The following is a 47,141-nucleotide window of genomic DNA, read 5'->3' as shown; positions in this document are numbered from 1 at the left end:
ATGTGTATAAGAGACAGCCCCCGCCCCGCGCGAGGCGCCTCGTGCGGGCGCCAGCGCGGCCACCACGGACGCGGGCACGCCGCCGTCCACGAGCCCCGCGGCGACGGCGCGCGCGAGCAGCAGAGGCAGGTCGGCGCCGCGGCGCCGCGTGTGCGCGGCACGGGCCGGGCACGGCACCACCGCGACGGGGGACGATGCGCCCCCTCCCGCCCCGAGCGCCTCGCCAAGCGCGGGGGCGGCCGCGCGCGCGGCCCGCGCGAGCGCGGGTCCGAGCAGCGCGCCGAGGTCGCGTCGGCCCGCGTCCTTCCACGCGGCGATCACGCCGTGCACGGGACCGTCGAGCTCCGCGACCGACCACACCGGGAGCGGCGGGTCGAGGCGGTCGAGCCGTGGCGCGCCGGTCTCGCATCGCAACGGCTCCTCCCACCACGGCGCCTCGCAGGACTCGCACCACCGCACGTCGAGGAGCCCGCAGCCCGGGCACGCGACCGGCACCACGAGCCGCGCGACCCGCGCCAACGGTCCGGGAGGATCCATGGCACCAGCGTGACGCCGGCGCGCGGGGCGCCCCGCGCATCGTCCCCTGGGCGGGACCGAGAGTGCCCCGGCCGCGGGCCGGGGACATCGGCCCGCGGCTCAGCCGGCGTAGGCGAGGTCGTCGACGCCCGAGGCGACCGCGGACCAGCCGGTGCCGGCGCGCTCGCGCACGGTGCCGTCCTTGGACACCAGCGTGATCGACCGGTCGCCGTGGCGCGCGGAGATCGCGACCGCGTCGGACACCGCGGCGTCCTCGGTGGTGCGGCCGCCGACGGACACGATCCACAGCGGCGCCGTCTCGGCCCCGCTCGACGAGCCGAGCAGCGCGACCGACAGGTCGTCGACCCAGATCGCGTCGACGGTGGAGCCGATGTTCGCGCCGATCTGCAGCGGCTCGCCGATGCTGAGCGGCTCGCCCGCCTTGGACCTCACGACCTCGGCCACCTCGACGACGGTCTGCGTGCCCGACCGCGACACGACCAGCACGCGGGCGCCGTCGCGGGACGGCACGATCTGCTGCACGGTCCGCCCGAGCAGCCACGGCGCGTCCAGCGCCATGACGTCGCCGTCCTCGGACACCGCGGTCACGGACTCGGGGTCCACGGCCTCGGCGGTCCAGAGCCAGCCGTAGCGGTCGAACGAGGGGTCGACGAGACCCGTCCCCTCGACCACCGTGGCCACGTCCATCGTGCCCTTCGGACCTCCCGCGTCCTCGTACGGCGTGAGCTCCTCCGTGCCTCCGGCGAGCGCGTCGGACACGACGATGCGGTCGTCGCCGACGCGGAACGCGACCCGGGTGCCGGTGTACGAGGTCGCGAGGCCGTCGGCACCCGCGGGCAGGGCGCCGACGCCATCGCGGACCACCCACAGCTCCTCGCCGTCCCACAGCCCGAGGCGGTCGTCGATGAACACCGCGGCGACGCCCTCGGGGACCGGGCCGCGCGTGAGGGTGTCCTGCTCCTCGGCCACGAGCGGCACGCCCGCGATGGTGACCTCCACGTCGCGGATGCCGGGCAGGGCGGTCAGGGTGAGCCTGAGCTGCTGCTCGGCGAGCGCGCGCTGGGCCGGCGTGCCCGCGGACTCCGACGCGAGCTGCACCCTGGCGACGCCGTCGGTCACGACCACGGAGTCCACCGCGAGCGCGGCGCCCGCCGGGAAGCCCGTCGTGACGGCGTTGGCGAGCCACGGCGACGGGCCCGCGACGAGCTCGCGCGCGGCCCAGGTCGCGACGTTCGTGGACGGCAGCCACCGCAGCTCGGGCACGACGGTCCGACCGTCCGCGGTCGCGAACACGAGCGTGACCGGCAGGAACACGCGGTTGAACGTGGCCTCCGCGAGCAGCGAGCCGTCCTCGAGGCCCGAGATGCGCCACTCCCCGCCCACGTCCCTCGACACCTGGAACTCGAGCTGGGTCTGCGTGCCGGCCTGCGCCTCGACCATGCGGCCCGCGTGTTCGATCCACGCCGCGACCGGCACCGAGTAGACGACCCGGCCGGCGTCCTCGTCGTAGTCGGGCGTGAGCGCGCCGGAGTCGTAGACGGTGACCTCGGCGAGCGGGTCCCAGTCCGCGCGCGCGGGCACCGTGAGGTACTCGCGGGCCACGGTGAAGTCCGACGCGAAGCCCGCGGCGGTCGCCTGGATGAAGCCCGACACGATGGCGTTGACGCTGTCGCCGATCTGCGGCCCCTCGGCGAACGGCACGAACGGCTCGGCGCCCTCGACCTCGCCGGTGCCCTCGTTGACGGCGCCCGACGTGGGGATGGACGCGCACGCGCCGAGCGTCACCGCGGCCGCGGCGCACAGCGCGGCGATCCTCATCCTCATGGCGCGACCTCCCTGCGGTCGGACTCGAGCGGGATGCGCTCGGCGATGGTGCCGTAGTCGAGCTCGGCGATGACGAGCGGCAGCGGCGGGTGCTGACCCAGGCCGCGGGAGGTGCGCGGCAGCTGGAGGCGGAAGCTCGCGCCCTTGCCTGGCAGGCCCCACGCCTCGAGCTTGCCGCCGTGGAGCTGCGCGTCCTCGCGCGCGATCGCGAGGCCGAGGCCGGTGCCGCCCATGGTGCGGGCGCGCGCCGAGTCGGCGCGCCAGAAGCGGTCGAACACCCGCTGCGCCTGCTGCGGCGTGAGGCCGATCCCGTAGTCGCGGACCACGACCGCGACGGCGCGACCGGTCGAGGCGACGACGACGTCGACCGGGCGGCGCTGCGCGTGCTCGATCGCGTTGGACAGCAGGTTGCGGACGATGCGCGCCACGCGCGGGCGGTCCATGGACGCCACGTGGTCCCCCTTCGCGACCCACAGCCGCAGGTCCACGCCCTGGCTGCGCGCGGCCGGCACCATCGCCTCGACCTGGTCGCGGACCACGTCGGCGAGCGACATGTCGTCGAACTCGAGCTGCGCCGCGCCGGCGTCGATGCGGGAGATCTCGAGCAGGTCGGCCAGCAGCGACTCGAAGCGGTCGATCTGCGTGTCGAGCAGCTCCGCGGACCTCGCCACCTCGGGCGGGAAGCCCGGCCGCGCATCGTGCAGCACGTCGGAGGCCATGCGGATGGTCGTGAGCGGCGTGCGCAGCTCGTGGGACACGTCGGACACGAAGCGGCGCTGCAGGCGGGACAGCTCCTCCATACGCGTGATCTGACGCTGCAGCGACTCGGCCATCTCGTTGAACGTGCGCGCGAGGGTCGCCATCTCGTCCTGGCCGCGCACCGTCATGCGCTCGGACAGGATGCCCTCCGCGAGGCGCGACGCGACCCGCGCCGCATGGCGCACGGGCCGCACGGTCTGGCGCGTGACCTGGAAGGTCAGCAGGCCGAGCAGCAGCATCAGCGCGATGCCGCCCACCGCCAGCACGCGCTGGATGAGGCTCAGCGTCGCCTGCTCGTCGGCCAGCGAGTAGACGAAGTACAGCTCGTACTCGCCGGCGACGCGGATGGTGAACGGCACACCGACGACGACGCCCGGGTCGCCCGTGTCGGGCATCGCGACGAACTGCCACGACTGCGGGGCGCCCGACTGCACGGCGTCGCGCATCTCGGGCGTGATGACGTCGACGAGCTCGGTGTCGGACACGGGCGTCGACAGCAGCACGCCCGACGTGTTCGCGGGGTCGCGCAGCAGCACCAGGCCGCGCGAGTTCCCGCCGAGCGTGCCGAGGCCGTCGAGCAGGTCGTAGACGAGCTGCTGCAGGTCGCCCGAGCTCTCCGCGGTCGACGCGTCGACGTTCTCCTGCGCGCTGGTGGCGTCGCGCGCCGTCTCCGCGAGGATGCGGTCGACGCGCGTCTGGACCAGGCCGTCGCGGATCTGCGTGCTGACGAGCGCGCCGATCACGATCACCGCGCCGAGTCCCAGCACCATCGTGCTCACGACGACGCGCAGCAGCAGGGAGCCGCGGAAGCGGCGCCACACCCGTCGCGGGCCCTTCGCCAGGTTGGCCCAGAGGGAGCGAGGGGTGAGCCTCACGACACGACGCCACCCGCCTTGTAGCCGACGCCGCGCACCGTGAGGATGATCTCGGGGTTCTCCGGGTCCCGCTCGACCTTCGCCCGCAGGCGCTGGATGTGCACGTTGACGAGGCGGGTGTCGGCCGCGTGGCGGTAGCCCCACACGTCCTCCAGCAGCACCTCGCGGGTGAACACCTGGCCCGGGCTGCGCGCGAGCGTGACGAGCACGTCGAACTCCAGCGGCGTGAGCGGGATGACCTCGCCGCCGCGCGTGACGCGGTGCCCGGTGACGTCGATCTCGAGGTCCGCGACGCGCACCACGGCGGGCGTCGCGTTGTCGTTGCGGCGCAGGCGCGCACGCACCCGGGCGATGAGCTCGCGGGGCTTGAACGGCTTGGGGACGTAGTCGTCCGCTCCGGACTCGAGGCCCAGGACAACGTCGACCGTCTCGGACTTCGCGGTGAGCATGATGATCGGCACGCCGGACTCGGCGCGGATGTCGCGGCAGATGTCGATGCCGGACCGCCCGGGCAGCATGAGGTCGAGCAGGATCACGTCGGGGTTGGTGGCGCGGAAGGCCGCGACCGCCTCGTCCCCGTGATCGCAGAACACCGTCTCGAACCCGTCCCCGCGCAGCACGATGCCGAGCATCTCGGCCACTGCGGGATCATCGTCGACCACCAGGATCTTCGCCGTCATGCCCCCATTATGCCGACGGTGCCGCCGGAGCCCCGGAAGCGCGTGGCAGGATGGGCGGGACCGCACCGAGAGGATGGCATGGACGACCGCGACGAGGCCGCCGGCTGGGCCGCTCCCACGCCCGTCACCCCTGATACGTGGGCGCCCCCCGCATCGTCCTCCCCCACGCCCGCGCCCGCCGGTCCGTGGCCCGCGCCGCCCGTCCCGCCGCAGGCGGTCCCGGGTCCCCAGACGCCGTACGCGGCCGCACCCGTGGCACCCGTCACGGCCGCGCCGACCGCGGCCTCGTGGCAGCCGGGCTTCATGCCGCTGCGGCCGCTCGGCTTCGGCGACCTGCTCGGCCTGCCGTTCCGGGCGATGCGCTACAACCGCGGCGTCGTGGTCGGCGGTCCGCTGCTGCTCACGCTCGCGGCGACGGTGCTCATGACCGCGGCCATGTGGCTGCTGTTCACGGACCCGTCGCTCGCGCTCATGGACCCGACCTCGCAGGCCGACGCGATCTCGGGCACGACGGTCGCGGTGTTCATCGTCGCCGTCGTCGCCGCGCTGCTGGCCGACGTGTTCTCCAGCGCCGTCGTCGCCCCCGGCGTCGCGCGCGGCGCGCTCGGCGAGCGCATCAGGCTCGCCGACGCGTGGCGCGCCGTCCGGCCCCGCATCGGCTCGCTCCTGCTGCTGTACCTGCTCGCGACGCTCACGCTCGTCGTCGGGATGGGGCTCGCCCTCGTCCCGCTCCTCATCGGGGTGGCGAACGAGGACGTCTCCGGCATCGTGCTCGGCGCGGTGTTCGCCGCGGTCGTCGCGATCCCCGTGGGCGGCCTCGTCACGCTCATCGGCGGCATCGCGCGGCCCGTCATCGTGCTCGAGCGGCGCGGCGCCATCGACGCGATACGGCGCACCACGCGGCTGCTCAAGGGCCGGTTCTGGTGGTCGGTGCTGGTGGTGATCGTCGCGACCGTGCTCATCGGGCTGGTGTCGAGCGTCGTCAACCAGGTGGGCGGCTTCGGGGCCACCGCGGTCGCGGTCGTCGCGCCCGACAACCTCGTGGTCCTCGGCATCGCGTTCGCGCTCGTGCTGGCGCTGTCGCTCGTGATCTCGTACGTGCTCACCTACTCCTACCTGGGCTCGCTGTTCGCGCTGCTGCTCATCGACCTGCGCATCCGGCACGAGGGCTTCGACCTCACGCTCGCCGAGGCGGCCGAGGCCCGCCGCGCGTGAGCCTCGACGCCCCGCCGCTGACGCCCGACGCGGACACCGCGCGCCGCTGGGCCGTCGAGGAGCTCGCCAAGGACGAGTACCGCGAGGGCGGCACGTCGTGGCTCGAGCGGATCCTGCGATGGTTCTCCGACCTCCTCGAGGGGATCGGCGACGGCGTGGGCGGCGCGGCCGGCCCCACCGGCACGGTCATCGCGGTGCTGGTCGGGCTCGCGCTGGTGGCGCTCGTGCTGTGGCTCGTCGTGGGGCCGCTGCGGCGCAGCCGGCGCGCCGCGGCCGAGGAGACGCTGTTCGACGACGAGCGCGGCGCCGCCGCGCTGTCCGAGTCCGCCCGGGCCGCCGCATCGTCCGGCGACTGGACCACCGCGACGCTCGACCTCTACCGCGCGCTCGTCCGCAGGCTCGCCGAGCGCGACGTCATCACGCTCGGCCCGGGCCTCACCGCCGCCGAGGCGGCCGCGCGTGCCGGCGCCGCGCTGCCCGCGCTCGCGTCCCGCCTGCACGCCGACGCGGAAGCGTTCGACGGCATCCGCTACGGGCACGTGCCGGCGACCGAGGCGACGTACGCGCACGTCCTCGAGACGATGCGGGCGTGCGAGTCCGCGCGTCCCAGGCTCGTCGCGGCGGAGGCGCCATGACCGCGACCGCCGACCTCGTCACCACCGCCAAGGGGCCGGGCCTGCGCGCCCGCGCGCGCCGGGGCCGGCTGGGCATCGCGGCCGTCGTGCTGCTCGCGGGGCTCGTCGCGCTGCTCGTCATCGGCGCCCGTCCCGGCGACTACACGCCGCTGTCGACCGAGAACTCGACGCCCACCGGCACCCGCGCGGTCGCGCAGATCCTGCGCGGCCACGGCGTCGAGGTGCGCCAGGTGGACCGCCTCGCGCGGTCCGCGGTCCGCGAGCCCGACGCGACCACCGTGGTGATCGCGAACGCGTCGCTGCTCACCGGCGGCCAGGTGCGCTCCCTCATGGACTACCCCGGCGACCTGGTCCTCCTGGGCGAGTCCGGCGACGCGCTCGCCGCGCTCGGGATCGACGCGACCGAGGAGCCCGTGCTGCTGCCCGAGACCGTCGAGGCCGGCTGCGCCGACCCGGACGCGCAGGCGGCCGGGACCGCGCGCGTCGACGTGCTCGGCCTCGCGGCCGACGGCGCCGCCGCGGAGGTGTGCTTCACGCAGCGCTCCGGGCTGTCCGCCTTCGCGCGCGTCGACGACGGCACGCGCACCGTCACCGCGATCGCGTCGGCGGAGCTGCTCACCAACGCGCGGCTCGACGATGCCGGCCACGCGGCCCTCGCGATCCGGGCGCTCGGCCGGCACCCGGACGCGGTCTGGTACGTCGCGGACGGGTTCGACCCGAGCCTGCTGACCTGGGCGGGCTCCGGCGGCGGCGACGTGCCGACCGAGGTCGAGGCGACCCCCGACTTCCTGCCCCCGGGCACCGGCACCGCGCTGTACGCGCTCGCGCTGGCCGCGCTGCTCGCGGCGGTGTGGCGCGCCCGCCGCTTCGGCGCGCTGGTGGCCGAGCCCCTGCCCGTGGTCGTGCGCGCCTCCGAGGCGACGCGCGGACGCGCCCGCCTGTACCGGCGGGCCCGCGCCACCGGGCGCTCGGCCGCGTCGCTGCGCGCCGCCGCCGCGCTCCGCATGGGGCGACGCATCGGCGTGGGCCGCACCGACGGGCGGGACGCGCTCGTCACCGCGGTCGCGCGCGCGTCGGGCCGCCCCGAGACCGACGTCGACCGCCTGCTGTACGGTCCCGCGCCCGCCGACGACGCGGCGCTCCTCACCCTGATCTCCGAGCTCGACGCACTGGAAAGCGAGGTTCACCGACCGTGACCGAGACGACTCCCCCCGACACCACCAGCCCGCCCGCCGGCACGCCCGACGAGGCGCCCGCATCGTCCACCGCGGCGGCCGACGCGCGCGACGCGCTGGGCCGGCTGCGCACCGAGGTGGGCAAGGCCGTCGTGGGCCAGGACCAGATCGTCACCGGTCTCGTCATCGCGCTGCTGTGCCGGGGCCACGTGCTCCTCGAGGGCGTGCCCGGCGTCGCCAAGACCCTGCTCGTGCGCGCGCTCGCCGCGTCGCTCGACGTCGACACCAAGCGCGTGCAGTTCACCCCCGACCTCATGCCCGGCGACGTCACGGGCTCGCTCGTGTACGACGCGCGCACGGCGGCGTTCTCGTTCCGCGAGGGCCCGCTGTTCACGAATCTGATGCTCGCGGACGAGATCAACCGCACGCCCCCGAAGACCCAGTCGGCGCTGCTCGAGGCGATGGAGGAGCGTCAGGTGACGGTCGACGGCGAGGGCCGCCGCCTGCCGGACCCGTTCCTCGTCATCGCGACCCAGAACCCCGTCGAGTACGAGGGCACCTACCCGCTGCCCGAGGCGCAGCTCGACCGCTTCATGGTCAAGCTCACCGTCCCGATGCCCACGCGCGAGGCGGAGGCGGACGTGCTGCGGCGCCATGCGGCGGGCTTCGACCCGCGCGACCTCGCGGCGGCGGGCGTCGGCGCGGTCGCGACGATCGAGGACCTCGAGCGCGCCCGTGCCGAGGTCGCGGGGGTCGAGATCTCCGACGACGTGGTGGCGTACATCGTCGACCTGTGCCGCGCGACCCGTGAGGCGCCGTCGGTGTCGCTCGGGGTGTCGCCGCGCGGCGCGACCGCGCTCATGCAGACCTCGCGGGCGTGGGCCTGGATGCGCGGCCGGACGTACGTCTCCCCCGACGACGTCAAGGCGCTCGCCACCTGGACCCTCGCGCACCGCATGCGCATCCGCGCCGAGGCGGAGCTCGAGGGCGTCACCGCGACGACCGTGCTCACCTCCGTGCTGGCGACGGTGCCGGTGCCGCGCTGACATGCACATCACCGGCTGGACGGTCGCGCTCGCGGCGCTCGGGGCGGTCCCGGCGGCGCTGACGCAGTCGCGCGTCGTCGCGTGGCTGTGGGTGATCGGCGTGGTCGTGCTCGCGCTCGTCGACACGTGGCTCGCGCCGCCGACGCACACGATCGGCGTGCGCCGCGAGGCGCCCGGCTCGGTCCGGCTGACGCAGGCGACCACGACCCGGCTGATGGTGGCGAACCTGGGCCGGCGGCGCGTGCGCGGCGCGGTGCGCGACGCGTGGCAGCCGTCCGCGGGCGCGTCCGACGACCGCCACCCCTTCTCGCTCGCCCCGGGCGAGGCGGAGACGTTCCGCACGCCCCTGACGCCGACGCGGCGCGGCGACCGGCAGGCGGGCCCCGTCACCGTGCGCACCTTCGGCCCGCTCCGGCTCGCGGGGCGGCAGCGCTCGGTCGAGGCCCCCGCGCACCTCCGGGTGCTGCCCGAGTTCGCGTCGCGGCGGCACCTGCCGTCGCGGCTGGTGCGGCTGCGCGAGATCGACGGCCGCACCGCGGTGCGCCTCAAGGGCGCCGGCGCGGAGTTCGACTCGCTGCGCGACTACGTGATCGGCGACGACGTGCGCACCATCGACTGGCGCGGCACGGCACGGCGCGGCGAGGTGGTGGTGCGCACGTACCGCCCCGAGCGCGACCGCCGCGTGGTGATCGCGCTCGACAGCGCGCGCCTGTCGGCCGCGCGCGTCGGCGACGCCCCTCGCCTCGACGCGTCGATCGAGGCGGCGCTGCTGCTCGCCGCGCTCGCCGCGCACGCGGGCGACCGGGTGCAGGCGACCGCGTTCGACCGCGCCGAGCAGGCGCGCGCGGCGTCGACGGGGTCGCGCATCGTCGCCTCGCTCGCGGACGCGCTGGCGGCGGTCGAGCCGTCGCTGCTCGAGCCCGACTGGCCCGCGCTCGTGCGCCTGGTCGAGTCGCGGGTGTCGCAGCGCTCGCTCGTGGTGCTGCTCACCACCGTCGACACGTCGGCGATGGACTCGGGGCTCATCGAGGCCGTGGCGGCGCTGCAGCGGCGCCACCAGGTGCTGGTCGGGTCGGTCGAGGACCCCGAGCTCGGCGCGATGCTCGCGGCGCGCGACGACGCCGACGCCGCGTACGGGGCCGGCGCCGCCGCGCGCGCGATGCTCGAGCGGGACGCGGTGGCGACCCGGCTCCGCCAGCTGGGGGCCGAGGTGGTGCTCGCGCTGCCCGACGACCTCGCGCCCGCGGTCTGCGACCGCTACCTCGCGCTCAAGGCCGCCGGGCGGCTCTGACGCACGGGGCCGGGACGTCAGGCGCGTGCGCGCCTCGACGGCAGCAGCAGCGCGGCGATCACGCTCAGCAGCGCGACCCCGGCGCACACCCAGAATCCCTGGGTGAACGCGGCATCGAGCGGCACGCCCTCGGGCGAGCTGTTCCCGGCGATGACAGCGGCGACCACGGACGTGCCGATGCTGCCGCCGATGGTCCGCACGATCGAGTTGACGCTGGTCGCCTCGCCCGTGTGAGACGCCGGCACCGCATCGATGATCGCGTTGGACATCGCGGCGAACACGAGACCCATGCCCGCGCCGGTGAGGACGCCCGAGAGGACGATGTGCCACAGCGCCGAGTGCGCGACGGCGGGCACGGCGAAGGCCGCGGTGACGAGCACGCCGCCGACCACGAGCGGTACCTTGGCGCCGAGACGCTTCGCGAGGATGCCTGACAGGGGGCCGAAGACCAGCATCATCAGGGTCGTCGGGAGGAGGAACAGGCCCGCCTGGGTCACGGTCTTCCCGAAGCCGTAGCCGGTCTCCGCCGGCAGCTCGAGCAGCATCGGGATCAGCAGGAACGTGCCGAACATCGCGAAGCCGATCGCGAGGCCCGAGAGGTTCGTGGTCCAGACGCCCCTCCTGGCCAGCAGGCTCATGTCGATCAGCGGGCTCTCGACGCGACGCTCGACCGCGACGAAAACGATCGCGGCGACCACCGCGACGATCAGCAGCGCGAGGGTGGCACCGGACGCCCAGCCCCAGTCGGCGCCCTTGCTGATCGCGAGCAGCAGGGACGTGAGGGCGATCGACAGCAGCGCGGTGCCGGCGAGATCGAGCCGTCCCGGTGCTCGCACGGGCGACTCGGGGATGCCGACGACCACCCCGAGCAGCGCGACCGCGATGAGGATCAGCGGCAGCCAGAACAGCCACGGCCACGAGAGGTTGTCGACGATCGGGCCCGCTGCGACGATGCCGATGCCCGCGCCGATGCCGGAGAAGGCCGACAGCAGCCCGACCGTCACGCCCACGCGCTCGCGCGGAAGCTCGTCGCGGACGATGCCGATCGACAGCGGCAGGATCGCGCCAGCCGCACCCTGGAGCGCACGCCCGACGATGAGCATCGGGAGGGAGCCCGCGAGGCCCGCGACCGCGGTGCCCGCGGCGAGGATCACCAGCACCGCGATCAGCACCTTGCGCTTGCCCAGCATGTCGCCGAGCCGGCCGAGGATCGGGGTGAGCACGGAGGCGGAGAGCAGGAAGGCGGTCAGCACCCAGCTCGCGTCGCCCGTCGAGGCCTGCAGGTCCTGGGCGATCACCGGCAGCGCGGGCGCGACGAGGGACTGCAGCACCGCGAACGCGAGGCCGGCGAGCGAGAGGAAGAGGATGACGAGCGACGCGCGAGGACGCCGGGTGCGGCGCTCCTCGGGCTCGACGGCCGGGCTGGCGCCGGCGGGGAGGACGGTGGTCACGTGGGGGCTCCGATCATGTAAACGAACGCTTACATAAGACGGTAGGTCGCGTCGGACGCTATGTCAACATATGCTTACTTACATGGATCCCGTCGCCGCCCGCCGCCCCCGCGACGCCGAGGCGACCCGCGCCGCCTTGCTGCACGCGGGGATGCGGTTCTTCACGCAGCACGGCTACGGCGCGACCACGGTGAGGCAGATCGCGGACGAGGCCGGCGTCAACGTCGCGCTCATCAACCGCTACTTCACCTCGAAGGAGGGGCTGTTCGAGGCCTGCCTCGTCGAGGCCGGGGCCGTGCTCGAGAACGCGGCGGCCGAGGTCGCGCCGGACGAGGCGGGGTCCGCCGACGACGATGGCGTCACCGCGCGCATCGCCGCCGCGATCAGCCGCCAGGCGACCGGCACCCGGGCCGCCGACGAACCTCACTCGTTGCTGCTTCTCCTGCGCTCGTCCGGCGACGACGACGCTGAGCGGCTGCGGCTCGCGATGCTCGCCGGCTATGCGGAGAAGCTCGCCGGCGCCGCCGGGTGGACGCGCGGCGACGACGACGCCGTCCTCCTGCGCGCCCAGGTGCTGCTCGCGACCGCGGTCGGGATCGCCGTGCTGCGCGCCGCGGAGGGCTTCGCCCCGCTCGCGCAGGCGACTCACGCGCAGCTCCGGCCCGTGATGCGCGACACGGTCGAGGCGCTGCTCGGCTGATCGCCCCGCTGTGCCGGGGCGGCGCCCGGACCGCCCGGCGATCCCGCGCCCGCACGCGAGACTCTCGCTCACGCATGTCAGCCTGCGCTGAAACAGCGGCACGGCCGCGTGCAAGAGGCCTGGTAGCGCTACGTCACGGAGCGCCGGTGCGGCCTGACCTGCCCCGATGATTTGGTCCACGTCGACTGCGAGTGGGTCGTGATTCCGGGGCCCTCGAGGGCGATCTGGACTGGTCCAGCCAGTGTGTTGGTAGTCACTCTCAGCCACCCCCTCTCACGTCAGACAGGCTGCCGTGACACGGGTGTCGTAGCTGCCTGCTCGGCACAGTAGCGCGCGAACGCCGCCGGGGTCCGCATCTGCAGGCCCGAATGGGGTCGCTCGGTGTTGTAGTGCCGTACCCACTGCCCGATCAGGACCCGGGCCTCCGTCAGCGAGTGCAGCACCTCCCGATGCAGCAGCTCGTCCCGCATCGACCCGTTGAACCGCTCGATGAAGCCGTTCTGCTGCGGGCTAGCCTTCGCCACCTGCACCGGCCTCACCCCCTGCTCACGCAGCCATCCCAGCAGCGACGTGGCGATGAACTCCCGTCCGTTGTCCGACCGGATCACCTCGGGTCGACCATGCTCGGTGAACACCCGCTCAAGGAGCTTGCGCACCCCGGCCGCGCCGATCGAGTAGTCCACGTCGAAGCCGACGCAGACCCGCGTGTACTCGTCGACGATGTTCAGCACCCGCAGCGCCACCCCACGCTCGGTACGCACACTCATGAAGTCGTACGACCACACATGCCCCACCCGCAGCGCCGGCAACGCCCACAAGGCATGCTCATCCGACCCCAACGCCTTCTGACCAGCACCTTTACGCCGCGGGGGCACCTGCAAGCCCTCCGCCCGCCACAACCGCTCGACCCGCTTGACGTTGACCTGCCAGCCATCCGCGACGAGTCCCGCATGGACCCGCCGATACCCCCACCGCGGATGAGCGTCGGCGATCGCACGCATCGCGGCCACCAGGCGCACCTCGAAGTCCGACGCCACCGGCACATACCGCTGGCTCGAGCGATGCTGCCCCACCACCAAGCAGGCACGCCGCTGCGACACCTTGAAGCGGCGCACCAACCGCGCCACAGCAGCCCGGCGCCGAGCCGGGCTCACCAATTTCCCCGGGTCAGATCCTTCAACATGCTGATGTCCAACGCCTGCTCCGCCACGATGCGCTTCAAGCGGGCGTTCTCGGCCTCCAGAGCCTTCAACCGCTGCGCCTCGTCCTCCTTCAGCGCCCCGTACTTCAGCCGCCACCGATAGAACGTCTGATCCGAGATCCCCAACCGCTTGCACGCCGCCGGTATCGACATCCCCTGCGCCTGAAGCTTCTCCATCTCCCGCAGCTTCGCCACGATCTGCTCCGTCGTGTACCGCTTCGCAGCCGCCACCTCACACCTCCACAAGCACTCTCACCATTGGACAGGACTCACAGAAGAAACGGACCAAAAAACGGGGGGCAGGACAGGCCCTATGTCACCTGGGGCTGGCACACGGGAACGCGACCACCGGCGTCCGGCGCCGCCACACCGCGGCCCGCGCGCCCGTGCGCCCGCGCCCCGCCTCAGCCCGCCAGGGCCGCCTGATCCGTCGCGAAGTCTCCCTCGGAGTCGCCGGTCGCCCCGGTGCGGACCGCGGCGCGGCCGGCCACGAACACGTACATCCAGAACGCGACGACCGCGATCAGCCCGATGACGATCTTGAGCCACCACGGCATCGCAGATCCCGTGACGAAGCCCTCGATCAGACCCGACGCGAACAGCGCGATCACGAGCCCGAGCGCGACCGCGATCGCGCCGCGGCCCTCCTCCGCGAGCGCGCGCCCGCGGGGGCGCGGACCCGGCACCAGCATCGTCCAGAACAGCCGCAGACCCGTGCCCGCGGCCACGAACACCGCGGACAACTCGAGCAGGCCGTGCGGCGCGATGAGCTGGAAGAACACGTCGAGCGCGCCCGCCTCCGCCATCACCGCGCCCGCGACGCCGAGCTGGATCACCGTGTTGTACATGAGGTAGAGCGGGAACACGCCCGTGATCCCGAACGCGATGCACTGCGCCGCGAGCCAGCCGTTGTTGGTCCACACGGTCGCCGAGAACGAGCTCGAGTCGTACTCGGTGTAATAGCTCGCGAACTCCTCCTCGGCGATGAGCGCGCGCGTCTCGGGCGGGCCGATCAGGTCGAGCGCCTCGGGATGCGTGAGCGTCCACCACCCCGACAGCCACGCCAGCAGCACGACGGCGACCGTGACCCCGACGCCCCACCACCGCACGCGGTGGAACGCCGCCGGCAGCCCCACCGTGAGGTAGCGCCGCGCGTCGCGGGTCGACACCGTGTGCGCGCCGGTGAGCCACACGCGGGCCGAGGCGAGCAGGACGGACAGCCGCGACACGACCGACGGCTCGGGCGCGGCCGACCTCACCGCCGCGAGGTCGCCCGCGGTGGCCTGGTACAGGCGGGTCAGCTCGTCCGCCTCGGCGCCGGAGAGGCGGCGCGACCGCGACAGCTCCTTGAGACGCGCCCAGCGGGCCTCGCGCACGGCGCCGAAGGAGTCGATGTCCACGCCGCTACGATGCCACAGGAGGCCGCAGCCAGGGAGGACGCATGACGGACGAGGACGCGATCCTCATCGGCGAGGGCGTGGTGCTCGACTCGGGCGCCGCCTCCGTGCCGCTGCGGATGATGTCCGGCGCGATCGACATGATCGTGACGTACGCGGTGCTCATCGTCGGCTTCTCGATGCTCGAGCGCGCCGGCGCGGACCTCAACGACGCGTGGGCACGCGCGATCGCGATCGCCTGGACGGTCGCATGCCTGGTGCTCCTGCCCATGACGGTGGAGACCCTCACCCGCGGCCGGTCGCTGGGACGCTGGGCCGCCGGCCTGCGCATCGTCCGCGACGACGGCGGCCCCGTGAGCGTGCGGCACGCCGCCGCCCGCGCCCTGCTGGGCGTGCTCGAACTGTACGCGACGCTCGGCATGCTCGCCGTGACCGTCTCTGCGTTCGGGACGCGCGGCAAGCGCATCGGCGACTACGTCGCGGGCACGTACGCGATGCGCACGCGCGGCGCCAAGCGCGCGCTGCCGCGCCTCGCCATGCCGGTGGGGCTCGAGGGCTGGGCCCGCACCGCCGACATCACGCGCCTCGGCGACGGCCTCGCGCTCACCGCGCGCATGTTCCTCACCCGCGCCCCGGACATGCACGCGCCGTCACGGGTGCGCGTGGGCACGCGGCTGTCGCAGCAGTTCGCCACGCACGTCTCTCCCCCGCCGCCCGCGGGCACGCACCCGGAGGCCTTCCTCGCCGCCGTGCTGGTGGAGCGGCGCGACCGCGAGCAGCGCGTCGAGGAGGAGCGCATGGCGCGAGCCGAGCGCGACGGCGACGCGCTGCGGCGCCTGCCCTACGGCATCCCCGACGCGGACTGAGCCCGCGCGGGGACGATGCGCCGGCTCAGTACCGGTAGTGGTCGGGCTTGAACGGGCCCTCGACCGGCACGCCGAGGTAGTCCGCCTGGGACTGCGACAGCTCCGTGAGGCGCACGCCGAGCGCGTCGAGGTGCAGGCGCGCGACCTTCTCGTCGAGCTCCTTGGGCAGGCGGTGCACGCCGAGCGGGTACGCGTCGAGGCTGGTCCAGAGCTCGATCTGCGCGATCACCTGGTTGGTGAAGGACGCGCTCATCACGAAGCTGGGGTGGCCGGTCGCGTTGCCGAGGTTGAGGAGGCGACCCTCGCTGAGCACGATGATGCTGTGCCCGTCGGGGAACACCCACTCGTCGACCTGGGGCTTGATGGGCGTGAGCTTGGCGCCGGAGCGCGCGAGGCCCGCCATGTCGATCTCGTTGTCGAAGTGGCCGACGTTGCCCACGACGGCCTTGTCCTTCATCGCGGCCATGTGCTCGACGCGGAGGATGTCCTTGTTGCCGGTGGTCGTGATGAAGAAGTCGGCACGGTCGACGTAGTCCTCGACGCGCGCGACCTCGTAGCCGTCCATCGCCGCCTGCAGCGCGCAGATCGGGTCGACCTCGGACACCACCACGCGGGCGCCCTGCCCGCGCAGCGCCTCGGCCGCGCCCTTGCCGACGTCGCCGTAGCCGCACACGAACGCGACCTTGCCGCCCATGAGGACGTCGGTCGCACGGTTGATGCCGTCGGGCAGCGAGTGGCGGATGCCGTACTTGTTGTCGAACTTCGACTTCGTCACGGAGTCGTTGACGTTGATCGCGGGGAACAGCAGCTCGCCGCGGCGGTGCATCGCCTCGAGGCGGTGCACGCCCGTCGTGGTCTCCTCGGACACGCCGACGATCACCCGCGCCATGCGGGTGAAGCGCGTGGGGTCCTGCGCCATCGAGCGGCGGATGACGGCGCGCATGCCCTCGACCTCGGCGTTGTAGTCGGGGTCCTCCTCCTCGAGCGGCGCGGGGACCTCGCCGAGCGCCTCGAACCGGACGCCCTCGTGCACGAGCAGGGTCGCGTCACCGCCGTCGTCGAGGATGATCGTGGGGCCGTCGTGGCCCTCCCACGTGAGGATCCGGTCCGTGTACTGCCAGTACTCGGGGATCGTCTCGCCCTTGATCGCGAAGACCGGCACGCCCGCGGGGGCGGAGTAGGTGCCGCGCCCGACCACGATCGCGGCCGCCGCCTCGTCCTGCGTGGAGAAGATGTTGCACGACGCCCAGCGGACGTCGGCGCCGAGCGCGGTGAGGGTCTCGATGAGCACGGCCGTCTGGACGGTCATGTGGAGGGAGCCCGCGATGCGCGCGCCCGCGAGCGGCTGCGCGTCGCCGAACTCGGCCCGGAGGGCCATGAGGCCCGGCATCTCCTGCTCGGCCAGGCGGATCTGGTTGCGGCCGGCCTCCGCCAGCGCCAGATCCGCGACGACGTGCTCCATCATGGGGGGTCCTCCTGAGTCCGCCCCGGACGGGGCACGGTCGTCATTTCTACCATCGTCGCCGACGGAGGGACGATGCGCGGGCTCAGCCCGCGTCGACGTCGTGGCGGACGTCGGGCTCGATGAAGATGAGGCGGACCGCGGGGACGGCCTCGCGGATCAGCGCCTCCGCGCGGTCCGTGCGGTCGGCGACCGTCTCCATCGTCTCGTGGGCGCCGGCGGCCACCTTGACCGCGACGAGGATGTCCTCCGGGCCCAGGTGCGACGTGCGGAGGTGGATGACGTCCGGGTAGCCGCCCTCGGCGAGCGCGGCGCGGATCTTCGCGAGGTCCTCCTCGGTGGCGGACTCGCCGAGCAGCATCTCGCGCGTCTCGGACCCGAGCACGATGGCGATGGTGACGAGCAGCAGGCCGATCGCCGCGGACCCGATCGCGTCCCACCGGCCGTCGTGCGTGATCAGGGTCATCGACACGCCGAACAGCGCGAAGACCAGGCCGATCAGCGCGCCGAAGTCCTCGAGGAGGATCACGGGCAGCTCGGGCGAGCGGGAGCGGCGGATGAAGCGGCCCCAGCCCACGTTGCCGCGGATCTTGTTCGACTCGCGGATCGCGGTGCGGAAGGACAGCCCCTCGAGCACGATCGCGATGAGGAGCACGGCGATCGGCACCCACTGCCACGACTCGATCGGCTCGGGGTCGTGCCACTTGTGCCAGCCCTCGTACAGCGCGAACAGGCCGCCGACGGTGAACAGCACCACGGCGACGAGGAACGCGTAGTAGTAGCGGTAGCGCGAGTACCCGAACGGGTGCTCCGCGGTCGCCTCGCGCTTCGCGGCCTTCCCGCCGACGAGCAGCAGCACCTGGTTGCCGGAGTCGGCGACCGAGTGGATGGCCTCCGCGAGCATCGAGGAGGCGCCGGTGAGCGCCCACGCCCCGAACTTGGTGACGCCGATGCCGAGGTTCGCGGACAGCGCCGCGATGACCGCCTTGGTGCCGCCCTCGGTCGACATTCAGCCCTCCCGGATGACCGCGAGCACCTGGTCGCGCACGCGCTCCATGAGCTCCTGACCGTCGGCCTCGGAGTTGAGGCGCAGCAGCGGCTCGGTGTTGGACGGGCGCACGTTGAACCACCAGCGCTCGCCCTCGCCGGGCGCGGGCCAGTGCTCGACCGTGAGGCCGTCGAACTCGTCCGAGTACACGTCGTCGGTGACGAAGGCCGCGCGCACCCGGGCGAGCGCGTCCGGCACGGAGCCGACCGTCGAGTTGATCTCGCCGGAGGCCGTGTAGGGCTCGTGCGCCGCGATCATCGCGGACAGCGGGCCGTCCTGCGTGCCGAGGGCCGCGAGCACGTGCATCGCCGCGAGCATGCCCGAGTCCGCGTAGAAGAAGTCGCGGAAGTAGAAGTGCGCGCTGTGCTCGCCGCCGAACACGGCGTTGAGGCGCGCCATCTCCGCCTTGATGAAGCTGTGGCCCACGCGCGAGCGCACGGGCGTCGCGCCGGCCTCCGCGAGCTGCTCGCGCACGGCGCGCGAGGAGATCAGGTTGTGGATGACGGTCGGCTCGGCCGTCGGGTCGGCCGCGAGCTCGCGGGCGGTCTCGCGCAGGCCCACCAGGCACGTGATCGCCGACGGGGTGACCACCTCGCCGCGCTCGTCGATCACGAAGCACCGGTCCGCGTCGCCGTCGAAGGCGAGGCCGATGTCCGCGCCGTGCTCCCTGACCGCGGCCTGGAGGTCACGCAGGTTCTCCGTCTCGAGCGGGTTGGCCTCGTGGTGGGGGAACGTGCCGTCGAGCTCGAAGTACAGCGGGATGATCTCGAGCGGCAGCTCCGGCAGGCCGGCCTCCGTGCCGAGCACCGCGGGGACGGTGTAGCCGCCCATCGCGTTCGCCGCGTCGACGACGACCTTGAGCGGGCGGATGCCGTCGAGAGGGACGAGCGAGCGCAGGAACGCGCCGTACTCGCCCACCATCTCGCGCGTCGTCTCCGTGCCGCGCGGCTCAGCGACGGCCGGGGGCTCGACGAGGTACCGGGCGGCGGTCTCGCGGACATCGGCGAGCCCCGAGTTCTCGCCGACCGCGCGGGCGCGGCTGCGGCACAGCTTCATGCCGTTGTAGGCGGCCGGGTTGTGGCTCGCGGTGATCATCACGCCGGGGATGTCGAGGACGCCGGACGCGTGGTAGAGCCCGTCGGTCGAGCACAGCCCGATGCGGACGACGTCCACGCCGCGGGAGGTGAGCCCCTCCGCGACCGCATCGGCGAGCCACGGGCCGGAGTCGCGCATGTCGTGGCCGATCGCGACGGTGGTCTCGCCGTCGGGCAGCACGATCGTGTCCGCGAAGGCGGCGCCGATCGCGGTCGCCACCTCGGCGGTGAGCGTCTCGCCCACGATGCCTCGCACGTCGTAGGACTTGATGAGCTGGGAGAGGTCCGGTGCGTCAGTCACGCGGTCAGACTAGCGGCACCGCCGGACGGGCGCTTAGCCGCGGGTTGAATCGTCCTTTAGGCGTCGTTTGAGATGACGCGCAGATGGCCGCGTCGCGGCTCCGAGGCGACCGGCGCGGGCGGCGTGAAGGCCGGCGCGGGGCGCGGACGGCCGGCCTCGCGCACGGCACGGGCGAGCGCCTCCAGGTCGTCGGTCGACGGCTCGGGCTCCGCGAACTCGGTCTGGATGTGGACGACGTCCCAGCCGCGCGGTGCGGTGAAGCGGTCCGCGTGGTGCGCGCACAGGTCGTAGCTGTGGGGCTCCGCCGAGGCGGACAGCTGGCCGACGACCACGGTCGAGTCCGCGTACACGTAGGTGAGCGTCGCCGCTGCGGGGCGCGAGCAGGACGAGCGCGAGCACTGACGGGTGGCGATCACGCAAGCGACGGTACCCCCGCGCACGGGACGCGCGGCGCTGCCACGCCGGACCGCCGGGCCGCGTCGGTCACCGGCTCGCGCGCCGGCGCCACCTTCGGCGGCGCTGCCACGCCGGACCGCCGGGCCGCGTCGGTCACCGGCTCGCGCGCCGGCGCCACCTTCGGCGGCGCGCCGGGCGGTAGCCTCGCCGTATGTCCCGGCGCGATCGTCACGGCCGCGGCCTCCGCAGGCCACTCCTTCCCTTCGGCGCACCCGGCTACCGCACGCGGGCCGAGCGCTTCGACGACCTCGTCGCCGACGCGGTCGACCGGCTCGAGCCGCGCTGGGGCGGCGAGTGGGGGCGCATCGAGTTCGGCACCGAGGACGTCCCGCCGTCCGACCCGACCCCGTGGGAGGAGGGCGTGCCGCTGGGGAGGCTGTTCCCCGCGGACCTGGGTCAGCCCACGCGCGTGGTGCTGTACCGGCGGCCGCTCGAGCAGCGCTCGGATCCGGCGGACCTGCCCGGGCTCGTGCGGGACGTCGTCGTGGAGCACGTCGCGCACGTGGTCGGGCGGCCCCCGGAGGAGGTCGACCCGGAGTACGGCACGGGCTGAGCCCGCGCGCCGGTCAGGAGCCGGGGCCGAGGTAGGGCCGCAGCCCCACCGTCACGGGCGTCGACTCGACGTCGGTGCGCCGCGGCACCAGGGTCGACACGAAGCCCGGCTCGTCCTCGAGCGCGAGGCTCCAGGTGAACCGCGCCGTCCCGGTCAGCAGGGTGCCGGCCGCCGCGTCGAGCGGGATCGTCGCGGTCGACCGCGCCGCCATCTGCTGCGACGCCACCACCGCGCCCGACGCGTCGGTGAGCGTGAACTCGCCCGCGACGGTCGCGTGCACCGTCACGGCGACCACGTGGTCGGTGACCATGGCCGAGCGCGCCGTCCGGTCGGACACGTCCTGCGCGGGCAGCCACGTGAGGTCGCGCTCGACGGCGTCGGCGGGGCCGTCGACCACCGGTCGGGGCACGCTGCGCATCGCCGCCGCGACGACGGGCGCATCGGCCCGGATCTCGACGGCGCCGGACGCGATCGTCGGCACCTCGACCTCCGTGACGACTCCCGGCTCCAGCACGAGACCCGAGACGCCGCCCCACTCGACGAGGCCGTCGTCGCCCGCGAGCGTGAGGTTCACGGTGGCGCCGTCGGGCGCCATGAGGCGCAGCGTGGTGGTGGAGTCCTCCGGGGCACCGACGCCGGGCACCACGAGCCGCGCCGCGGGCGCCGCGCCGCGACCGACCCAGTCCGTGCCGGCGGGCTGGAAGCCGTCCAGCCGCGAGTCCTGGAGGTGGGCGACCACGCCGGCGCCGGTCGCAACCACCCGCACCGCGAGGGCGGGCACCTCGGCGACCACCGACTCCAGCAGCAGGTCCTGCTGGCCGCCGGGAGCGATCGACACGACCGCGCGCTCCTCGAGCTCGCCGAGCCCGCCGTACAGGGTCACCGTCGCCTCCGTGGAGGCGTCGGACGGGTTGGTGAGCACCAGCCGCGCGCTCGATCCGAGCGCGGTGGAGCCGCCCACGAGCCACTGGTCGCGCACGGGCGCGACGCACGTCGCCGCGGACAGCCCGGCCACGTCGCCCGAGCCGATGCGCTCCACGGACGCGGCCGCGTCGCCTGCGGCGAGGAAGCCCGCGCCCACGGGCTCGGTGCCGTCGCCGAGCTCCTGGTAGGTGCGCTCATCGGAGCCGGAGCCGAGGTCCGGGTCGCCCGAGTCGATGTCGCCGACCGGGATCTCGACCGGACCGGGGCACGCGACGGGCTGCGCCGCCGGGGTCACCTCGCCGTCGTACGGCGCCGCCGCGACCGGCTCCTGCGGCGCGATACGGCCCGCGGCCACGACCGCGAGCACCGCGACCGTCGCCGCGCCGAGCACCACGAGCCGGCGGATCACGAGCGCACCGCCCGGTACCGGCGGTCGTGCAGCGGCACCATGCCGATCATCGCCCATGCGACGAGCACGACCGCGCCCCACCACCACCAGCGGTAGGCCTCGTCCTCGTAGCGGTATCCGACCTCGTCGGCGCCCGCGGGGACGCCGAAGGCCGCGCGGCCCAGCGCATCGTCCACCGGGGAGAGCGCGACGCCGTCCGCGGAGGCGGTCCATCCCTCGTCGGCGGCCGCGGCGATCACGAGCGTGCCGCCGCCGGCGCCGTCGACCGAGCCGGACCACGAGTCGGAGTCGAGCACGGTCACCTCGCCCGCGTCGCCCTCGACCCACGCGCGCGACACGATCGCGTCGGAGCCCGGCCGGGCGACCCGGTAGCTGGTGCCGACGTCGCTGGCGCCGATGAGACGCAGCTCCGGCAGCTGGCTGAGCGAGCTCGCGATCATGTCCGATCCAGGCGTGGCGACGATGACGCCGATGCCCCACGCGGCGAGCTGCTCGTCCGCGCCCGAGGCCGCGCCGGCGAGCGTGGCGACCGTCGGCGCGAGCGACGCTGGCGTGGCAGGGGTGGATCCCGGTCGCGCGAGCGGCGCACCGTCGGCGGCGGTCTGGGCGCGGCCCGTGACCACGGTGGTGCCGTCGCCGTCGAGCACGGTGAAGTCGACGCCCTTGTCGGTGTCGGTCAGGACGAGCACGCGCTGGTGGGTCGCGAGGCGCTGCTCGAGGGTCGCGACGAGCGGGAGCGCCTCGGTGGAGGCCGGGTGGACGTCTCCGCGCTCGGCACGCCCGGGCCAGGCCTCCACGACGACGGACGCGACCAGCACGCCGGCCATGAGCGTGACGGCGACGGACGCGGCGAGCCGGATCGCGGACCGGCGACGGCCCTCCCCCGCGAGCCACAGGCGGGACGATGCGGCGGCGGCGGCGCCGATGAGGCCCGCGGCGACGAGGGTCGAGCCGGGTCCCGCGAAGCCGTTGGCGGCGGCCTCGCCGGCGCCGTCGGCGTGGACCACGACGGTGGCCTGCGCGGCGGCCGCGGTGCCGACGCCCAGCGCGGCGACGAGCAGCCCGGCGGCGACGGCCCACGGGGCCCGCCCGGAGGCGACCGCGAGGATCACGGCCGCGACGACGCCGAGGCCGATCGCGCCGACCACGAGCGTGCCGGGCAGCTCGGGCAGCCCGGGCGCGCCGCGGGAGTGGTCGGTGAGGCCCAGCACGAGCCGCCACGGCTCGACGACGCCCGACGCGAGGGCCGGCCCGTTCTCCCGGGCGAGGATCGCCCACGCGTCGCGCGTGAGCGGCCCGGCCGCCCAGGCCGCGACGAGGCCGGGGCCGGACACCACGAGCGCCGGGATGGCTGCGGTCCACACGCGCCACCGGGCGCGGCCCGCGAACGCCCCGGCGACGAGCACCACCGCGACGAGGGGAGGCAGCAGCACGGGGGCCGCCGCGACGATCACCGCGAGCGAGAACGCGGCGCCCATGGCGGCGCTCGGCGACGGGAGCCGGCGCGCGGGGAACTCCTCGCCCCCGCCCACCGCCTCGCCACGGTGCCAGCCCGCGGCGCGGACGAGCCCCATGGCGAACCACGGCAGCATCACGTGCGCGATCACCGGGCCGACGCGGCCGTCGGAGATCGCCTGGAGGTGGAGCGGCCACAGCCCGTACGCGAGCGCGCCGAGGCCGCGCGCCCACACGGACCTCGTGGCGGCGCCGAGGGCGAACCACGCCGACACCGCGGCGAGGGCGACGCCGAGGGCGAGCAGCAGCCCGACCCAGACGCGCAGGCCGCCCGGCGCCGCCGCGGCGGGCAGGAGCAGCGCGGAGAACGCGCCGTCGAGCGCCGGCAGGCCGAAGCCGGTCGCGCTCCAGCCGGACCACGTGCGCTCCCACATCTCGTCGAGCGGCACGTCCGTGACGCCGAGCGCGGAGCCGGTGAGCATGCGGCCCGATACGAGCGCCGTGAACCACGTGCCGTGCAGGGCGATCGACGCCGCGACCGCGAGCACCGCCACCAGCGCGGCCGCCCCGCGGCGGCGGAGCGCCGCGTCGGCGAGCTCGCCCCGCACCACGTCGGACGGCGCGGACTGCGCGCGCCACCGGTCGTAGGCGCGCAGCTCGCGCGACCGGACGGTCGACAGCACCGCGCGGGTGCCCACCAGGAACGGCGCCACCGCGGACGCGGGCCGGGTCGATCCGCGCCGGATGCGCCCGCGCATGCCGGGCACGCGCGGCAGCCGCGCGAGCAGGCGCCACGGCACGCCGAGGTCCGCGCCGACCATGCGCGACTCGTTCTGCGCGATCCGCAGCACGGCGCGGGTCGCCGCGGACAGGAACGACCATACGATCAGGAACGGCACCGCGAGCGCTGGCGCCCACGCGAGCGCATGCACCCATTCGCCGGTGCGGCGCAGCCCGTAGGAGGAGTTGCGGCCGCGCGACGAGCCCGAGCGGACCCCGGTCAGGCCGTCCTGCGCGTGCCTGACCTTCGCCACCGGGACGATCACCACGTCGTGACCCGCGCGCCACGCGCGCCGGCAGAAGTGGAGGCTGTCGCCGTACCCGCGGTAGGCGGGCTCGAGGCCGCCGAGCTCCTCCCACACGTCGCGCCTGACGAGCGCGCCCGCGAGGGAGGCCGCGAGCACGTCCTCGCGCTCGTCGTACTGGCCCTGGTTGATGTCGTCCTCGTCCACGAGGTCGATGCGGCGCGCGCCAACCCGGGTGGTCGTGACGCCCAGGCTCACGAGGCGGGAGACGTCGTCCCAACGGACGTGGGCGGGGGCGACCACGGCCGCCGCGGTGCGCTTCTTCGCGGTCGCGACGAGCTGCGCGAGCGCGGACGGGAGGGGTGCGGTGTCGTCGTGGAGCAGCCACAGCAGCTCGGCGGGATGGGCGGGGTGCGCCGCGAGGACCGCGTCGATCCCCTCGCTGTAGGTGCGTGAGCCGTCGCGCCAGTCGACGGCGAGGCCGTCAGGGGCCTCCGGGCGCTCCGCTCCCTCGGGGAGCGCCACGTGAAGGATGTCGGGACGCAGGGTCTGCTCGGCGATCGCGTCGAGCACGTCCCGAAGGCGCGCCGAGCGGCCGTCCGAGACGACGATCGCGCGCACCAGCAGGCGCGCAGGGCTCATCGGGCTCCCACGCAGGTTGTCCGGCTAGACCGCGCGACGCTTGAGCTTGCGACGCTCTCGCTCCGAGAGCCCACCCCAGATGCCGAAACGCTCGTCGTTCTCCAGCGCGTAGTCGAGGCACTCGGAGCGGACGTCGCACGACGCGCACACCTTCTTCGCCTCACGCGTGGAGCCACCCTTCTCAGGGAAGAACGCCTCGGGATCCGTCTGGGCGCACAGTGCGCGCTCCTGCCATGACAGCGGCCCGTCATCCTCGGTTCCGTCGAAGATGTCCACCACCGACGCCAATGTCGATGCGGGCCTACCTGCGTCCGAGGGAACCGAGCCTTCGTAGATATTCCACACGGGCCCCACCTCCGTTCGCGACGGGGATCCATCGCGCCCCCGTCACATGGAATTACAGTCGTGTAATCCTCTGCAGTCAAGTCGAATGGTCCATTTCGCACGAACCAATTTCGCCGAGGCCCGCGGATGACACCGCTGGTCGGCGCGCACGCGCCCGGGCGTGTCGCGGCAGGACCGCCGGCACGGCATCGACGGGCGCTCAGGAACGCCTGCCTACAATGCGGCCATCCACGAGCAGGGAGCCGGATGGTCGACACGGAGGCGGTGCAGCCGCGCCACGCGCATGCGCGCCTGGCCCCACGCGTGATCCGCTCCGTCGCGGCGGTGCTGTGCGCCCTCCTCGGCTTCGTGCTCGTCTACGCGAGCACCGTCGTCGCGCAGGTCGACCGCACCCTCGGTTCGAACGCGCGCGACGTCGACGACCTCGTGGGCGACCGCCCCGAGCGCCCGGCCGACGAGGACGCCGGGGAGGCGCTCAACATCCTCCTCATGGGCTCGGACGTGCGCACGGGCGCGAACGGCACCATCGGCGGCGGCGCGGACATCGGCGGCATGCGCAACGACACCACGATGCTCATGCACGTGTCAGCGGACCGCACCCGGATCGAGGTCGTGTCGATCCCGCGCGACGCGCAGGTCGAGATCCCCGAGTGCAGCTACACGGACGGCTCGACCGTCCCCGCGACCTACGGCGACTTCAACATCGCGTTCGCCAACGGCGGCGCGAACGGCGACGCCGGCGAGGCCGCCGCGTGCACCATCAAGACGGTCGAGCAGATGTCCGGCGTCCGCATCGACCACTACGCGGTGGTCGACTTCCAGGGCTTCATCGACATGGTCGACGCGCTCGGCGGGGTCCCCATGTGCATCCCCGAGCGCATCGTCTCCGACAAGGCGCACCTCGAGCTGGACGCCGGACCGCAGGTGCTCGACGGCGAGACCGCGCTCGCGTACGCGCGCCTGCGCACCGCCGAGGAGGGCGACGTCTCGGGCTCGGACCTCCAGCGGATCACCCGCCAGCAGCAGCTCCTCGAGCAGGTCGCCGCGACCGTGTTCTCGAAGAACCTGCTCACCGATACGGACGAGCTCACCGCTTTCCTGCGCGCAGCCGCCGAGTCGCTCACGATGGATCCGGAGCTCGCGGACACCGCCTATCTGGTCGGTCTCGCCTACAGTGTGCGCAATCTCACGACGGACGACATCACGTTCACGACGGTGCCCTGGGCCTACACGGAGGACCTGCTCAACGTAGAGATCCAGCCCGAGGCCGAGGACCTGTGGGACGATATTGCGAACGACCGAGCGATCTCCGTGACCACGACGGGTGACGCGAGCTCCGCCTGGGATGACGGCAAGAAGAAGGACACGGACTCGTCCTCCCCTGTTCCCTCGTCCTCGGCGAAGTCCAGCGACTCCCCCTCCGACACCACGACCGAGGACCTCCTGCAGGAATGCAGGTGACCAGCGGTGCCGGAACCCGTGGGTCGGGACGCGCGTTGAGTCGCCAGCAGAACCGTCCACGCGTGCGCACACGCCGAGCCCAGGAGCATGAATGACCGTCGAGGTCTCCGACCACCGCCGCAGGCGACGCCTTCGCCATGCGACGCGCGTCCCCGGCCATCGCATCCTCGCGGCCGCCCTGGGCGTCGTCGCCGCGGTCGCCGGCTTCGGGATCGTGTTCGTCGAGACCAGCCTGAACCTGGCGGACGACGGGTTCACGACGGAGGACATCTCGGCGCTGCTGCCCTCGCAGACCCCGTCGGCGACGCCCTCGGCGACGGCCGACGCCGACCCCGAGGACCTGTCGGCCGGCAAGGCGCTCAACATCCTGCTGCTCGGCTCCGACACCCGCCTGGGCGACGACAACCAGGAGCTCGGCAAGGGCGACGTCGGCGGCATGCGCAACGACACGACGATGATCATGCACATCTCCGCGGACCGGTCCCGCGTCGAGATGCTGTCGATCCCGCGCGACTCCCGCGTCGCGATCTCCAACTGCAAGATGCTGGACGGCAGCACGGTGCTCGGCTGGACCGGCAAGTTCAACATCGCGTTCTCGAACGGCGGCCAGAACGGAAACGTCGCGGAGGCCGCGGCATGCGTCGCGACCACGATCTACGACCTCACGGGGCTGCTCGTCGACCACTATGCGGTAATCGACTTCTCCGGCTTCGTCGAGATGGTCGACGCCCTCGACGGCGTGCCGATGTGCGTCACCGAGGACGTCTACTCCCCCAAGGCCCACCTCGACCTCGAGGCCGGCGCGCAGGTGCTGGACGGCACCACCGCGCTCGCGTGGGCGCGCGCCCGCACCGGCTACGGCCTGGGCGACGGCACGGACCTCATGCGCATCGAGCGCCAGCAGGAGCTGCTCACGAACATGGCGCGCAAGGCGCTGGGCCTCAACGTGCTCACGGACGCCAAGAAGGGCACCAAGTTCATCAACGCGCTCGCCGCGTCGATGACGATGGACCCCGACCTGGGCGACTCGCGCTACCTGCTCGGCCTCGCGTGGAGCCTGCGCGACTTCGACACCGAGAACCTCTACATGGCCACCGTGCCGTGGCAGTACGCGGGCGACGCGAGCGGCGACGTGCTGTGGACGCAGCCGGACGCGCAGGAGGCGTTCGACGCGCTCATCAAGGACAAGTCCCTCGAGGCCGTGCTCGAGCCCGAGTCCGTGACGGACACGACGACCGGGTCCGGCGACGGCTCGACCAAGAAGAACACCACCAAGAAGGGCTCGTCCGCGAGCGCCTCGCCGAGCGCGTCCGCGACGCCGCTGCGCGAGACGCAGGACGAGATCCTCGCGGACTGCGTGATCGACTGATCCCGGACGCACGAAGGCCCGGTCCCCGCGAGGGGACCGGGCCTTCAGCGTTCCCGCCGGGTCCGCGCGCCGGTGGCGTCGAGGGCCGGGTGGGGCGGAGGGCCGGACGATGCGCGTCAGGCGTTGCGGAGCGCCTCACCCTTCGCGTAGGCGAGGTCGCGCAGCTCCTCCTGGAACGCGCGCATGCGCTCCCGCAGGCGCGCCGCCTCCTCGCCCTCGCCGGAGCCGAGGATGCGCGCCGCGAGCAGGCCCGCGTTGCGCGCGCCGCCGATCGACACGGTCGCGACGGGCACGCCCGCCGGCATCTGCACGATCGACAGCAGGGAGTCCATGCCGTCGAGGTGCTTGAGCGCCACGGGCACGCCGATGACCGGCAGCGTCGTCACCGACGCGAGCATGCCGGGCAGGTGCGCCGCGCCGCCCGCGCCGGCGATGATGACCGACAGGCCCCGCGACTCGGCCTCGCGGCCGTACGCGATCATCTGCTCGGGCATGCGGTGCGCGGACACCACGTCCTTCTCGTACGCGATGCCGAACTCGTCGAGCGCCTCGCCCGCCGCCTTCATGGTCGGCCAGTCGGAGTCCGACCCCATGACGATGCCCACACGGATGCTCATGCCTGTCCCCCGTCCCGGACGATGGCCGCCGCCTTGACGGCCCTCGAGTATGCCTCGTCGCGGCTCGACGCGGACACGTTGACGTGACCCACCTTGCGGCCGGCGCGCACGCCCTTGCCGTACAGCTGGATCTTGGCGCCCGCATCGTCCACCTCGGCGAGCGCGTCGGTGAGCGTGGTGCGCGCCCCGCCGAGCACGTTGGCCATGACGGTCCAGGGCGCGGTGGGCGCGGTGTCGCCGAGCGGCACGTCGAGCACGGCGCGCAGGTGCTGCTCGAACTGGCTGGTGACCGCGCCGTCGAGGGTCCAGTGGCCGGAGTTGTGCGGGCGCATCGCGAGCTCGTTCACGAGGATGCGGTCGCCGGCGAGGAACAGCTCGACGGCGAGCACGCCGGTGACGTCGAGCCCGGAGGCGACGGCCTCCGCGATCTCCGCGGCCTCGGCGTCGAGCTCAGCGGACAGGCCGGGTGCCGGCGCGATGACCTCCGAGCACACGCCCGCGCGCTGGATCGACTCGACCGTGGGCCACGCGCGCATCTCGCCGGAGGGTCGCCGTGCGACCAGCACGGCGAGCTCGCGGTCGAAGGGCACCTTCTCCTCGAGCAGCACACGCGGGCCGCCGTCGGCCGCGGCGCGCAGCCAGTCGGTCGCCTCGTGCGGCGCGGAGATCACGCGCACGCCCTTGCCGTCGTAGCCGCCGCGCGCGGTCTTGAGGACGCCCGCGCCGCCGTGCACCGCGAGGAAGTCCTCGACGTCCGCCTCGGTCTCGACGTGACGCCACGCGGGGTTGGGCAGCCCGAGCGCATCCATCCGCGTGCGCATCTCGATCTTGTCCTGCGCGTACAGCAGGGCGTGCAGGCCGGGGCGGGCGGGCACCCCGGCGGCCGCGGCCGCGTCGAACACGTCCGCGGGGATGTGCTCGTGCTCCCAGGTGAGGGCGTCGGGACGCGGGTGCGCGAGCAGCCGCGCGACGGCGTCGGGATCGGTGGGCAGGCCCACCACGGTCTGGTGGGCGGGCAGGGCGGCGGCGGCCTCGTGCGACTCGACGAGTACGCGCAGGGTGATGCCAAGAGCGGTGGCGGGCCCGGCCATCATGCGCGCGAGCTGGCCACCGCCGACGACGGCGACGATCGGGGTCATGGGACAAAACTACCGGGGGCTAGGCTCGTGCTTCGTGACCGTCCTCCTCCGCTGGGTGCGCGAGCGCGCCGGCGAGCTCGCGAGGTTCGGCGTCGTCGGGGTCGCCGGCATCGTCGTCAACCTCGGCGTCTTCAACCTGCTGCGCCTCGGCCCGCTGTCACCGGACGCCGAGATCGCGGGCGACGACGACCGCGTGGTGACGGCCAAGATCATCGCCACGCTCGTGTCGATCCTCTTCGCGTGGGTGGCGCACCGCGAGTGGACGTACCGCGGCCGGCGGCGCCACCGCCCCGCGCGGGAGCTGGTGCTGTTCGGCCTCGTCAACGGGGCCGCGCTCGCCGTGGAGGCGGGCACGCTGTTCGTCTCCCACCACTGGTGGGGCTTCACGAGCCTGCTCGCGGACAACGTCGCGTCGCTCGTCGGCATCGGTCTCGGGACGATCACGCGCTACGTGGGCTACGCACTGTTCGTCTTCGACTCCCCCGCGGGGGACGATGCGGCGGTCGCCCCCGCGCCCGACACGCGCGACGACCGGTAGTCAGCGGCGGCGGCGGCGACGCCGGTCGATCTGCCGCGAGTGCGGCACGATCTCCTCGATGTCGACCATGTGCGGCACGCCCTGGAGGAAGACCGCGAAGGTCGCGGGGACACGCTGCGCGAGCTCGAGGCGGCCGCCGTCCGCGGTGACGAGGTCGCGGGCGAGCGCGAGGCCCAGCCCGGTGCCGCGGCCCGAGGTCACCTCGCGCTCGAAGATGCGCGGCGCGAGCTCCTCGGGCACGCCCGGGCCCTCGTCGGCGACCTCGATGACCACCGCGTGGTTCTGGCCCGACTGCCGTGCGGCGACGCGGGTGGTGCCGCCGCCGTGCTTGAGCGAGTTCTCGATGAGCGTCGCGAGCACCTGGGCGAGCCCGCCGGGAGTCGCGAACACCGTCGAGCGCGTCGGGGTGACGACGAGGCGGCGGCCGGCCTGCTCGAAGGCTGCGACCCACTCCTCCCGCTGCTGGTTGAAGACCTCGTCGAGCTGCACGAGCTCGGTGCCCGAGCCGAGCGCCCGCCGCGACCGACCGAGGAGCTCGTCGACGACGCCCACGAGCCGCTCCACCTGCTCGAGGGACCGCTCGGCCTCCTCGCGCACCTCGTCCTGCTCGGTGAGCACCGCGATCTCCTCGAGGCGCATCGTCAGCGCCGTCAGCGGGGTGCGGAGCTGGTGCGAGGCGTCGGCGGCGAACTGCCGCTCGGTCGCGAGGCGCGCGGCCATGCGGTCCGACGACCGCGCGAGCTCCTCCGCGACCAGGTCGATCTCCTCGATGCCGGTCTTCTCGAGCCGCGGCCGCACCTGCCCCGAGCCGAGCTGCTCGGCCGAGGCAGCGAGGTACACGAGCGGCGCCGACAGCCGGTTGGCCTGCCAGATCGCCATCGCGGCGCCCGCCACGATCGCGACGGTGCCGCTCGCGAGCACCAGGCCCACGATGCGCGCCGCCTGCCAGAACACGTCCCACTTCGACAGGTAGGCGAGCACCACGAGGCCCGAGTCGGTGGTGTGGCCCTCGGAGTACGCGGGCTGGGGCTCCTCGCCCGCCGACAGCGTGGTGCCGTCGGGCAGGCGGACGTACATGTACTCCGGCGCGCCCGGGCTGGTCGAGACGAACGACGCGACGTTGTTCTCGGTGATCGACTCGCCCGAGAGGTAGCGCACCTCGAGCGCGCGCGCCGCGACGGTCGCGCGCTGGTCGAGGCTGCGCAGCGCATCGTCGCGCATGATCTGCGCGGCCGCCACCGCGAGCGGGATGCCCAGCATGATGACCGCGACCGCGAGCGCGGAGAAGGTCGCGGCGAGGACGCGCCGGCGCACGGGTCCCCTCAGGCGCCGTTCTCGAAGCGGAAGCCCATGCCCCGCACCGTCGTGATGAAGTGCGGCTGGGAGGCGTCGTCGCCGAGCTTGCGGCGCAGCCACGAGACGTGCATGTCGAGGGTCTTCGACGGCGCGCCCGGATCCGCGGACCACACCTCGCGCATGAGGGTGTCGCGCGACACCACCGAGCCGGCGTTGGAGACGAGCACCTGGAGCAGGTCGAACTCCTTGCCGCTCAGCTGCAGCTCGGCGCCGTCGAGGTAGGCGCGGTGGCCGGCCACGTCGATGCGGACGCCGCCGGCCTCGATGTCGACGCCGGACTCGGTGCCGGTGCGGCGACGCAGCAGCGCGCGCACGCGGGCGAGCAGCTCGGCGAGGCGGAAGGGCTTGGTCACGTAGTCGTCCGCGCCGGCGTCGAGGCCGACCACCAGGTCGACCTCGTCGGCACGCGCGGTGAGCATGAGGATCGGCACCTGGAGGCCCTTGTCGCGGATGCGTCGGGCGACGTCCACGCCGTCGATGTCGGGCAGGCCCAGGTCAAGGATCACCAGGTCCGCGTCATCGGATGCCCCGACCCCTCCTGCGCCGGTGCCATGCCACTCGACGTCGTACCCCTCCCTGCCCAAAGCACGGGTCAAGGGTTCTGAAATGGTCGGGTCATCTTCGACCAAAACAATTCGCGTCATGCAGTTACAGTACCCGGGAGGACGCAGTTTGCAACGACCGCCCCCGGTCGCGCCCGCGAGCGGGGCGTACCGGCACGGATACGCTGGGTGGCCGTGACGCGACCCGCCCTCCGCCAGGCCCAGGCCCCCGCCGCCCCGCGCGCTGCGGGCGCGCTCGTGGCCGCTCCCGAGCGCATCGTGCTCGCCCTCGTCGTGCTCGCCCTGGCCGCCGGCCTGTGGGCGTCCGTCGGGCTGCACGAGCCGTGGACCGTGCTGCCCACGGCCGCCGCCGGCGTCGCGCTCGCGTGGCGCATCGTCCCCGCGCCCGTCCGGGTCGCGGCGGCCGACCGCCGCGGCGCCGTGCTCGCGCTGGCCGGCACGGGCGCATGGGCAGTCGTCAACGCGGTCATGCACGCCGAGTACCTCATCGTCGTGCGCGACCCCGGCTTCCTGTCGCTCGCGGGGCTGTGGCTCGTCGACCATCCCAGCTCGGACATCCCCACGCTCGGCGCGATCGACGCCGCGGGCGTGGACGGCACCGTCCTCGCGGACGCGTCGCAGGCGTGGAACCTGCGGGGCGACGCGGTGCAGCCGCAGGGCGCGCGCATGCTGTCCGCGCTCATCGCCGTGGGCGGCTGGGTCGGCGGCGACCGCGGGGTGCTGATCGCCAACACCCTCGTGGGCGCCGTCGGGATCCTGGCCGTGTACGTGCTCGCGCGGCGCATGCTCGGCCCGCTCGCCTCGCTCGCGCCGGCCGCCGCGGTCGCGCTGTCGGTGTCCCACATCGGCCTGTCCCGGGCCGCGTACACCGAGCCGCTCACCCTGGTGCTGGTGCTCGCCTCGGCGCTGTGGCTGTGGCGCGGCGTCGAGGACCGCCGCACGGGTCCCCTGCTGCTCGGCGCCGCGGCCTCCGGCGCCACCACCTTCATCCGCATCGACGGCGCGGCCTTCGCCGCGGGTCTCATCGCCGCGGCGCTGCTCGCCCTGGCCCTGTCCGACGGCCCGCGCGCGCGTCGTGCCGGCGCCGGGATGGCGGCGCTCGCGCTGCAGGCTGTCGCGGTCTACGCCGGCTACGCGGCGCTGTGGCGGTGGAGCGAGGGGTATGCGGACCGCCTCGCCGACCAGGCCGTCACGCTGATGGTCGGCTACGGCGCGCTCGTGATCGTGCTCGCGGTGTGGACGCTGTCGTGGCTCGGCGGCGGCGACCGGGTCGCGACCGGCGCGCGCGACCTCCTGGGCGTCCGCGGCGCACGCATCGTCGGGGCGGCCGTCTCGGGGCTGCTGCTCGTCCTCGCCTCGCGCCCCCTGTGGATGACGGCGCACCGGGGCACCGAGTCGAGCGTCGATCAGTTCACGAACAACGTCGTCGGGTCTTTCCAGGCGTCGCAGGGCCTCGAGGTCGAGCCCACCCGCACCTACGCCGAGCACACGGTCGCGTGGGTGTCGTACTACCTCACGTGGCCGCTCGTGCTGCTGGGCATCGTCGGCTTCGGGCTCGCGACCACATGGATGATCCGCCGCCGGCCCGGCTGGGCGCTGCTGCTCGGCGCGGTGCTGCCGACGTCGCTGCTGTACTTCTGGAACCCCGAGGTGGTGCCCGACCAGCTGTGGGCCTTCCGCCGCTTCGAGCCCGCGACCCTGCCCGGCTTCGCGATCGCGGCCGCCGTCGCCGCATGGTGGCTCATCGACCGGCTGCGGCCCGGGTGGCGCTCCCTGGCCAGGCGTGTCGCGGCGGGCGCCTTCGTGGTGCTGCCGCTCACCACCTGGGTGTCGCTCGCGCCCGGCTCCGACCTGCCCGTGTCCGCCGCGACTCCCGTGTTCGTGCGCGAGATGGGCGGCGCCTACGACCAGCTCGAGGAGCTGTGCGCGGTGGCCCCGGACCGGCCGATCATCCTGGCCGGCACGTCCTCGCACTTCGGCTCGCTGCGGGTGATGTGCGACGAGCCCACCGTGCTCGCGCTCGCCGCGCTCGACCCGGACGAGGTCGCGACGATGGCCGGGGCGTGGGACACCGCGCCCGTGGTGCTCACCCGGAACCCGGAGTGGTTCGAGTGGGCCTCGGAACCCGCGGTCGTGGTCGAGTCCAGCGTGCGCCAGGCGAGCTACGAGCTGCAGGGCATCCCACGCACCTACTTCGACCGCCGGTACTCCTGGTACGCCGGGATCGTGGGCGAGGACGGCACGCTCGAGCCGATCGCAGCCGGTGCGCGAGCCGAGGTCACCAGCCCCTGACGCGTCGGCGGTTGTCCACCGATCGCCCCACGCCCCTCGCCTCCGGCTCGCACCGTCGGGTCCGATGTCCGCATGATCGTGACGGTCGAGGGAGCCGGCGACGTCGAGGTCGACCCCGGCACGCCGCTGGGGACGGTGCTCACCGCCGTGCGCGCGCCCGCGGCGGTCTGGTGCGGAGGCGCCCGGCTCGACGGCGGGCACCGCGCGGGCCTGCCGCCGTTCGTGGAGGGCGCGCTCCTCACCCTCGCCCCCGGTCCGGACCCGTCGCCACCCGGCGGCCCGCATCTGCGCGTCGTCGCAGGACCCGATGCAGGCGCGACCCTCGCCTGCGCGCGCGGCGGGCTCGTCGTCGGACGGGCAGGTGACCGCCCGCTGGCCGACCCGACCCTGAGCGGCCGCCACCTCGCGCTCGACGCCGCCGGCCGCGTGCGGGACCTCGGCTCGCGCAACGGGACGCTGCGGGTGCGCGACGGGCGCACGCGCCGCGTGGGACGGCGCCGCCGACGGCTGCGCCACGGCGACCTCCTGCTCGCGGGCGCGAGCGCGCTGCGATGGATCGACCCGTCGGCCACGGCGGACGATGCGACCCGGGCCCCCGTCGCCCCGCCCCGCCCGGCGACGATGCTCGCGGGTCTCGGCGGCGCGACCGCGGGCGCGGTCGCCGTCGGTGCCGCGACGGGCCGGTGGGCCGTCGCGCTCGCCATGGCCGTCGCGCCGCTCGGACTCGCCGTCGCGGCGCTCGTCCGGGGGCGGAGCCACGCCTCGCCGCCGCGTCCCGTCGGGCTCGAGGCGCTCACCGGCCTTTCCGCTCCGATCGCCGTGACAGGAGCGGACGCCCCCGCCGTGGTGCGGGCCATCGCGCTCGCGTGCCGGGCCGCCGCACCTCCGCCTCTCCACGAGGACTGGATGCGGTGGCTGGACGGCGCCCTCGGCGACGGTGAGGTGCGCCTCGTGCCGGCCGGCAGCGACCCGCCCTCCGAGGCCGCCACCGTGATCGACACGGACGTCGGCGAGATCCGGCGCGACGGCCGCCCGGCTCCCTGGCACGTCGCGGCGGTCGCGCCGCGCACCGCGGACGCGCTCGCGAGGGCCCAGGCGTCCACGCGGCCCGCCACCCTGCCCGCGGTGGTGCGGTGGGCCGACCTCCCACCGCCGACCCCGCCCCCGGGGCCGGGACGCCGGCTCGTCGCCCGCATCGGCCTCGACGCGAGCGGCCCCGTCGACGTGGATCTCGACCGCGACGGCCCCCACCTGCTCGTCGCCGGCACCACCGGCGCGGGCAAGTCCGCGCTGCTCGAGACGCTCGTGGCCGGCCTCGCCCTCGGCCACGACCCGGGCGGCCTCGGCATCGCGCTCGTCGACCTCAAGGCGGGCGCGGGGCTCGGCGGCTGCGCGGCGCTGCCGCACGTGCGCGGGATGCTCACCGACCTCGAGCCCGCCTCGGCACGGCGGGCGCTGCAAGGGCTCGCGCACGAGCTGCGCGAGCGCAAGCGCGCCCTCGCCGCGGCGGGACTGCCATCGTGGGCGGCGTGGGAGGCGGGTCCGGGGAGCTCGCCGCCGCGCCTGCTCGTGGTCGTCGACGAGTTCCAGGAGCTCGCGACGCTCGACCCGGGCTTCCTGCCCGAGCTGGCGCGCCTCGCGGCGCAGGGGCGCGCGCTCGGCATGCACCTCGTGCTCGCGACTCAGCGCCCGGCCGGCGCCGTCACCCCCGCGATCCGGGCGAACGTGTCGACCGTGATCGCCCTGCGCACCGCGACGCCAGTCGAGTCCCAGGACCTTGTCGGCGACGCGGCCGCGGCCGCACTGCCGGCCTCGGCCCCGGGGCGCGCCGTGCTGCTGTCCCCTCATTGCCGGACGACGATGCAGACGCTGCTGCCGCTCGCGGACGCGCGTCCCACGGTCCGGCCGTGCGGCGGGCCGGAGCCGGCGTCGCGGTCCCTCGTGGACGTCGCCGCCGCGCGGTGGCGCGGCGCGCCCCGGAGCGCTCCGCTGTGGCTCGCACCCGAACCGGCCGGGCGCCCGGTGCCCGCCGGGGCGCTCGGCTGGCTCGACCTTCCGGAGAGGCGCTCACGCGTCCCCCTCGCCTGGCAGGCGACCGCCGGGCCGTGCGTCGTCGTGGGCCCGCGCGGATCGGGGAGGACGGGCACCCTCGATGCGATCGCCGCCGCGGTCCCCGGGGCGGTCCGCCTGCCGTCGGACCCGCGCGAGGCGGCCCGCACGCTCGCGCTCGTGCCCTCGGCGCGCCCTCCCGCGCTGCTGGTGGACGATGCGGAGCTCGCGTGCGCGGCGCTCGAGCCGCTCGTGCGCGGGGCCGCCCAGGCGCTCGAGGACGCGGCCCGGATCGTGCCGGTCGCGCTCGCGTGCGGGCCGGGCTGGGGCACCCGCTGGGCGGCGCGCGCGGGCCTCGTGATCGTGCTCGGCGGCCTCGACCGCGTCGAGCAGGCCCTGTGGGGCGTGCCGCCCGACCTCGTGGGCCTGGCGCCGGAGCCCGGGCGCGGCGTCGCCGTGACCGTGCGCGGCGCCGGCGAATGCCGCATCGTCCGGGCGTCGGCCACCGCGAGCGACGCGCTCGTGCGACCGCTCGCGTGCCCGGCGGACCTGCCGGACCGCGCGGTCGGGGTGGTGGGCGACGACGCGCGGCCCCTCGTGCTGCCGCGCGCCGGCGTCGTCGTGGTGGGACCCGCCGGTCCCGCGCGGGACGACGCGCTCCGCGCGCTCGAATGCGCGGGCGTGGAGGCGGAGGTCGGGGAGCGGGTCGGGAGCGGCGCCGCGGTCGCGGTCGTGGTCGAGCCCACGCCCATGCGCCTGCGCGAGCTCGCGATCATCGCGCCGCCGGGGGTGGCGGAGCCGTCGCCGCCGCGCGGACGGGTGGTGGTGAGGCGGGACGGGGTGCTCGAGACGGCGCAGCTGCGCGCCGCGTGCGGACCCTCAGCCCTCGTCGGGCCGGAACGCGGACCGGCCGGCGACTAGCACCGCGACGCCCACGACGACGCCGAGCACCGCGACCGGGATGCCGAGCGCCGGGCGGACGCCGGTGAGGTTGATGCCGGCCAGCGTCTGCAGCGCCTGCCAGGTGAGGGCCGCTGAGACCGCCCAGCGTGCCCCGCGGTCGAGCGCACGGGCCGCCATCAGCAGACCCGCCGCGGTGAGGCCGAAGAAGGCCGCGAGCCCCACGGCGAAGGCCGGCTCGGGCAGCGAGGTCGCATGGACCGCGTAGGCGACGGCGGCGACCGCCATGCCGACCGCCTCGACCGCCACGCCGATCGCCGCGAGGCGGGAGATTCTCCCGCGGGAAGCCTCGTCGGACCGGGACCTCTGGCGCTTGCGGTCCTCCTCCACGGGGCCCCCTCCCGACCTTGTGAGAGAACCCACAGGAAACAACTCTTGAAACATGTTCGTTACTTGTGCGAACCTTAACGAAGTCGAAACGTAACGGTGCGACGAACCCCCTTGAGATCCATGGGCTCCGTCGCGCCATGCTACCCCCCGAGCACCAAGGAGACCCCATGGATTGGCGCACCAACGCTGCCTGCCTCGAAGTCGATGACCCCGAGCTCTTCTTCCCCGTCGGCAACACCGGCCCGGCCCTCGTGCAGATCGAGAAGGCCAAGTCCGTGTGCCAGCGCTGCGAGGTGCGCGACACCTGCCTGCAGTGGGCGATGGAGCACAACCAGGACTCCGGCGTCTGGGGCGGCCTGTCCGAGGACGAGCGCCGCTCGCTGAAGCGCCGCGCGGCCCGCGCGCGCCGCGCCGCCAAGTAGCAGCTTCGTCGAAGCCCCGTCCGGCACCGCCGGGCGGGGCTTCGTGCTGTGCCCCGAGGGGCGCGCCCGCTACAGGCGCGGGTCCGACAACCGCTCCTCGACGCTCGCGCGCAGGTCGACCACCGAGCCGGTCCCGACGTTGGTCCACTCGATGGAGCCCGAGAGCTCGTTCTGCACGAGCGTGCGCACGATCTGCGAGCCGAGCCCCGACGGCTCTACCGCGATGCCCACGCCGTCGTCCGACACCGTCACGTGAAGGCGTCGCCCGTCGCGGTCGGCCGCGACCGTGATGGTGCCCTGCGCGCGGCCGGCGAAGCCGTGCTCGACGGCGTTGGTGACGAGCTCGGTGATGACGAGCGCGAGCGACGACGCGTACTGCGCGGGGATCAGCCCGAACTCGCCGGTGTTGACGATGCGCACCTGGGTGTCGGGCGACGCGACCTCCGCAGCCATGCGGATGGACCGCGACACCAGCTCGTCGAAGTTCACGAGCTCGTCGAGCGTGCCCGACAGCGTCTCGTGCACCAGCGCGATGGTCGCGACGCGACGCATCGCCTCCGCGAGCGCCTCCTTCGCCTCGGGCGCCTCGACGCGGCGCGACTGCAGGCGCAGCAGCGCGGCGACGGTCTGGAGGTTGTTCTTCACGCGGTGGTGGATCTCACGGATCGTCGCGTCCTTGGTGACGAGCTCGCGCTCGCGACGGCGCAGGTCCGACACGTCGCGGCACAGCAGCACCGCGCCCACGCGCGCGCCGTGCTCGGCGACGGGGATCGCGCGCAGCGACAGCGCCGCGCCGTTGGCCTCGAGGTCGGTGCGCCACGCGGCACGGCCGGCGACCACCATCGCGAGGGTCTCGTCGACCACGCCCTGGTCCTCCAGCAGCTCGCTGGTGACGCGCGGCAGCGACTTGTTCATGAGCGAGCCGTGCACGCCGAGGCGGTGGAAGCACGACAGCGCGTTCGGGGACGCGTACGTCACGTGGCCCACGGCGTCGAGCCGCAGCACGCCGTCGCCCACGCGGGGGGCGCCTCGCCGCGGGCCGGTGATCGAGGTGTGCACGGGGAACTCGCCGCGCGTCACCATGCGCAGCAGGTCGTCCGCCGCGCCCTTGTAGTTCAGCTCGAGCCGGCTCGACGAGCGCGACACGGCCTGCGACACCTCGCGCGTCATGACGCCGATGGGGCGGCCGTTCATCACGACGGGCAGCGCGTCCTCGCGCACCGCGTAGGTCTCGTCCCAGCGCGGCTCGCGGGAGCCGACGATCGCGCCCTCCTCGAGCGCGCGGGCGAGGTGCGCGACGCGGCCCTCGGGAGCGAACGTGCCGACCACGTCATCAAGGTGGACGGTGGGACCGGTCGACGGCCGGCACTGCGCGACCGCCACGAAGCCGTCGCCCTCCTGCCGCCACAGGACCAGGTCCGCGAAGGACAGGTCCGCGATGATCTGCCAGTCGGAGACCAGCAGGCCCAGCCATTCGGCCTCCGCATCCGAGATGGGGCCGTGCTCCTCGATGGTGTCGCGCAGTGTTGCCACGAGGACAAGCCTAGGGCCGTCGCGCGGGCACGCTAGCCTGAGCCCAGGGGGTTCCACCGGTGAAGATCACTCATGCGCATCGCTTCGACGCCCCGCTGCCCGAGGTGTGGGCGATGCTGACCGACGTCGGCTTCGGGCACGCGCGCACGGCCGCGATGGGCACGAAGGCGCTCGACGTCGACGTCGACGCGCGCGACGACGGCTCGTACGCGATCGCGCTGCGCGCCGACGTCCCGACCACGTCCATCCCTGCCGAGATGCGCGCGTTCCTCGGCCGCGACCTCTCCGTCACCTACACCGAGGTGTGGGAGCCGCCCACCGAGGCGGACCGCGTCGGCACGTTCGCGGTCGAGATCGCGGGCGCCCCGGGGCACGTGTCCGGGGCCATCGGCCTCACGCCCGACGGCGACGCGACGGACTTCCTGGCGGCGGGCGACGTCACCGCCCACGTGCCCGTGTTCGGCGCGATGATCGAGAGGGCCGTCGCGGATGCCGTGCAACGCGCCCTCACCGCCCAGCTCGAGGCCGCGGACGCCTGGCTGGCCAGGTGACGCGGGCCGCCCAGCTGGGGCTGGTCCTCGTCGGAGGCTCGCTCGGCGGCGCGCTGCGCATCGTCGTCGGCGAGGTCCTGCCGGACACCGCGGGGCCCGTCCCGTGGGACCTGCTGCTCATCAACGTGATCGGCTCGCTCGCGCTCGGATGGGCGGTCGCGCGCACGCAGGCGCACGGCCCCTGGCACCTCTTCCCCGCCGTGGGGCCCGGCTTCCTCGGCGGCTTCACGACGTTCTCCTCGATCGCCGTGCTCGAGTGGTCCGACGGCACGTCGACGGCGGAGAGCGCCGCGGTGCTCCTCGCGACCATGGCGGGCGCCGTCGCGGGCGCGGCGGCGGGCTGGTGGCTGGGCGACCGGCCGCCCACGCCGCTCGACGAGCAGGCGGTGTTCGAGGAGGAGAACGAGTGACGGGCTGGGCCTACGCCGCCGCGATCCTCGGCTGCGGCCTCGGCGCGTGCGTGCGCTTCTCGCTCGGCTGGCTCGACCGGCGCCGGACGTTCCCCTGGCCGACGATCCTCGCGAACGTGCTCGGCGCGGCGCTGCTGGGCGCCGTCGTCGCCGCGGGGGACGATGCGCTGCTCTCCCCCGGCTGGGCGTTCGCCCTGGGCACCGGCGTCGCGGGCGGCCTGTCGACCTTCTCGTCGCTCGCGGTGGACATCGTCGTGATGCTCAAGGACCGCCGCCACCACGCGACCGCGCAGTACGTGCTCGCGACATGCGTGCTCGGCATGGGCGCCGCGGGCGCCGGCTTCGCGCTCGTGACCGCGCTGTCCTGAGCGGGCCGGTGGGGGCTCACCGCCGCCGCGCCACCGCCCTGGCCAGGCCCGCGGCGATCAGCACCGCCGCGGCCGCGAGCGCCGCGACCGGCGGCAGCGACGCCATCAGCGCGACGCACAGCACCGCGCCCGTGAGGCTCAGCGCGCGCGGCATGCGCCAGCCCGCGACGTGCCCGGCGCCGGCCGCACGGAACGCGGAGGCGCCGGCGACCGCGTAGTAGAGCAGCACCGCGAACGAGGACATGCCGATCGCGAGGGTGAGGTCGCCCGCCCAGGCGAGCGCGACCGCGACGGCCGCCGCCACGCCCTCGGCGAGCGCGGGCACGCCCCGGGCGTTCGTGCGGGCGAGGCCGCGCGGGAGGTCCGCCTCGCGCGCCATCGCCATGGCGGTGCGTCCGAGCCCGGCGGTGAGCGCGAGCAGCGAGCCGAAGGCCGCCGCGACGGCGGCCGCGGTCACGACGGGCACGGGCAGCCACGTGCCCGCCACCGCATCGGCGACGGGCGCCTCGGACGCCACAAGGCCGTCGATGCCGAGCGCGCGCGGCAGCACCGCCGCGAGCGCGAGGTACAGCGCCAGCACCGTGCCGAGCGCGACCGCGATCGCGCGGGGGATCACGCGCGCGGGATCGCGGACCTCCTCGCCGAGCGTCGCGATGCGGGCGTAGCCGGCGAACGCGAAGAACACGAGCGCGGCCGCCTGCGCGACCCCGGCGGCGGTGCCCCACGGCGTGCTCCAGCCGAAGGTCGCGGTGGAGGGCGCGTCGGCTCCCGCGATCGCCACGACCGCGGCGACCACCACGGCGACGACGCTCGACGCGATCACCACCGAGGCCGCGCTCGTGCGGGTGATGCCACGTGAGTTCAGCGCCCAGGACGCGGCGATCGCGGCGGTCGCGACCGCCGCGGGACGCTCGGGCCACAGGTAGGCGCCGATCGCGAGCCCGATCGCGGCCACCGACGCCGTCTTGCCCAGCACGAAGCCGATCCCGGCGGTGAAGCCGGGCCACGGGCCGAGCTCGGCCCGGCCGTACGCGTACGCGCCGCCCGCGACCGGGTGGACCGCGGCGAGCTGCGCCGTCGAGCCGGCGTTGAGGGCCGCCGCGACGCCCGCGAGCAGGACCGCCCACAGGAGCGCGGGGCCGGCGGCCGAGGCCGCGGGTCCCCACACGACGAAGACGCCGGCGCCGAGCATCGAGCCCGCGCCGATCGCGGTGGCCCCGACCGTGCCGACGCGACGCTCCACGTCAGCCCTTGCGCCGGGTCACGTGGGACGGGACGGGCTCCTCGGCGCGCTCGGGCGCCGGGTCCTCCGCCGCATCGTCCGGCACGGCCTCCCCGGCCTCCGCCTCGGCGACCGCGTTCGCCGCGCCGCGTGGGCGTCCGGCCCGCACCCAGGCCCAGTACAGGCCGCCGGCGACGAGGCCGGTGGCGGCGAGCGACCCGAGCGCGGCGGGGCGCATGAGGTTCGACACGAGCGTGAACGCGACCGCGACCGCGGCGACCAGGTTGAGGACCACCCAGCCCGGCCGGCGGTCGAGGTGCGAGAACTTCGCCATCGCGAGCAGGCCCATGAGGAAGCTCACGAACACCGACACCGCGTAGAAGAGCACGAGGCTCTGGTCGCGTGCGCCCGCGAGCGCCACGACGACGGCGGACGCCGCGAGGAACACCCCGACGCCGACCATCGGCACGTGGTGCGCGTTGGTGCGGCCGAGGACCGCGGGCAGCACGCCGTGGCGCGACTCGCCGTGCTCGGACCGCGCGAGGGCCTTGAGCAGGCCCGGGCCGGCCTGGAACGAGGACGATGCGGCGGACAGCAGCAGCAGCGCCGTGGTGGCCTGGAAGGCGGCGAACAGGCCGTGGCCGTCCGCGGCGCGCGCGAGCTCCGCGACGAGCGTGGTGTCCTCGTGCGGCACCTGGATGCCGAGCCGCACCACCGCGGCCGTGATCGCGAGGGTGAGCGTGCCGACGATGCCGAGCGTCAGCCACAGCGCCCAGCGCCCGAAGCTGCGGCGGCCCGCGTCGTCGAGCTGGGCGAGCTGCGCGATCGCCGACGACGGCGCCTCGATGCCGGTCGCGAGCGCCATCGCGACGGGGAACGCGAGCGCGACCGCGAGCGGCGCGCCATGCGTGAGGCCGAGGACCGGCTCGGGGTCGACCGCGGGCATCCCGGGGACCGGCAGCAGCACCGCGACCGCGGTGCCGACGAAGACGATGGTGAGCAGCGCGAACACCGCGCGACCGAGGTGGCCGAACCACATCAGCCCCGCGACGAGCAGCAGCAGCGCCAGGGCGAGGACCAGGCGATGCGGCGCCAGCGCCGGTACGTAGCTGATGATCGCGGACGAGCCCGCGGACACCGAGATCGCGATGGTGAGCACGAAGTCGACGACCAGCGCGCCCATGGGGATGAACGAGAAGCCCTCGCCGAACGCCCCGCCCGCGGCCGCCGCGGAGCCGCCACCCTCCGGGAAGCGCGCGACCAGCTGGTGGTAGCTCGCGACCACGAGGCCGACCACCAGCACGACCGCGGTCATCGCGGGCAGCAGCAGCGCCAGGTTGCCGTCGAGCGCGCGCAGCGCGGCCTCGATCGCGTACGCCACCGACGACACCGGGTCCGCCATGACGGAGAAGGCGAAGGCGATGAGGAGCGCGGTGCGGCCGTGCAGCCACGCGGCACGGGTGGGGGTGTGGGTCACGGTGTCCCCTTGCTGGGTCGAATCGTTTCAGGCGCCCGCGAGGGCGCGTCGCCGCACGTCACAGTAGCGCCGCCGGGTCCCGGGCCGGGACCGGTCACGCCGGGGCGCCCTCCCATTCGTCGAAGGCGCGTCGCGCGAGCTCGCGGCCGAGCTCGATCATCTCGGTCGCGCGGTGGAAGTCGAGCACCCCGCACGAGTCCGCGGGCACGTTCACCATCGCGTCCGGCGGGTAGCCCGCCAGGCGGTAGCGCTGGACGGTGTTCTGCAGCGTCTGCAGCGACCGGTCGATGACGTCGAGGGTGCTCACCCCGAGGTCGTCCGCCGCGTCCAGGGCCTCCGCCGCGGCCGGCTCGACCAGCGCATCGTCCTCCTGCTCGCCGCGTGCCCGCATGCGGTGCGCGATCATGCTCACGAGCCGGGGCTCGGCGACGTGGAGGCTGGGCAGGCGCAGCCGCGGCAGGCGCACGAGCGGTCCGGCGGAGTCCACGGGCGGCTCGGCGGGGTTGCCGCCCCGCGACGTGCCGGACAGGTTGACCGCGATGATCGCGTCGGACCGCACGGACGTGAGCGGGATGACGGGCACCGGGTTGAGGATGCCGCCGTCCGCGAGCAGGCGGCCGTCGCGTCGCACCGGGGTGATGACCGTGGGGATCGCGATCGAGGCGCGGATCGCGTCGACGATCGGGCCCTCGGTGAACCACACCTCGGACTGCGAGATGAGGTCCGTCGCGACGGCGGTGAACGGGATGGGCAGGTCCTCGATGACGCGCCCGTCGAGGATCTCGTCGATGCGCCGCATCACGCGGTCCGCGCGGATCGCCCCGGCGCCCTTGAACGCGGGGTCGAGCATGCGGATCACGTCGCGCCGCGTGAGCGACTCGGCCCAGGCGCGGTAGTCCGCGAGGCCGCCCGCGGCGTGCAGCCCGCCCACGAGCGCGCCCATCGACGTGCCGGCGATGCCGACGACGTCCCAGCCGCGCGCCTCGATCTCGTCGAGGACGCCGATGTGCGCGTAGCCGCGGGCTCCCCCGCTGCCGAGGCTCAGCGCGATGCGCGGGCGCGCGGGCGAGGATTCGGTCACAGCCGTCAGGCTAACCCCGCAGGTTGACGGGCGGCGACACCGTTCGCGGGACCTGGGGACGGCGGCCGCCGCGCACCCGGGCGGGACCTATGGTTCGATCGAATGCGCGGACAGGCCTTAGGGTTTTGTCGAACGTTCACATCGGATGTCCGCCGCGCGCGGGCGCTTGACGAAGGAGTGAGTGCCGATGGCGCAGCACAACCAGATCGACGTGGCCGCCGCGATCGCGGCCGGCGAGACCTCGCTGGGCATCGAGCTGGGCTCGACCCGCATCAAGGCGTGCCTCATCGGGCCCGACCACGAGGTGATCGCGACCGGAAGCCACGCGTGGGAGAACCAGTTCGTCGACCGCCTCTGGACCTACTCGGTCGAGGCCATCTGGGAGGGCGTGCAGGCCTCCGTCGCCGACCTTCTCGCGACGGTCGAGCGCCTCCACGGCGTGCGTCCCACAGGCTTCGGCGCGCTCGGCGTCTCGGCGATGATGCACGGCTACCTGGCCTTCGACACCGCCGGCGAGCTGCTGGTCCCGTTCCGCACGTGGCGCAACACCAACACGGAGCGCGCGGCCGCGGAGCTCACCGAGGTGCTCGGCTTCAACTTCCCGCTGCGCTGGTCGGCGTCGCACCTGTACCAGGCGATCCTCGACGAGGAGCCGCACGTCGCGAGCCTCGACTCGTTCACCACGCTCGCCGGCTACGTGCACTGGAAGCTGACCGGCCGCAAGGTGCTCGGCGTCGGCGACGCCTCGGGCATGTTCCCCATCGACCCCGCGACCCGCGACTACGACGCGGACATGCTCGCGCGCTTCCAGGGCCTCGTCGCCGCGCGCCACCCGGGCCTCGACGTCACCGCGCTGCTCCCCGAGGTGCTCGTCGCGGGCCAGGAGGCCGGCACTCTCACCGCGGAGGGCGCGGCGCTGCTCGACCCGACCGGCACGCTCCAGCCCGGCGCCGTGGTCGCGCCGCCGGAGGGCGACGCGGGCACCGGCATGATCGCCACCAACGCGGTCGCGCCGCGCACCGGCAACATCTCCGCGGGCACGTCGATCTTCGCGATGGTCGTGCTCGAGAAGCCGCTCGAGAGCGTCCATGAGGAGCTCGACATCGTCACCACGCCCGCGGGCGACCTGGTCGCGATGGTGCACTGCAACAACGGCGCCTCCGAGCTGGGCACCTGGGCCGGCGTCTTCACCGAGTTCGCGGCCGCGCTGGGCAGCGAGTTCGGTTCGGACGCGGTGTTCGAGGCGCTGTTCTCCGCCGCGCTCGAGGGCGAGGCGGACGGCGGCGGCCTGCTCGCCTACAACTACCTGTCCGGCGAGCCGATCACGGGGCTCGCAGAGGGCCGCCCGCTCTTCGTGCGCACGCCCGGCTCGCGCCTCACGCTCGCGAACTTCATGCGCACGCAGCTCTACGGCGCCTTCGGCACGCTGAGCCTCGGCATGCGCGTGCTCCACGACGAGGGCGTCCAGCTCGACTCGATGTTCGCGCACGGCGGCATGTTCCGCACCGCGGGCGTCGCGCAGCGGCTCCTGGCCGCCGCGATCGAGGCGCCGGTCACCGTGGGCGACACCGCCTCCGAGGGCGGCGCGTGGGGCATCGCCGTGCTCGCCGAGTACCTCCGCAAGGGCGCCGCGACCAGCCTGGACGCGTACCTGAACGACGAGGTCTTCGCGGGAGCCGCGCTCGACGTGGCCGCGCCGGACGCCGGCGACGTCGCGGGCTACCAGGCGTGGCTCGGCCAGTACGAGGCGGGCCTCGCGATCGAGCGCGCCGCCACCGAGGCGATCCACTAGGCGCCCGCCTCCGCGCTCACGCACGGCCCGGCTTCCGCTGCTGCGGGGCCGGGCCGTCGTGCGTCCGGGGTCGGCGGTTCCCGCCTCGCGCGGCCGACGCCAACCGGCGTATGGAGGCGGGCCCGATGCGCATCGTCCCTGGTCCCACGCGTCGAGGCCGGGCTCGTACGCCGGTTGCGTTCAAGGGCGGGCGGGCCGGCGGCGGGGCGGGGCGGGGCGGACGACCGACGAGGGTGCGGGACGGG

42 protein-coding genes are annotated in these 47,141 nt (G+C 74.4%); 18 read left to right on the top strand and 24 right to left on the bottom strand.

The features are described from left to right. The 4 genes from AOM02_RS08235 to mtrA all read right to left on the bottom strand — a co-directional run. Positions 1–537 (bottom strand): ComF family protein (locus AOM02_RS08235; protein ID WP_156156148.1); only part of this gene is annotated, 537 nt, incomplete at its 3' end. Between the two features lie 99 nt (positions 538–636). After that, positions 637–2,361, bottom strand: a complete 1,725-nt coding sequence (locus AOM02_RS08230; RefSeq protein ID WP_082104970.1) for an LpqB family beta-propeller domain-containing protein — start codon at positions 2,359–2,361, stop codon at positions 637–639. Continuing rightward, the gene (gene mtrB / locus AOM02_RS08225) at positions 2,358–3,995 is read right to left on the bottom strand and encodes an MtrAB system histidine kinase MtrB (RefSeq protein ID WP_156156147.1); all 1,638 of its coding nucleotides are present in this window, start codon (positions 3,993–3,995) and stop codon (positions 2,358–2,360) included. The genes AOM02_RS08230 and mtrB overlap by 4 nt, the downstream gene beginning before the upstream one ends. Further along, positions 3,992–4,675, bottom strand: a complete 684-nt coding sequence (gene mtrA / locus AOM02_RS08220) for an MtrAB system response regulator MtrA (RefSeq protein ID WP_062298662.1) — start codon at positions 4,673–4,675, stop codon at positions 3,992–3,994. Before mtrA ends, mtrB begins: the two co-directional genes overlap by 4 nt. A gap of 78 nt (positions 4,676–4,753) precedes the next feature. On the opposite strand from mtrA, the gene AOM02_RS08215 reads away from it, so the two are divergent. The 5 genes from AOM02_RS08215 to AOM02_RS08195 are packed head-to-tail and all read left to right on the top strand — an operon-like array spanning position 4,754 to position 10,037. Further along, positions 4,754–5,890, top strand: a complete 1,137-nt coding sequence (locus AOM02_RS08215) for a hypothetical protein (RefSeq protein WP_062298659.1) — start codon at positions 4,754–4,756, stop codon at positions 5,888–5,890. Further along, the gene (locus AOM02_RS14495) at positions 5,887–6,525 is read left to right on the top strand and encodes a DUF4129 domain-containing protein (protein ID WP_062298656.1); all 639 of its coding nucleotides are present in this window, start codon (positions 5,887–5,889) and stop codon (positions 6,523–6,525) included. Before AOM02_RS08215 ends, AOM02_RS14495 begins: the two co-directional genes overlap by 4 nt. Further along, positions 6,522–7,721, top strand: a complete 1,200-nt coding sequence (locus AOM02_RS08205) for a DUF4350 domain-containing protein (protein WP_062298653.1) — start codon at positions 6,522–6,524, stop codon at positions 7,719–7,721. The genes AOM02_RS14495 and AOM02_RS08205 overlap by 4 nt, the downstream gene beginning before the upstream one ends. Further along, complete coding sequence (locus tag AOM02_RS08200; protein ID WP_082099513.1) at positions 7,718–8,746, top strand: AAA family ATPase; 1,029 nt, start codon at positions 7,718–7,720, stop codon at positions 8,744–8,746. Before AOM02_RS08205 ends, AOM02_RS08200 begins: the two co-directional genes overlap by 4 nt. A 1-nt stretch (position 8,747) precedes the next feature. Next, the gene (locus AOM02_RS08195; RefSeq protein WP_062298651.1) at positions 8,748–10,037 is read left to right on the top strand and encodes a DUF58 domain-containing protein; all 1,290 of its coding nucleotides are present in this window, start codon (positions 8,748–8,750) and stop codon (positions 10,035–10,037) included. A 17-nt stretch (positions 10,038–10,054) separates the two neighbouring features. Here the strand turns inward: AOM02_RS08195 and AOM02_RS08190 are convergent, their stop codons facing one another. Then, entirely contained in the window at positions 10,055–11,488 is a 1,434-nt protein-coding gene (locus AOM02_RS08190; protein ID WP_062298648.1) for an MFS transporter, read from the bottom strand. 82 nt (positions 11,489–11,570) lie between these two features. On the opposite strand from AOM02_RS08190, the gene AOM02_RS08185 reads away from it, so the two are divergent. Further along, positions 11,571–12,188, top strand: a complete 618-nt coding sequence (locus AOM02_RS08185) for a TetR/AcrR family transcriptional regulator (protein ID WP_228373049.1) — start codon at positions 11,571–11,573, stop codon at positions 12,186–12,188. Positions 12,189–12,466: 278 nt separating this feature from the next. Here AOM02_RS08185 and AOM02_RS08180 read toward each other — a convergent pair whose 3' ends face one another. From AOM02_RS08180 to AOM02_RS08170, 3 genes are all read right to left on the bottom strand, one after another. Further along, on the bottom strand, positions 12,467–13,303 hold the full coding sequence (locus AOM02_RS08180; RefSeq protein WP_267127685.1) for an IS3 family transposase: 837 nt from the start codon (positions 13,301–13,303) through the stop codon (positions 12,467–12,469). 35 nt (positions 13,304–13,338) lie between these two features. Further along, positions 13,339–13,620, bottom strand: a complete 282-nt coding sequence (locus AOM02_RS08175; protein WP_082099438.1) for a transposase — start codon at positions 13,618–13,620, stop codon at positions 13,339–13,341. A gap of 173 nt (positions 13,621–13,793) precedes the next feature. Beyond that, positions 13,794–14,789, bottom strand: coding sequence for a stage II sporulation protein M (locus AOM02_RS08170; RefSeq protein ID WP_062298642.1), 996 nt, complete (start codon positions 14,787–14,789; stop codon positions 13,794–13,796). 41 nt (positions 14,790–14,830) lie between these two features. On the opposite strand from AOM02_RS08170, the gene AOM02_RS08165 reads away from it, so the two are divergent. Continuing rightward, complete coding sequence (locus AOM02_RS08165) at positions 14,831–15,652, top strand: RDD family protein (RefSeq protein WP_062298639.1); 822 nt, start codon at positions 14,831–14,833, stop codon at positions 15,650–15,652. Between the two features lie 25 nt (positions 15,653–15,677). Here the strand turns inward: AOM02_RS08165 and ahcY are convergent, their stop codons facing one another. The 4 genes from ahcY to AOM02_RS08145 form a co-directional block, all read right to left on the bottom strand. Beyond that, positions 15,678–17,114, bottom strand: coding sequence for an adenosylhomocysteinase (gene ahcY / locus AOM02_RS08160; protein ID WP_082104980.1), 1,437 nt, complete (start codon positions 17,112–17,114; stop codon positions 15,678–15,680). A gap of 85 nt (positions 17,115–17,199) precedes the next feature. Next, positions 17,200–18,123, bottom strand: coding sequence for a cation diffusion facilitator family transporter (locus AOM02_RS08155; protein WP_062298635.1), 924 nt, complete (start codon positions 18,121–18,123; stop codon positions 17,200–17,202). Further along, complete coding sequence (locus AOM02_RS08150) at positions 18,124–19,557, bottom strand: phosphomannomutase/phosphoglucomutase (RefSeq protein ID WP_062298633.1); 1,434 nt, start codon at positions 19,555–19,557, stop codon at positions 18,124–18,126. Between the two features lie 56 nt (positions 19,558–19,613). Beyond that, a complete protein-coding gene (locus AOM02_RS08145; protein ID WP_062298631.1) occupies positions 19,614–19,973 on the bottom strand; it encodes a DUF3499 domain-containing protein in 360 nt (119 codons plus the stop codon). Between the two features lie 191 nt (positions 19,974–20,164). Here AOM02_RS08145 and AOM02_RS08140 point away from each other — a divergent pair, with 191 nt between their 5' ends. Further along, complete coding sequence (locus AOM02_RS08140; RefSeq protein WP_062298628.1) at positions 20,165–20,566, top strand: metallopeptidase family protein; 402 nt, start codon at positions 20,165–20,167, stop codon at positions 20,564–20,566. 13 nt (positions 20,567–20,579) lie between these two features. On the opposite strand, the gene AOM02_RS08135 is transcribed toward AOM02_RS08140, so the two are convergent. The 3 genes from AOM02_RS08135 to AOM02_RS08125 are packed head-to-tail and all read right to left on the bottom strand — an operon-like array spanning position 20,580 to position 25,309. Further along, entirely contained in the window at positions 20,580–21,899 is a 1,320-nt protein-coding gene (locus AOM02_RS08135) for a DUF5719 family protein (protein WP_062298626.1), read from the bottom strand. Beyond that, complete coding sequence (locus AOM02_RS08130) at positions 21,896–25,021, bottom strand: glycosyltransferase family 2 protein (RefSeq protein WP_062298624.1); 3,126 nt, start codon at positions 25,019–25,021, stop codon at positions 21,896–21,898. The genes AOM02_RS08135 and AOM02_RS08130 overlap by 4 nt, the downstream gene beginning before the upstream one ends. A 24-nt stretch (positions 25,022–25,045) precedes the next feature. Then, positions 25,046–25,309, bottom strand: a complete 264-nt coding sequence (locus AOM02_RS08125; RefSeq protein WP_439644659.1) for a WhiB family transcriptional regulator — start codon at positions 25,307–25,309, stop codon at positions 25,046–25,048. A 303-nt stretch (positions 25,310–25,612) separates the two neighbouring features. On the opposite strand from AOM02_RS08125, the gene AOM02_RS08120 reads away from it, so the two are divergent. Together AOM02_RS08120 and AOM02_RS08115 are read left to right on the top strand one after the other, a co-directional pair. After that, a complete protein-coding gene (locus AOM02_RS08120; protein ID WP_062298619.1) occupies positions 25,613–26,827 on the top strand; it encodes an LCP family protein in 1,215 nt (404 codons plus the stop codon). 91 nt (positions 26,828–26,918) lie between these two features. After that, positions 26,919–28,196, top strand: a complete 1,278-nt coding sequence (locus tag AOM02_RS08115) for an LCP family protein (RefSeq protein WP_062298616.1) — start codon at positions 26,919–26,921, stop codon at positions 28,194–28,196. A gap of 116 nt (positions 28,197–28,312) precedes the next feature. On the opposite strand, the gene purE is transcribed toward AOM02_RS08115, so the two are convergent. Together purE and AOM02_RS08105 are read right to left on the bottom strand one after the other, a co-directional pair. Beyond that, the gene (gene purE / locus AOM02_RS08110) at positions 28,313–28,813 is read right to left on the bottom strand and encodes a 5-(carboxyamino)imidazole ribonucleotide mutase (RefSeq protein ID WP_062298613.1); all 501 of its coding nucleotides are present in this window, start codon (positions 28,811–28,813) and stop codon (positions 28,313–28,315) included. Continuing rightward, a complete protein-coding gene (locus AOM02_RS08105; protein WP_062298611.1) occupies positions 28,810–29,952 on the bottom strand; it encodes a 5-(carboxyamino)imidazole ribonucleotide synthase in 1,143 nt (380 codons plus the stop codon). Before AOM02_RS08105 ends, purE begins: the two co-directional genes overlap by 4 nt. Positions 29,953–29,986: 34 nt before the next feature. Here AOM02_RS08105 and AOM02_RS08100 point away from each other — a divergent pair, with 34 nt between their 5' ends. Then, complete coding sequence (locus AOM02_RS08100; RefSeq protein WP_228373802.1) at positions 29,987–30,490, top strand: GtrA family protein; 504 nt, start codon at positions 29,987–29,989, stop codon at positions 30,488–30,490. Here AOM02_RS08100 and AOM02_RS08095 read toward each other — a convergent pair whose 3' ends face one another. After that, positions 30,491–31,804 (bottom strand): HAMP domain-containing sensor histidine kinase, encoded by a 1,314-nt coding sequence (locus AOM02_RS08095; RefSeq protein ID WP_062298609.1) that lies wholly within the window; start codon positions 31,802–31,804, stop codon positions 30,491–30,493. A gap of 8 nt (positions 31,805–31,812) precedes the next feature. Continuing rightward, positions 31,813–32,490, bottom strand: coding sequence for a response regulator transcription factor (locus tag AOM02_RS08090; protein ID WP_062298607.1), 678 nt, complete (start codon positions 32,488–32,490; stop codon positions 31,813–31,815). Between the two features lie 93 nt (positions 32,491–32,583). Between AOM02_RS08090 and AOM02_RS08085 the strand changes: the two genes are divergently transcribed. Further along, the gene (locus tag AOM02_RS08085; RefSeq protein WP_156156144.1) at positions 32,584–34,701 is read left to right on the top strand and encodes a glycosyltransferase family 39 protein; all 2,118 of its coding nucleotides are present in this window, start codon (positions 32,584–32,586) and stop codon (positions 34,699–34,701) included. A gap of 72 nt (positions 34,702–34,773) precedes the next feature. Continuing rightward, positions 34,774–37,671, top strand: coding sequence for an FtsK/SpoIIIE domain-containing protein (locus AOM02_RS08080; RefSeq protein ID WP_062298602.1), 2,898 nt, complete (start codon positions 34,774–34,776; stop codon positions 37,669–37,671). On the opposite strand, the gene AOM02_RS08075 is transcribed toward AOM02_RS08080, so the two are convergent. Beyond that, positions 37,630–38,040, bottom strand: a complete 411-nt coding sequence (locus tag AOM02_RS08075) for a hypothetical protein (RefSeq protein WP_062298599.1) — start codon at positions 38,038–38,040, stop codon at positions 37,630–37,632. The two genes, AOM02_RS08080 and AOM02_RS08075, sit on opposite strands and share 42 nt — an antisense overlap. Before the next feature lie 167 nt (positions 38,041–38,207). Between AOM02_RS08075 and AOM02_RS08070 the strand changes: the two genes are divergently transcribed. Then, positions 38,208–38,462, top strand: coding sequence for a WhiB family transcriptional regulator (locus AOM02_RS08070; protein ID WP_062298596.1), 255 nt, complete (start codon positions 38,208–38,210; stop codon positions 38,460–38,462). 69 nt (positions 38,463–38,531) lie between these two features. Here the strand turns inward: AOM02_RS08070 and AOM02_RS08065 are convergent, their stop codons facing one another. Continuing rightward, positions 38,532–39,995: a sensor histidine kinase gene (locus AOM02_RS08065; protein WP_062298594.1), complete on the bottom strand. Its 1,464-nt coding sequence runs from the start codon at positions 39,993–39,995 to the stop codon at positions 38,532–38,534. Positions 39,996–40,054: 59 nt separating this feature from the next. Between AOM02_RS08065 and AOM02_RS08060 the strand changes: the two genes are divergently transcribed. Genes AOM02_RS08060 through AOM02_RS08050 form a run of 3 tightly spaced genes read left to right on the top strand, consistent with a single transcriptional unit; the run spans position 40,055 to position 41,324 of the window. Then, a complete protein-coding gene (locus tag AOM02_RS08060) occupies positions 40,055–40,546 on the top strand; it encodes a DUF2505 domain-containing protein (protein ID WP_062298592.1) in 492 nt (163 codons plus the stop codon). Further along, positions 40,543–40,956 (top strand): fluoride efflux transporter FluC, encoded by a 414-nt coding sequence (locus tag AOM02_RS14295; protein ID WP_062298590.1) that lies wholly within the window; start codon positions 40,543–40,545, stop codon positions 40,954–40,956. The genes AOM02_RS08060 and AOM02_RS14295 overlap by 4 nt, the downstream gene beginning before the upstream one ends. Further along, entirely contained in the window at positions 40,953–41,324 is a 372-nt protein-coding gene (locus AOM02_RS08050; RefSeq protein ID WP_062298588.1) for a FluC/FEX family fluoride channel, read from the top strand. The genes AOM02_RS14295 and AOM02_RS08050 overlap by 4 nt, the downstream gene beginning before the upstream one ends. Before the next feature lie 16 nt (positions 41,325–41,340). Here the strand turns inward: AOM02_RS08050 and AOM02_RS08045 are convergent, their stop codons facing one another. The 3 genes from AOM02_RS08045 to AOM02_RS08035 all read right to left on the bottom strand — a co-directional run bounded on the left by AOM02_RS08045 (position 41,341) and on the right by AOM02_RS08035 (position 45,104). Then, positions 41,341–42,567 carry an APC family permease gene (locus tag AOM02_RS08045; protein WP_062298586.1) on the bottom strand — a complete coding sequence of 409 codons (1,227 nt, stop codon included), beginning with the start codon at positions 42,565–42,567 and terminating at the stop codon, positions 41,341–41,343. A gap of 1 nt (position 42,568) precedes the next feature. Continuing rightward, entirely contained in the window at positions 42,569–44,023 is a 1,455-nt protein-coding gene (locus AOM02_RS08040) for an amino acid permease (protein ID WP_228373801.1), read from the bottom strand. Positions 44,024–44,117: 94 nt separating this feature from the next. Next, complete coding sequence (locus AOM02_RS08035; RefSeq protein WP_062298583.1) at positions 44,118–45,104, bottom strand: patatin-like phospholipase family protein; 987 nt, start codon at positions 45,102–45,104, stop codon at positions 44,118–44,120. 187 nt (positions 45,105–45,291) lie between these two features. Here AOM02_RS08035 and AOM02_RS08030 point away from each other — a divergent pair, with 187 nt between their 5' ends. Beyond that, complete coding sequence (locus tag AOM02_RS08030) at positions 45,292–46,896, top strand: xylulokinase (protein ID WP_062298580.1); 1,605 nt, start codon at positions 45,292–45,294, stop codon at positions 46,894–46,896. Positions 46,897–47,141 lie beyond the last annotated feature (245 nt).

Source organism: Demequina maris (assembly GCF_000971155.1).
Lineage (GTDB): Bacteria > Actinomycetota > Actinomycetes > Actinomycetales > Demequinaceae > Demequina > Demequina maris.
The sequence above is the reverse complement of the archived record's forward strand: the minus strand, read 5'-3'. Positions and strand labels throughout refer to the sequence as shown.

Coding starts and splice junctions, on each gene's coding strand:
- AOM02_RS08140 (WP_062298628.1), top strand. CDS start 20,165: ATGTCCCGGCGCGATCGTCACGGCCGCGGCCTCCGCAGGCCACTCCTT.
- AOM02_RS08185 (WP_228373049.1), top strand. CDS start 11,571: ATGGATCCCGTCGCCGCCCGCCGCCCCCGCGACGCCGAGGCGACCCGC.
- AOM02_RS08090 (WP_062298607.1), bottom strand. CDS start 32,490: ATGACGCGAATTGTTTTGGTCGAAGATGACCCGACCATTTCAGAACCC.
- AOM02_RS08215 (WP_062298659.1), top strand. CDS start 4,754: ATGGACGACCGCGACGAGGCCGCCGGCTGGGCCGCTCCCACGCCCGTC.
- AOM02_RS08105 (WP_062298611.1), bottom strand. CDS start 29,952: ATGACCCCGATCGTCGCCGTCGTCGGCGGTGGCCAGCTCGCGCGCATG.
- AOM02_RS08080 (WP_062298602.1), top strand. CDS start 34,774: ATGATCGTGACGGTCGAGGGAGCCGGCGACGTCGAGGTCGACCCCGGC.
- AOM02_RS08165 (WP_062298639.1), top strand. CDS start 14,831: ATGACGGACGAGGACGCGATCCTCATCGGCGAGGGCGTGGTGCTCGAC.
- AOM02_RS08230 (WP_082104970.1), bottom strand. CDS start 2,361: ATGAGGATGAGGATCGCCGCGCTGTGCGCCGCGGCCGCGGTGACGCTC.
- AOM02_RS08195 (WP_062298651.1), top strand. CDS start 8,748: ATGCACATCACCGGCTGGACGGTCGCGCTCGCGGCGCTCGGGGCGGTC.
- ahcY (WP_082104980.1), bottom strand. CDS start 17,114: ATGGAGCACGTCGTCGCGGATCTGGCGCTGGCGGAGGCCGGCCGCAAC.
- AOM02_RS08115 (WP_062298616.1), top strand. CDS start 26,919: ATGACCGTCGAGGTCTCCGACCACCGCCGCAGGCGACGCCTTCGCCAT.
- AOM02_RS08155 (WP_062298635.1), bottom strand. CDS start 18,123: ATGTCGACCGAGGGCGGCACCAAGGCGGTCATCGCGGCGCTGTCCGCG.
- purE (WP_062298613.1), bottom strand. CDS start 28,813: ATGAGCATCCGTGTGGGCATCGTCATGGGGTCGGACTCCGACTGGCCG.
- AOM02_RS08130 (WP_062298624.1), bottom strand. CDS start 25,021: ATGAGCCCTGCGCGCCTGCTGGTGCGCGCGATCGTCGTCTCGGACGGC.
- AOM02_RS08070 (WP_062298596.1), top strand. CDS start 38,208: ATGGATTGGCGCACCAACGCTGCCTGCCTCGAAGTCGATGACCCCGAG.
- AOM02_RS08120 (WP_062298619.1), top strand. CDS start 25,613: ATGGTCGACACGGAGGCGGTGCAGCCGCGCCACGCGCATGCGCGCCTG.
- AOM02_RS08030 (WP_062298580.1), top strand. CDS start 45,292: ATGGCGCAGCACAACCAGATCGACGTGGCCGCCGCGATCGCGGCCGGC.
- mtrA (WP_062298662.1), bottom strand. CDS start 4,675: ATGACGGCGAAGATCCTGGTGGTCGACGATGATCCCGCAGTGGCCGAG.
- AOM02_RS08205 (WP_062298653.1), top strand. CDS start 6,522: ATGACCGCGACCGCCGACCTCGTCACCACCGCCAAGGGGCCGGGCCTG.